49 protein-coding genes and 2 tRNA genes (2 of these 51 running past the window's edge) are annotated in these 57671 nt (G+C 71.6%); 27 read left to right on the top strand and 24 right to left on the bottom strand.

Going from position 1 to position 57671, the window contains the following annotated elements:
- From ABZ624_RS10025 to ABZ624_RS09965, 13 genes are all read left to right on the top strand, one after another.
- Window positions 1-66, top strand: the end of a protein-coding gene (locus ABZ624_RS10025; RefSeq protein WP_360084671.1) for an RES family NAD+ phosphorylase. It extends 612 nt beyond the left edge of the window; only the last 66 of its 678 coding nucleotides appear in the window; the start codon falls outside the window, past its left edge; it ends in the stop codon at window positions 64-66.
- Window positions 67-128: 62 nt separating this feature from the next.
- Window positions 129-1229 (top strand): hypothetical protein, encoded by a 1101-nt coding sequence (locus ABZ624_RS10020; protein WP_360084668.1) that lies wholly within the window; start codon window positions 129-131, stop codon window positions 1227-1229.
- 149 nt (window positions 1230-1378) lie between these two features.
- The gene (locus ABZ624_RS10015) at window positions 1379-1594 is read left to right on the top strand and encodes a hypothetical protein (protein WP_360084665.1); all 216 of its coding nucleotides are present in this window, start codon (window positions 1379-1381) and stop codon (window positions 1592-1594) included.
- Entirely contained in the window at window positions 1591-2361 is a 771-nt protein-coding gene (locus ABZ624_RS10010) for a hypothetical protein (protein ID WP_360084662.1), read from the top strand. The genes ABZ624_RS10015 and ABZ624_RS10010 overlap by 4 nt, the downstream gene beginning before the upstream one ends.
- The gene (locus ABZ624_RS10005; RefSeq protein ID WP_360084659.1) at window positions 2358-3125 is read left to right on the top strand and encodes a protein phosphatase 2C domain-containing protein; all 768 of its coding nucleotides are present in this window, start codon (window positions 2358-2360) and stop codon (window positions 3123-3125) included. The genes ABZ624_RS10010 and ABZ624_RS10005 overlap by 4 nt, the downstream gene beginning before the upstream one ends.
- A 2-nt stretch (window positions 3126-3127) precedes the next feature.
- Window positions 3128-4180, top strand: a complete 1053-nt coding sequence (locus ABZ624_RS10000; protein WP_360084656.1) for a hypothetical protein — start codon at window positions 3128-3130, stop codon at window positions 4178-4180.
- Window positions 4177-4851, top strand: a complete 675-nt coding sequence (locus ABZ624_RS09995) for a 4Fe-4S single cluster domain-containing protein (protein ID WP_360084653.1) — start codon at window positions 4177-4179, stop codon at window positions 4849-4851. The genes ABZ624_RS10000 and ABZ624_RS09995 overlap by 4 nt, the downstream gene beginning before the upstream one ends.
- Complete coding sequence (locus ABZ624_RS09990; protein WP_360084650.1) at window positions 4848-6257, top strand: hypothetical protein; 1410 nt, start codon at window positions 4848-4850, stop codon at window positions 6255-6257. Before ABZ624_RS09995 ends, ABZ624_RS09990 begins: the two co-directional genes overlap by 4 nt.
- The gene (locus tag ABZ624_RS09985; protein ID WP_360084647.1) at window positions 6254-8257 is read left to right on the top strand and encodes an AAA family ATPase; all 2004 of its coding nucleotides are present in this window, start codon (window positions 6254-6256) and stop codon (window positions 8255-8257) included. Before ABZ624_RS09990 ends, ABZ624_RS09985 begins: the two co-directional genes overlap by 4 nt.
- Before the next feature lie 4 nt (window positions 8258-8261).
- On the top strand, window positions 8262-9881 hold the full coding sequence (locus tag ABZ624_RS09980; RefSeq protein WP_360084644.1) for an Hsp70 family protein: 1620 nt from the start codon (window positions 8262-8264) through the stop codon (window positions 9879-9881).
- A complete protein-coding gene (locus ABZ624_RS09975) occupies window positions 9882-11069 on the top strand; it encodes a hypothetical protein (protein ID WP_360084642.1) in 1188 nt (395 codons plus the stop codon).
- Complete coding sequence (locus ABZ624_RS09970; RefSeq protein ID WP_360084639.1) at window positions 11066-13561, top strand: GTPase-associated protein 1-related protein; 2496 nt, start codon at window positions 11066-11068, stop codon at window positions 13559-13561. Before ABZ624_RS09975 ends, ABZ624_RS09970 begins: the two co-directional genes overlap by 4 nt.
- A gap of 7 nt (window positions 13562-13568) precedes the next feature.
- Window positions 13569-15113 (top strand): hypothetical protein, encoded by a 1545-nt coding sequence (locus tag ABZ624_RS09965; protein ID WP_360084636.1) that lies wholly within the window; start codon window positions 13569-13571, stop codon window positions 15111-15113.
- 215 nt (window positions 15114-15328) lie between these two features.
- On the opposite strand, the gene ABZ624_RS09960 is transcribed toward ABZ624_RS09965, so the two are convergent.
- Genes ABZ624_RS09960 through ABZ624_RS09950 form a run of 3 tightly spaced genes read right to left on the bottom strand, consistent with a single transcriptional unit; the run spans window position 15329 to window position 18277 of the window.
- Entirely contained in the window at window positions 15329-15868 is a 540-nt protein-coding gene (locus ABZ624_RS09960) for a RidA family protein (protein WP_360084633.1), read from the bottom strand.
- A gap of 19 nt (window positions 15869-15887) precedes the next feature.
- Complete coding sequence (locus ABZ624_RS09955) at window positions 15888-16967, bottom strand: alpha-hydroxy acid oxidase (protein ID WP_360084631.1); 1080 nt, start codon at window positions 16965-16967, stop codon at window positions 15888-15890.
- Window positions 16967-18277: an MFS transporter gene (locus tag ABZ624_RS09950; protein ID WP_360084628.1), complete on the bottom strand. Its 1311-nt coding sequence runs from the start codon at window positions 18275-18277 to the stop codon at window positions 16967-16969. Before ABZ624_RS09950 ends, ABZ624_RS09955 begins: the two co-directional genes overlap by 1 nt.
- Before the next feature lie 170 nt (window positions 18278-18447).
- Between ABZ624_RS09950 and ABZ624_RS09945 the strand changes: the two genes are divergently transcribed.
- Window positions 18448-18759 (top strand): metalloregulator ArsR/SmtB family transcription factor, encoded by a 312-nt coding sequence (locus ABZ624_RS09945; RefSeq protein ID WP_360084625.1) that lies wholly within the window; start codon window positions 18448-18450, stop codon window positions 18757-18759.
- A gap of 18 nt (window positions 18760-18777) precedes the next feature.
- Here the strand turns inward: ABZ624_RS09945 and ABZ624_RS09940 are convergent, their stop codons facing one another.
- Entirely contained in the window at window positions 18778-19506 is a 729-nt protein-coding gene (locus ABZ624_RS09940) for a winged helix-turn-helix domain-containing protein (RefSeq protein WP_360084622.1), read from the bottom strand.
- Between the two features lie 125 nt (window positions 19507-19631).
- Between ABZ624_RS09940 and ABZ624_RS09935 the strand changes: the two genes are divergently transcribed.
- The 3 genes from ABZ624_RS09935 to ABZ624_RS09925 all read left to right on the top strand — a co-directional run bounded on the left by ABZ624_RS09935 (window position 19632) and on the right by ABZ624_RS09925 (window position 22932).
- Complete coding sequence (locus ABZ624_RS09935; protein ID WP_360084619.1) at window positions 19632-20510, top strand: ThiF family adenylyltransferase; 879 nt, start codon at window positions 19632-19634, stop codon at window positions 20508-20510.
- The gene (locus tag ABZ624_RS09930; protein WP_360084616.1) at window positions 20507-21514 is read left to right on the top strand and encodes a methionyl-tRNA formyltransferase; all 1008 of its coding nucleotides are present in this window, start codon (window positions 20507-20509) and stop codon (window positions 21512-21514) included. Before ABZ624_RS09935 ends, ABZ624_RS09930 begins: the two co-directional genes overlap by 4 nt.
- A gap of 89 nt (window positions 21515-21603) precedes the next feature.
- Entirely contained in the window at window positions 21604-22932 is a 1329-nt protein-coding gene (locus ABZ624_RS09925; protein WP_360084613.1) for an MFS transporter, read from the top strand.
- A gap of 194 nt (window positions 22933-23126) precedes the next feature.
- Here ABZ624_RS09925 and ABZ624_RS09920 read toward each other — a convergent pair whose 3' ends face one another.
- The 4 genes from ABZ624_RS09920 to ABZ624_RS09905 all read right to left on the bottom strand — a co-directional run bounded on the left by ABZ624_RS09920 (window position 23127) and on the right by ABZ624_RS09905 (window position 25881).
- Window positions 23127-23555: a lasso peptide biosynthesis B2 protein gene (locus ABZ624_RS09920; protein ID WP_360084610.1), complete on the bottom strand. Its 429-nt coding sequence runs from the start codon at window positions 23553-23555 to the stop codon at window positions 23127-23129.
- A 36-nt stretch (window positions 23556-23591) separates the two neighbouring features.
- Complete coding sequence (locus ABZ624_RS09915; protein WP_360084607.1) at window positions 23592-23852, bottom strand: lasso peptide biosynthesis PqqD family chaperone; 261 nt, start codon at window positions 23850-23852, stop codon at window positions 23592-23594.
- 1 nt (window position 23853) lies between these two features.
- Window positions 23854-25413 (bottom strand): asparagine synthase-related protein, encoded by a 1560-nt coding sequence (locus tag ABZ624_RS09910; protein WP_360084604.1) that lies wholly within the window; start codon window positions 25411-25413, stop codon window positions 23854-23856.
- 303 nt (window positions 25414-25716) lie between these two features.
- Window positions 25717-25881 (bottom strand): lasso RiPP family leader peptide-containing protein, encoded by a 165-nt coding sequence (locus tag ABZ624_RS09905; RefSeq protein WP_360084601.1) that lies wholly within the window; start codon window positions 25879-25881, stop codon window positions 25717-25719.
- A gap of 338 nt (window positions 25882-26219) precedes the next feature.
- Here ABZ624_RS09905 and ABZ624_RS09900 point away from each other — a divergent pair, with 338 nt between their 5' ends.
- The gene (locus ABZ624_RS09900; protein WP_360084598.1) at window positions 26220-26537 is read left to right on the top strand and encodes a DUF5132 domain-containing protein; all 318 of its coding nucleotides are present in this window, start codon (window positions 26220-26222) and stop codon (window positions 26535-26537) included.
- Window positions 26538-26658: 121 nt separating this feature from the next.
- The gene (locus ABZ624_RS09895) at window positions 26659-26877 is read left to right on the top strand and encodes a hypothetical protein (RefSeq protein ID WP_360084595.1); all 219 of its coding nucleotides are present in this window, start codon (window positions 26659-26661) and stop codon (window positions 26875-26877) included.
- Here ABZ624_RS09895 and ABZ624_RS09890 read toward each other — a convergent pair.
- Window positions 26859-27845: a hypothetical protein gene (locus ABZ624_RS09890; RefSeq protein ID WP_360084592.1), complete on the bottom strand. Its 987-nt coding sequence runs from the start codon at window positions 27843-27845 to the stop codon at window positions 26859-26861. The genes ABZ624_RS09895 and ABZ624_RS09890 overlap by 19 nt on opposite strands.
- Window positions 27846-28292: 447 nt before the next feature.
- On the opposite strand from ABZ624_RS09890, the gene ABZ624_RS09885 reads away from it, so the two are divergent.
- Window positions 28293-30458, top strand: coding sequence for a prolyl oligopeptidase family serine peptidase (locus ABZ624_RS09885; protein WP_360084589.1), 2166 nt, complete (start codon window positions 28293-28295; stop codon window positions 30456-30458).
- A gap of 154 nt (window positions 30459-30612) precedes the next feature.
- Entirely contained in the window at window positions 30613-32943 is a 2331-nt protein-coding gene (locus tag ABZ624_RS09880) for an ATP-binding cassette domain-containing protein (RefSeq protein WP_360084586.1), read from the top strand.
- Between the two features lie 75 nt (window positions 32944-33018).
- Here the strand turns inward: ABZ624_RS09880 and ABZ624_RS09875 are convergent, their stop codons facing one another.
- Window positions 33019-33207: a hypothetical protein gene (locus ABZ624_RS09875; RefSeq protein ID WP_360084583.1), complete on the bottom strand. Its 189-nt coding sequence runs from the start codon at window positions 33205-33207 to the stop codon at window positions 33019-33021.
- Window positions 33208-33411: 204 nt separating this feature from the next.
- Window positions 33412-33484, bottom strand: a tRNA-Ala gene (locus ABZ624_RS09870).
- 182 nt (window positions 33485-33666) lie between these two features.
- Between ABZ624_RS09870 and ABZ624_RS09865 the strand changes: the two genes are divergently transcribed.
- Both ABZ624_RS09865 and ABZ624_RS09860 read left to right on the top strand, forming a co-directional pair.
- On the top strand, window positions 33667-34215 hold the full coding sequence (locus ABZ624_RS09865; RefSeq protein WP_360084580.1) for a DNA-binding protein: 549 nt from the start codon (window positions 33667-33669) through the stop codon (window positions 34213-34215).
- Between the two features lie 375 nt (window positions 34216-34590).
- On the top strand, window positions 34591-36012 hold the full coding sequence (locus ABZ624_RS09860) for a serine/threonine-protein kinase (protein ID WP_360084577.1): 1422 nt from the start codon (window positions 34591-34593) through the stop codon (window positions 36010-36012).
- Here ABZ624_RS09860 and ABZ624_RS09855 read toward each other — a convergent pair.
- On the bottom strand, window positions 35976-37274 hold the full coding sequence (locus ABZ624_RS09855; protein WP_360084574.1) for a hypothetical protein: 1299 nt from the start codon (window positions 37272-37274) through the stop codon (window positions 35976-35978). The two genes, ABZ624_RS09860 and ABZ624_RS09855, sit on opposite strands and share 37 nt — an antisense overlap.
- 367 nt (window positions 37275-37641) lie before the next feature.
- Window positions 37642-37770 carry a DLW-39 family protein gene (locus ABZ624_RS09850; protein WP_003999697.1) on the bottom strand — a complete coding sequence of 43 codons (129 nt, stop codon included), beginning with the start codon at window positions 37768-37770 and terminating at the stop codon, window positions 37642-37644.
- 348 nt (window positions 37771-38118) lie between these two features.
- Here ABZ624_RS09850 and ABZ624_RS09845 point away from each other — a divergent pair, with 348 nt between their 5' ends.
- Together ABZ624_RS09845 and ABZ624_RS09840 are read left to right on the top strand one after the other, a co-directional pair.
- Complete coding sequence (locus ABZ624_RS09845) at window positions 38119-38475, top strand: DUF6344 domain-containing protein (protein ID WP_360084571.1); 357 nt, start codon at window positions 38119-38121, stop codon at window positions 38473-38475.
- Between the two features lie 140 nt (window positions 38476-38615).
- The gene (locus ABZ624_RS09840; RefSeq protein ID WP_360084568.1) at window positions 38616-39434 is read left to right on the top strand and encodes a glycosyltransferase family 2 protein; all 819 of its coding nucleotides are present in this window, start codon (window positions 38616-38618) and stop codon (window positions 39432-39434) included.
- A 21-nt stretch (window positions 39435-39455) separates the two neighbouring features.
- On the opposite strand, the gene ABZ624_RS09835 is transcribed toward ABZ624_RS09840, so the two are convergent.
- A complete protein-coding gene (locus ABZ624_RS09835) occupies window positions 39456-39644 on the bottom strand; it encodes a ferredoxin (protein ID WP_360084566.1) in 189 nt (62 codons plus the stop codon).
- Window positions 39645-39796: 152 nt separating this feature from the next.
- Window positions 39797-40315 (bottom strand): hypothetical protein, encoded by a 519-nt coding sequence (locus tag ABZ624_RS09830; protein ID WP_360084563.1) that lies wholly within the window; start codon window positions 40313-40315, stop codon window positions 39797-39799.
- 207 nt (window positions 40316-40522) lie between these two features.
- Between ABZ624_RS09830 and ABZ624_RS09825 the strand changes: the two genes are divergently transcribed.
- Together ABZ624_RS09825 and ABZ624_RS09820 are read left to right on the top strand one after the other, a co-directional pair.
- Window positions 40523-41068: a hypothetical protein gene (locus tag ABZ624_RS09825; protein ID WP_360084560.1), complete on the top strand. Its 546-nt coding sequence runs from the start codon at window positions 40523-40525 to the stop codon at window positions 41066-41068.
- Between the two features lie 368 nt (window positions 41069-41436).
- Window positions 41437-45504 (top strand): WD40 repeat domain-containing protein, encoded by a 4068-nt coding sequence (locus tag ABZ624_RS09820; RefSeq protein ID WP_360084557.1) that lies wholly within the window; start codon window positions 41437-41439, stop codon window positions 45502-45504.
- 254 nt (window positions 45505-45758) lie between these two features.
- On the opposite strand, the gene ABZ624_RS09815 is transcribed toward ABZ624_RS09820, so the two are convergent.
- From ABZ624_RS09815 to dnaA, 9 genes are all read right to left on the bottom strand, one after another.
- Window positions 45759-45835 (bottom strand) — tRNA-Ile (locus ABZ624_RS09815).
- A gap of 77 nt (window positions 45836-45912) precedes the next feature.
- Window positions 45913-46647, bottom strand: coding sequence for a DUF3566 domain-containing protein (locus ABZ624_RS09810; protein WP_360084554.1), 735 nt, complete (start codon window positions 46645-46647; stop codon window positions 45913-45915).
- An 18-nt stretch (window positions 46648-46665) separates the two neighbouring features.
- On the bottom strand, window positions 46666-49263 hold the full coding sequence (gene gyrA, locus ABZ624_RS09805) for a DNA gyrase subunit A (protein WP_360084551.1): 2598 nt from the start codon (window positions 49261-49263) through the stop codon (window positions 46666-46668).
- 42 nt (window positions 49264-49305) lie between these two features.
- A complete protein-coding gene (gyrB, locus tag ABZ624_RS09800) occupies window positions 49306-51375 on the bottom strand; it encodes a DNA topoisomerase (ATP-hydrolyzing) subunit B (protein ID WP_360084548.1) in 2070 nt (689 codons plus the stop codon).
- Between the two features lie 373 nt (window positions 51376-51748).
- Entirely contained in the window at window positions 51749-52309 is a 561-nt protein-coding gene (locus tag ABZ624_RS09795; RefSeq protein ID WP_360084545.1) for a DciA family protein, read from the bottom strand.
- The gene (gene recF, locus ABZ624_RS09790; protein ID WP_360084542.1) at window positions 52306-53427 is read right to left on the bottom strand and encodes a DNA replication/repair protein RecF; all 1122 of its coding nucleotides are present in this window, start codon (window positions 53425-53427) and stop codon (window positions 52306-52308) included. Before recF ends, ABZ624_RS09795 begins: the two co-directional genes overlap by 4 nt.
- A gap of 92 nt (window positions 53428-53519) precedes the next feature.
- Window positions 53520-54395: a phosphogluconate dehydrogenase (NAD(+)-dependent, decarboxylating) gene (gnd, locus tag ABZ624_RS09785; protein WP_360084539.1), complete on the bottom strand. Its 876-nt coding sequence runs from the start codon at window positions 54393-54395 to the stop codon at window positions 53520-53522.
- Between the two features lie 230 nt (window positions 54396-54625).
- Window positions 54626-55756, bottom strand: a complete 1131-nt coding sequence (gene dnaN / locus ABZ624_RS09780) for a DNA polymerase III subunit beta (RefSeq protein WP_351601089.1) — start codon at window positions 55754-55756, stop codon at window positions 54626-54628.
- Between the two features lie 938 nt (window positions 55757-56694).
- Window positions 56695-57671, bottom strand: partial view of a chromosomal replication initiator protein DnaA gene (gene dnaA, locus ABZ624_RS09775; RefSeq protein WP_360084536.1) — the 3' end only. It continues 979 nt past the right edge of the window; 977 of the gene's 1956 nt are visible here — the last part of the coding sequence; its start codon lies beyond the right edge, outside the window; its stop codon occupies window positions 56695-56697.

The raw sequence follows: 57671 nt of genomic DNA, 5'->3' as shown, positions 1-57671 counted from the left end.
ATCGGGGAGGTCAACCAGCTGCTGGCACCCCTCCGCTCGGCGATCAGGGAGCCGCTGCACCGCTGAGCCCGGCGTCCCGCCCGCCGCCCGCTTGTTCACGTGTCACACGGGGTGCCATCGTTGACGGCATGGCACCACCGTCCCTTGACCATGCGTCAATTCTCGTGGATTTACAGGCGGTTCGGCGGGCCGGACTGCTGAGGCTGCGCGGTCGCGAGCTGCCCGCCCTGGAGTCGGCCGCGGCCTCGCTGGCACCCGCGCGCACCCGTGAGGGCGCCGTGGAGGCGCTGCTCCGCCGTGCGGTGGAGCGGCTCGACGCGGGCACGCTGCGGACCGCCGCCGAGTACACGCTGGGCCTGGCCCAGGGCACCCGGGACTGGCCGGCGTCCTCCCGGCGGGCCCGCGCGGCCGAGGTGTACCGGGTGAGCGAGGAGCGCTTCCGCAAGCACCACGAGGTGATGGTGCTCGGGCAGGTGGCCGAGCACATCGTGGAACTGGTGGAGGGCGGCGGTGAGCCGGGCGAGGGCGACCGGGCGGGCGAGACCCACCGGAGCGTGGACGTCCTGGCGGGCGAGCGGACCGTACGTCTCACCCTGCACATCCACCCCGTCGACCTGCTGCGGGACGTGGACGTGGTGGTCTCCCCGGCCAACACCTACTTCGCGCTGCCCGAGCCGTACAAGTCCTCGGTCTCCGCCTCGCTGCGCCGGGCCGCCTCCGTGCGCGGGATGACCGGCGACCTGCTGGACGACCCGGTCCACGACGAGCTGCGCACCTGGGCCGCCCGGCACGGCACGTCGGGGCGTCCGGTGGTGCCGGGCACGGTGGCGGCGACCGGTTCGGGAGCCATGGCCGCGTACGGCGTACGGCGGATCTACCACGCGGCGGTGGCCGTACCCCGGCCCGGCACCAACGACTACGACGTACTGCCCGCCGACATCACCCGCGCCACCTCGCGCGCGCTCGCGCTGCTGGCCGAGGAGCACGACCGGCACACCCCGCCGCTGCGCTCGGTGTGCTTCCCGCTGCTGGGCTCCGGGCGCGGCGGGCTTCCGTACCCGGTGAGCGCGGCCGCGGTGTGGAACGCAGTCGAGGCGGAGCTGGCGCGCGGGGCGCGCTGGGACCTGCACTTCGTGGTACGGGACGCGGAGGCGGCGCGCGTGGTGGAGCGGATCCCGTCCAGAAGCCGCCCGGCGCGCGACCGGTCGGCGCCCGGCCGATCCGTTTGACTGGAGGGGCGGGTCGCCCGGGCGGGGTGCGATGGGGGAGCCTCCCCCTGGGCGGCTCGCGCCACCCGCCGGGGCTCCCCGGTGTCGACGCGATGTCAATTCACGGAAACGAAAGGCCGGTTGGTGCCGATGTCCCCTACCGTGGCCGCATGACCAGGGGGATGGTTGAGTGGGCGCACGGCTGCGCGGGTCGCACGGTGACCTGGCCCGCCCCGGACACATACGTACTCGTCGACGGTGTCCTGCTGCGCATGGTTCCCGAGCCGCCCGGACTGCCTCCGGGCACGGCCGTCACCGTGCGCCACGATCCGAAACGGCAGCGGCTGGTGGCCCACGCCGACGGCACCGGGGCGGTGGCCGGATGAGCGAGCACCGCATCGGGTTCGGGACCGGCTTCGAGGAACGGCAGCCCGTCGTCCTCCTCCTCGACACCTCCGCGTCCATGGGCCGCCCCGCGGAACACCCGCGGATCGACGAGCTGAACGACGCGCTGACCCGCTGGTTCGGCGAGGTGCGCACCCAGGAGCGGCTGCGCACCCGGGTGGAGGTCTGCCTGCTCACGTTCGACTCGGCGGTGCGTGTCCACGACCCCGGCCCGGGCCGCCTCGTACCGGTCGAGGAAGCCGGCACCGACCGGCTCTTCGTCCCGGTGGACGGCATGCACCCGCCCACGCTGCGCGCCGGGGGCCTGACCCGGCTGACGGACGCCGTCGAGACGGCCCTCGGCCTGGCCCGCAGCCGCTACCGCAGCCTGCAGCGGCAGCGGGTGCCGGTCCGGCGCCCCTTCCTGTGGGTGCTGACGGACGGCGCACCGAGCGACGCCCAGGGCCGCCCCCTGGACGCGGCGGCCCTGGCGGGGACGGCGAAGCGGGTACGCGAGGGCGAGGAGAACGGGGAGTGGGTCTTCCAGGTGATCGGGGTACACGGCGCCGACCTGCCGATGCTGCGGGTACTGGCGCCGAAGGCCACGTCACCGCTGGAGAACCTGGACTTCGGCCGGATCCTCGACCTGCTCTTCCAGAGCACGGACGACAGCAGCCCGGACCAGGACGCGGATCTCATCCACCAGCAGGTCGACGACCGCGCCGCCCGGCTCGCGCGCATGGACAGGCTGGAGAGGGGCCTTCGGTGATCGTCGCGGGCGCCTCGGTCCAGGGCACCGCCCATCTCGCCACCGGGCAGGGCTGCCAGGACGCGTTCAAGGCGGTGGACCTGGGCGACACGGCGGTCCTGGCCGTGTCCGACGGCGCGGGCAGCCGCGACCGCAGCGCACTGGGCGCCCACATAGCGGTGGACGCGGCCTGCCGCCTGCTGACACAGGACATACCGGACGCCGGGGCAGCACCGGAGGCGTGGACGGCATGGATCGCCGGGCGGGGGAAGCGGGTGGTCGAGGAGTACCTGAGGGCGGTGACAGGGGTGCTGGGCGCATCGGGTGCCGAGGATCCCGGCGCCTTGGCGGCCACTCTGACAGCAGCCGTCGTACACCCACCCTGGGTGGCCTTCCTCTCGCTGGGCGACTGCTTCGGCACACTCCTCACCCGCGACGACCGCTGCCACCTGGTCCTCCCGCCGCCCACCGGCCCGCCCCCCTTCCTCTCCTCCCCCGGCGCGGCGCTGCGCCTACGCTCCTTCGTCGTCTGGGAACCGGAACTCGACGCAGTGGTCCTGGCCACCGACGGCTGCGCCGCCCTCACCCTCGACCATCCCTCCGTCCACCACCTCCCCCCAGAGGCAGGCCCCTTACCGGCTGGGGGCTTCTTCCTCGGCCTGGCCGCCACGCTCCGCGAGAACCACGGCGACGCCGAGCCCCTCCGACGCCGGCTCGCCGGGCCGGAGGCCGGCCGGACCGGTGACGACCTGACCGTCCTGTGCGCGCTGGTCGAAGGGGGGTGACCATGGGACTGACCGTGGTGTCCGGCACCGGACACACCTGGCGGCTCACCGAGCAGATCGGCAGCGGCTCGGAGGGATTCGTGTACGGCGTCGACGACGCCCGCCCCCTCGTCGCGAAGCTCGTCCCGGACCCGCCCGACCCCGAGGCCTACCGGCGCCGCGTGGCCCGCCTGGTGCGACAGCGCCGCGAACCCCGCACCGTCGGCCTGCTCTCCGGCACTCCGGTCCGGCTGGCCTGGCCGCTGGTCCCGGTACACGCGGCCCACCGCACCGGGGCGGACCGCGTCGACGGGTACGTGATGACCGACATGCGGCACGCCTACCAGCCGTTCAACCACCTCCTCACCCCTTCCGCCCGGCGGACCTTCCTGCCCCGGGCGACCTGGGCGACCGCCCTGCGCGCCGGCCTCGCCCTCGCCCGGCTGCTGGCCGACCTGCACGCCGAGGGCTATGTGGTGGGCGACCTCAAGCCCGACAACCTCTGGGTCGACGACACCGGCCGGGTCGGCATGGCGGACGTCGACTCCTGGCAGTTCACGGACGGCCGCGAGGTGTTCCCGGGCCGGATGCGCACTCCCGGCTACACGGCCCCCGAGCGGATCGGCGCCCCCGCCGGCACGCCACCGGACACCGCCTCCGACGACTTCGCCCTGGCCGTGCTGGCCCACCAGCTCCTCATGGCCGGCCTGCACCCCTTCGCCGGCCACCCGGCGGACGGCGGCGACTATCTGTCGTACGACGACAACGTGCTGCACGGCCGCTGCCGGATCGTCGACCGTACGTCGGTGCTGCTGCCCCGCACCGCGCCGCCCGCCGACCTGCTGCCGAGGCGGCTCGCGGAACTGTTCCGGACGGCGTTCGGGAACGCGTGCCGCCGGCCGACGGCGGCCGAGTGGGCCCAGGCGCTCGCGGCCGAGCTGACGCCGGGCCGGCTGAGGGTGTGTGCGGTGAACGCCCGCCACCTCCACACCGTGGAACGGCCGTGGTGCCCGTGGTGCGACCAGGCCGAGCGGGACGCCGACAGCTACCCCGGCCCGCCGCGGGAGGACGCATGACCACCCGACGCATGACCACACCACCCACGACCACCCACCTGTCCGTCGCCCGGACACTGGACCACTGCACGGTCCTCGGTCCCGGCACCCGCGCGGTCCTCTGGGTCCAGGGCTGCCCGCTGCGCTGCCGGGGCTGCGTGGCCGCCGAGACCCTGCCCTTCGAGGGCGGCACCAGCCGGACGGTCGCCGACCTCGCCGACTGGCTGTGCCGGCTGGACGGCATCGAGGGCGTCACGTTCTCCGGCGGCGAGCCGTTCAGCCAGGCCGGGGCGCTGGCCGAGCTGCTGGACGCGGTGCGGGAGCGGCGCCCGGACTTCGGCGCGATGGCGTACTCCGGCTTCCGCCACGAGGCTCTGCGGCGCGGCGGCCCGGACCGGCTCGCCCTGCTGCAGCGGCTGGACCTGCTGGTGGACGGGCCGTACCGCGCGGCGCGGCACGGCAGCCTGCGCTGGCGCGGCTCGGACAACCAGCGGCTGATCCCGCTCACCGACCGCTACCTGCGGGCCCTGGCCGAGCCGGACACGACCGCCGGGATCGAACTGTCGGTGGACGCCGACGGATCCCTTTCCTGGGCCGGGGTGCCGCCCGCCCCCGGATTCCGGGAGGGACTTGAGGAACGGCTCGCGGCGCGGGGGTTCGTGCTGCACACCGAGGCACGGAGGGAACGATGAGCGGATCACCGAAGTACAGCAGCGTCCGCGTCGGCGCGCAGTACGCCCAGCGGGAGGCGGCGGAGCGCCGGCGCCGGGCCGAGGAGCGCCGGGCCCGGGAGCGCCGGCGGGCCGCGGAGCGGGCCCGGCTGGCCCAGGAGGCGGCTGCCCGGCGGGAGCGCGCCCGCGCAGAAATCGCCCGGAGAGAAGCCGAGTTGGCGGCCCGGCGGACGGCCGAGCGCAGCGCCCGGCTGGACCGTGCGCAGGCGGAGCAGACCCGGGCCGACGAGCGCGGCCTCGAGGAGGTGCGGGAGCTGATCGCCGAGGCCCAGCGGTCCGGGGCCCGGTCCGGCATCGGGTCCCTGGAACGGCAGCTGGCCGGACTGCGGGAGCGGGCCGCCCGTGGGGAGCGGCTCGGGGACGCGGTGGAGGAACTGCGCGGCCGGGTCGTGAGCCTGCGCCCGGCGGCGTCCGGGGGCCGTACGGATGACCGCGCCGCCGTCCTGGCCGGCCTGGAGCACCGGCTCTCCGCCGCCGGGCCGGACGGCGCCACCCTCGACGCGGACGGCCACCGGCGCTGCGCCGACCTGCTCGGCCGGCTGCGCACGGCCACCGGACCGGGCCAGGAGGTCCGTTTCGAGGCCCTGCTCGGCACGGTCGAACACGCCCTCGCCCGGCATGCGGCGACGGTCGCGGAGGTGCGGGAAGCAGCCGGGCGGCAGGCCCTCGCGGAACAGGAGCGCGAGGCGGCCGAGGCGGCCGAGCGCGAGCGTGCCGAGGAGGCGCGGGCGGCCCTGGAACTGGCCCTCGCGGAGGCCGCCGAGCGGCTCGGCGTCGTACGCCCGGCGGCCCAGGGCGTGGTGGACACCGCCGCCGGTCTCGGCGACCCGGACCTCGCCGACGAGATCGGGGACGCCCTGCGCGCCGTCACCGACGCGCTGACCGCACGCTCGGCGACCGAGGCCCTGGAAGCGGTCACCGGTCTGGAGGGCCGGCTCCCCGACGCCGAGCGCCGGCTCGACGAACTGGAGCTGGCCTACCGGCGGCGCCGGGACCTGGTGGAGGCCCTCCGGGACGCCATGACCGGCGAGGGGTTCGCCTTCGAGGGCGGTGAGGACCGGGGCGGCAGCTTCCGGCTGCACTTCACGCGGCCGACCGGGGCGGCGTACGAGACCACGGTCGCCACCGAGGACGACGGCACGCCCGTCCTCGTCTACCACGTGGAGGGCGAGCCGGACGTGACGCTGCACGCCCCGCAGGACGAGGCGGTGTGCGACACCACCGAGGCGCTGCTGGAGCGGGTGCACGAGGCACTGGGCGGCGACGACGGCTTCGTGGCGGGTGAGATCACCTGGGACGGCAAACCGCCGGGCCGGCGCGCCGAGCCGCTGCCCCGCGACACCTCCTGGCGGTGGACGACCCCGTGAGCACGGCCGGCTTCACCAAGGGCGAGGACGGTACGGGGCCCGTCACCGCCGACGGCATGATGCCCCTGTGGGCGGTGTCCCTCGGCTGGGAGCTGCGGCGCGGCCGGCAGGTGGTCCTCAACGGCCAGATCCGGGACCGCTGGTGGTTCGAGGACCGGCCCGCCTCCTTCCGGGAACTGGTCGCCGGGGTGCTGGAAGCGCGCGGCGCGGACGTGGTGGGCTGGTGGGACCCGGTGGCCGGGCTCACCTTCCCGCTGCCGGGCCACGCGGAGCGCTTCACCCGGCTGGAGGCGAACCGGCCGCGCACGGCCACCAGGAACGAGAGCCGGGGCACACCCACGGACAACCGGCAACAGGACGGCCGTGGCACACCCACGGACAACCGGCAGCAGGACGGCCCACGCTCCCGGCGTGCCACCGAACGCGACCGCGACCGGTCGAGCCTGCTCTCCCCCCGCGCGGCCGGCCCCCCGCGCGCCTTCGACGACGTGGTCGCCACCGTGCACCGGCTCGCCGCCTCCCCCGACGCGGCCACGGCCTTCGTCTTCCAGGACGTCGACCACCACCTCCCGCCCGGCCAGCCCGAATCGAGCGCCGGCTATCTGCGCCTCCGCGCGGCGATGACGGACGCCGTGACCCCCCGCTCGGCCCTGTCGGGCAGGCCGCCGCACGCCCGCAACGCCGTCCTGTGCGCGGTGGGCGACGTCGGCCGGCTGCCCGGCTGGTTCCACCTGGAGGACCCCCGGATCGCCACCCTGCACATCGGCCCACCGGACCCGAGCGAGCGCCGCCTGTGGCTGACCTGGCTGCGCGGCGACTTCAACGGCGCCCCGGACGCCGCACGCCACGACATCGAGGCCCTGGTCGGTGCGACCGACGGCATGTCCGGCTGGGACATCGACGCGCTCGCCCGGACCTCCTGGCTGCGCGACGCGCCCCTGCAGAAACCGGACAAGCTCCTGGAACTGCACCGGCTCAACGTGAGCGTCGACCCGTGGACCCAGCTGGACCGGGAGACCGTCGCCCGCGCCGCCGACGTCCTGGGCGCCCGGGTGGTCGGCCAGTCCAAGGCCGTCGACGCGGTGGCCGCCGCGCTGCAGGCGGCCTTCGTCGGCGTCGACTTCGGCGGCTCCGGCACCGCACGCCCCCGCGGCGCGTTCTTCTTCGTCGGTCCGACAGGTGTCGGCAAGACCGAACTCGCCAAGGCGGTGGCCGAGTTGATGTTCGGCGACCAGAGCGCGTACGCCCGTTTCGACATGAGCGAGTACCAGCAGGAGCACGCGGCCGAGCGGCTCGCGGGCGCACCCCCCGGCTACATCGGCCACGAACAGGGCGGCGAGCTGACCCGCCGGGTCCAGGAGCGGCCGTTCAGCGTCCTCCTCTTCGACGAGATCGAGAAGGCGCACCCGCGGGTGCTGGACAAGTTCCTCCAGATCCTGGAGGACGGCCGGCTCACCGACGGCCGCGGCCAGACCGCGTACTTCTCCCAGTGCCTGATCATCTTCACCTCCAACACGGGCGCGGAGGCGGTCCAGGGTCTGCTGTCCGAAGGCGACTCGGAAGGCGGCGAAGAAGTGCCGTACTCCGCGCTGGAGGCGCACTTCACCCGGGCCGTGGAGGAGAAGTTCCGGGCGATCGGCCGCCCGGAGATCTACGGCCGCCTCAAGCCGGGCGTGGTCGTCTTCGACATGCTGCGCCGCGAGCACATCGTGAAGATCGCCGACCGGCTGCTGGGCCAGCTCACCGAGTCCGTCCGCGAACGCCACCAGGCCGAACTGGTCCCCGACACGGACAGCCTGCACCCCTGGATCACCGGGCGGATGAGCGACCCGGAGCACCAGGCGTACGGCGGCCGGCAGATCCGCAACGAACTGGAGCGGCTGCGGGCGGCCGTGGTGGCGCACTTCCTGGCCCACCGCCCGGCCCCGGGCAGCCGGATCCGGCTGGGCACCGCCACCGACGGCACCCCGTGGGTCAGGACCGAGGAAGGGAACCGCTGAACTCATGCTCGGCATCGCGATGGGCCACCGCCACGCCCGCCTGGGCCGCTCCGCCCCCGACGGCCGTCCGTCCGTCACCACCACGGACCTTCCCGAGGACACGGACGGAGTCACCGACCCCGCCACGGCCCTGGCCCTCGTGCTGGACGGCATCACCGGCGAGGAGGCCGTCCTCGGCCTCCCCGCATCCGCCGGCCGCGAGGCCGAGGCCCGCCTCCGCCGCGCCGCCGAGGACGCCGGCCTCCGCGTCCACAGAATCGTCCCGGAACCGGTCGCGGTGGCCCTGCACTACGGCGCGATCGACGAGGGCGTACACCGCACGGTCCTGGTGGCCGACCAGGCCGGGGCAACGGTGGACCTGACGGTCCTGGCCATCACCCCGGACCTGACGGTACGCGTCGTCACCACGCGCACCGAGGAGTCGGCCGACGACCACGCCCGTACGGCGACGGCCCGGGAACTGTCCGAGGCGGCCCCGGACGCCGTACTCCTCTCCGGCGACCTGTACACCACGCCCGTCCACCGCGAGGGCATCGAGAACCTCCCCGAGGCCCAGGGCGTGACGGTCCGCTGCACCGACCCCGAACTGGCCGTCGTACACGGCCTCCTGCTCCTGGAGGACTTCGGCCTCCTCCGCGTCGCCACGGGCCCGGCGCCGACGGGGGCCCACTTTCCCCCTCCGTCGGAGGATCCGGAGCCGCAGCCCTGGCCCACTTCCCTGGATGATCCCGAACCGAGAAGCGCCCTGAAGGGGGGCGGGGCTGAGACTTATGCGGCTCCGCCGCGGGGGCGCGGGGAACCCCCGCCCACCCGCAGCGAACCACCCACCGCGACCACCCCGCCCACCCCCGCACCCGCACCCGCACCCGAACCGGCGCCAGAACTCGCACCAGAACTCGCACCAGAACTCGCACCAGAACAAGTAGCCGAACCAGCCCCCACCCCACCCTCCTCCGCCCCCCACGCCCCCCACACCCTCCGCTCCGTCCCCGTGACCCAACTCCAGGCCATCCGCCGAGACGACCACCTCCTCGTCCTCTGGGCCTGGCCCGACTCCGCCCTCACCGCTCGCGTCCGCTGGCGCCGTGAGGACGCGACGGCGACCGGCGACGGCCCCCGCGACGGCGATCTCCGCTGTCAGCGCCGGGTCTACGAACACGACGGCGGCCTGGACCTCCCCGTCGGCCGGGGCGCGATCACCCTCACCGTCGAGGCCCTGGTCCCCGACCCCGCCGTCGACACGGAGGGTGCGGCGTCCCTCCGTATCCCGGCCGAACCCCCCATCGTCGAGTACGAACCCTCCGTACGCCGCCGCCTCACCGGCGCCCGCGTCGCGACCGTCACCTTCACCGCCCGGACCGGCTGTGACCTGCCCGCCCTCCGGATCGTCCACGGTCTCGGCCGCTACCGCCCCACCAGCACGGCCGAGGGCACCGTCCTGCACGAGGTCCCCGCCCAGCGCCTGCCCGCCGGGGCCCCGCTCACCGTGGAGTTCCCGCTCCCCGGCACCAAGGGCCCCTCTTGGCTCGTCTGCTTCCCAGCGGACGGCCCCGACTCCGACCAGGACCGCGACATCGACATCGACATCCGCCCCACGGCGCTGCACCGGCTGCGAGTGACCTGAATGGCCAGACGACTGACCTGCCCCTACTGCTACGAGACCTTCGCCCCACGGGAGATCCGGTTCCGCTGCAACAGCCGGCTCAGCCGCACCCGCAAGCAGTGCCAGCGCCGCCGCGACCCGGTCCTCGACGAGCGCTTCGGCCGGCGCCCCAGCCACGACGTGGGCCCGGACTTCACCGCCGACGGCCGCAGGTCCACGGCGGTGTGCCCGGACTGCGACGGTGAGACGACGTACCGCATCTGCCCGGTCTGCCACGTCGAGCTGCCGGTGCAGTTCGGGATGGTCGAGAACCGGCTGATCGCGATGGTGGGCGCACGGTCCTCCGGCAAGACGATCTACATGACCGTGCTGCTGCACGAGATGCGCAACCAGGTCGGCGAGGCCTACGGCGCCTCGCTGATGGGCCTGGACGACACCACCATGCGCCGCTACAGCTCGGAGTACGAGGACCGGCTCTACCGCGACCGGCAGATGTTCCCGCCCACGCAGACCGCGACGACCAACGCCAACCGGGTGGAACCGCTGGTCTTCCGGTTCGGGCTGCGCCGCAAGGGGCTGTTCGGGGAGCGACCGCAGCACACCGTGCTGTCGTTCTTCGACACGGCGGGCGAGGACTTCAACAGCCGCGAGAGCGTGGAGCTCAACACCCGGTACCTGACCAACGCGGACGGCATCATCCTGCTGCTCGACCCCCTGCAGATGCCGGGCGCCCGGGACAACGCGGCGCCCGGTACGGCACTGCCCGACGCGGACGGCATCGACCCGCCGATCAACGTGCTCAGCCGGGTGAGCAGCATGCTGCTGGCCGCGCAGGGCGGCAAGGCGGCGAAGGTGCACACCCCGATCGCGGTGGTCTTCTCCAAGATGGACGCCTTCTGGCATCTGATGCAGAACGGCAGCCCGCTGCGGTCGCACGCACCCGCGCGGGGCCGTTTCGACGTCGGCGACAGCCTCAGCGTCCACGAGGAGGTGCGCCAGCTGCTCAAGGAGTGGGACGGCGTGCCCATCGACCAGTCCCTGGAGAACACCTTCGCCCGCTACCGCTACTTCGGTGTCTCCGCGCTGGGCCGCAGCGCCACACCGGAGGCCCGGGTCGCCGCCACCGGCATCCAGCCCTACCGGGTCGCGGACCCGCTGCTGTGGCTGCTGAGCGAGTTCGGTTCGGTGCCGAAGGCGGGCCGCGGATGAGGGGCGAAGGCGAGCCGGGGATGCGGGGCGAAGGCGGGCAGGGGACGGGGAGCTTCCAGCAGCTCTACTACACCTCCTGCGAGCACGGGCTCAGCGGTTCCTCCGGCTTCCAGTTCAACGCGGTGAGCGAGCAGGTCTCGGCGGAGACCCGGCACCGGGTGGAGGGCCTGGCCGGGTACGAACCACCGCGCTCCCTGGCCGAGTCGGACACCCCCGGGCTGCTGGCCCGCTGCCCGGTGAACCTCTGCCACGCCCCGGGGCGGCAGGGCGGCGCCACCACGCTGTGCGTGCGCTACGTCGGCCGGGACTCGGCGCGCCGCTTCGGCAACTACTTCGCCCACGCCCTGCACACCGAGGGCGAGTTCACGCCGGACAGCGGCGGGCTGCTCGCGATCGAGCTGTGGGACTCCCCGCTGTGGACCGCACGGGTCGCCGACACCACCGAGCTCCCGGAGCTGCCCGCGCCCCTGCCACGCGGCCCGCTGTCCCCCCGCTCGGCGCGCGCCTTCCTGCGCGCGCACCCGCACGCCGAGCAGCTGCCGGCCCTGCTGGCGGCGGTCTTCGCGGCACTCGCGGAGGACGGCTCGGTGGTGGTGATCGACGAGACGACCGACCGGATCGCCCACTGGTTCGCCACCGTCTCCTACCTCCTGCCCCCCGCGCTGGCCCGCACCCTGTCCTTCGCCACCTACCTCTTCCGTCCCACCCGCAGCCGGCTGCACCTGATCGGCACGGTGCCCGGGGCGCACCCCGACTTCGGCCCCGACGACGAGGAGTCGTACACCGTCTTCGACTTCTCCGCCGGCCGCTTCCCCGAGGCGGTGCCCACGCACCATCTGGTACGGCTGCTGACCCGGATCGGGGTCGGCTCCATCCGTTCGGTCTGGTCCTGGACGGCCGAGTACACGCACGGACAGGAGCGGGCCCTGGGCGACTGGCACGCCCCGGTGGCGGCCGCCGCGGCGGCGGGCGGCATCGGCCTGACCGACGCCGACGTCCGCGCGGTGATCGACTGGCTGCCCGGCGCCGGTCATCTCGGGCCGCGCCGGGCGGCGGTGGCGGCGGACCTCCACCACAAGCACCGGGACCTGGACGACGAGCAGCTCGCGGTGCTGAGCGCGGCCGCCGAGGCGGGCGGCGACACGGTGCTGCACCAGGAGCTGGAGGGCAAGCTCCACCAGTCCCGGATCCGCGCCTATGTCACCTGCGGGGAGAACGCGCCCGGCCCGGTGCCGATCACGCATCCCGCCGAGCGGGAGCGGGCCACCGCCCTGTGGCAGCGGCTGCTCGGCGAGACCGCCACCGTCCGCCAGGGGGTGCGGCTGCTGCTGTGGGCGGTGGGTGCGCGGCTCGCCCCGCCACCGGAGCTGCTCGCGGCCCAGAGCCTGGGGCTGGCCCGCGCCCTGCTCGGCTCCTTCGGCGCGGGCCCCGGCCTGCGCGAGGAGGTCGCCCGGCTCCTGCGCACCCTTCCGGAGTTCAGGGCCGCCCTGACGACAGCGGTGCAGGAGGTGCTGGACGAGCGGGGCGGCGGCCAGGAGCAGCTGTTCGCGCAGTTCCCGGCCCGGTTGCTGGACGAGCGGGACCTCGACGGGCGGCCCCGGCTCCTTGAGCACTACTGGCGGGCCCAGGCCGAGCGGGAGCCCGCCCGCACGGTCGACCTGCTGTTCCGGATCCTCCAGGTGCGCGGCCAGGCCTCGCCGGACGCGGAGCTGCTGCGGGGGCTGTGGCGGCAGCCGTCGCCGGCCTGGACGTACGAGGAGGCCACCGAGATCGCCCGGCGGCTGCCGCCGGACCAGCCGGTGGACGAGGCGGTCGGCGAGTGGTTCGACCGCGCGGTGAAACAGGAAGTCCGCGACGAGCAGGGGCTGCGGGCCTGCCTGGTGCTGTGTGACACCCTCACCGCGCCCGGCCGCTTCGCCTGGCTGCGGGCGGTCACCCAGGAGTGCGTACGGACCACCCTCGGGCTGGACGCGGCCCTGCGCGAGGCCACCGAGGCCACCGCGCTCGCCCGCGCGTTCAGGATCCCGCAGATCGACGCCTGGGCGGCACCCCGCGCCCTGAAGCACTACCGGCTGCTCCCCGCCCTGCTCCGGCTGCCCGCCGACCCGGGCCGGCTGCGCACGGAGATCGGCGCGTTCGGCTTCTCCCTCACCGACCGCTATCTGCGCGCCGTACAGCGGGCCGCGGTGACCTCGGGCCGTGTCGACGAGGTGCTGTTCAGCCATGTCACCGGGGTGATCGCGGTCAACGGCGAACGCGTCGCCCTGTCGCAGGCACACCTGGAGATCGTCGAAACGCTGCGCCTGCACACCGCCCAGCACTGGCGGTCGGAGGACCTGGACCGTCTGGCCCGCGCGCTCCGCCCCTACGACACGCGGCTCGCCGACGCCTATCAGGAGTGCGTCGAGAACCGTGTGGGCCGCGTGCGGAAGTGGAGCCGCAAGCTCACCCAGCGGCGGTCCCCGGACGGCCCCCCGCCGGAAGAGGGGTGAGCCGGCGATGGACGACATCCTGCTCTTCGTCATCATCCCCGCGGTCTTCCTGGTCCTGCTCCTGCTCTACCTGCTCGTCGCCCCGGCGATCGCGGCCCTGCGCGGTGCCGCCCTGGTCAGCGAACTGCTCTGGCGCTACTGCCGGTTGCTCAACGGCGTACTGCGCCTGCGCACCCCCGAGTTCGTGACCGTCCCGCCGTACCGCCCCGCCGACGAACTGGCCCACCGCAACTACTTCTTCGGCCCCGCCACCCGCGATCTGCGCCAACTCCTCACACAGGGACGTCGGTTGTACGTCCGCACGGTCACCGACGCCTACCGCCGGGTGACCGCCCGCCAGTTCACCGCCCCCTCCACGCACCGGGCCGCCTCGGTCCCCTACGGCCTGACCCTCTACGTGGGCCTCGGCATCGGCGCCGCCGCAGCGGTACCGGTGCTGGGTGCGCTCCTCGGCGCGCAGGCGCTCGGCGTGTCCCTGCTGACGGGCGGCGCCCGGCTGACCGCGCTCACCCTGCGGGCCACCGACCGCGTGGTGATGGTCCTGCGCGGGCTGCCCCGGGGCATGCTGTGCCCGAGCTGCTTCGAACGCGTCCCCTATCCGGCGTACGACTGCCCCCGCGCGACCTGCCGACGCCGGCACGCCGACATCCGCCCGGGCACCTTCGGTCTCTTCCGGCGCCGGTGCGCCTGCGGCGAGCGGATACCGACCCTGCTGATGCTGATGAGCAGGGACGCCCGGCTGAGCGGCCACTGCGTGCACGAACACTGCGGCAAGCCGATGAACCCGGACGCCGGGCACATGCCCGAGCTGATCCTGCCGCTGGTCGGCGGCCGGGCCGCGGGCAAGACCCAGCTGATGGCGGCGATGGTGCGGTCACTGGAGAAGGCGGCGGAGAACGGCGGGCCGGCGATCCGGCTCGCGGACGCCGAGTCGAGTGCCAACCAGCGGGTGCTGAACGAGGTCCTGGAGATCCAGGGCCACACCCGCCCCACCCAGAAGGCGCTGCCCCGAGCCCATTCGTTCGTGCTCGGCACCGGCCGCGCCGAGCGGCTGGTGCACGTCTTCGACACGGCCGGCGAGCGGTTCGTCAACCGAGAGGAGACCGACGCACTGCGCTATGTCCGCGAGGCCCGCACCTTCGTCTTCGTCCTCGACCCGATGGCCGCCGACGCGTTCTGGACCCGCCTCGACCCGTCGGCCCCGGAGGTGGACCGCACCCTGGCCTCGACGGTCGACCCGGAGGACGTGTTCGCGCGCTCGACACAGACCGTACGCACCATGGGCACCCGCCTCGACAAGGCCCGCCTCGCCGTCGCCGTCAGCAAGAGGGACCTGCTGTCCGGCCGGCCCGCCCTGCTCCCCGACCGCCCGGACGACAGCGACACGATCCGGGAGTGGCTGTGCGAGCGGCTGGGACTGCGGAACCTGGTGAAGACGATGGAGCTGGAGTTCGCCGAGGTCCGCTTCTTCTGCACGGCAGCGGTCGCGGACGAGGAGGGCCGGGTGGATCCCAGCATCGGGGTTTTCGTGGAGTGGTGCCTGCGCGAGTGAGGTGTCGATCGGGTGGCGCCGCACGGTCGCCGCCGGGCGCCGACGGCCTCTCGGCGGTCCCCGCCTCCCGGTGGGCCGACACGTCCTCGTCCGTTTCGGCTCCATGGCGTGGTCCCGGGGGCGCACACCGCTCCGGCCGCACCCCCACCGTCCCCTCCCCTCCCCCCTCCCCTCCGAGAGGTAACCGTGACCACGTCTGCCGGTGCTGCCGCCGGCTACGGGTTGCGCCGTTCCGTGCTGTGCGTCTCCAGCTCCGCTTCGATCTCGACCGGGAGATTCCAGGGAAGTCCGGCAACGCCTACGGCGACTCGTGCGTGGGCGCCGATCTCGTCACCGAAGATGTCGACGAGGAGTCGGGAGGCGGGGTTGAACACGGCGGGGAAGTCGGTGAAGTCCGGGGCCGAGTTGACCATGCAGTGCAACGAGCACCACGCCTTCACCTCAGCGAGGTCTCCGACTGCTTTCTCGACGCTCGCAAGGAGGGACAGCAGTGTTCGTACGGCTGCGGTCTGAGCGGTCGGCAGGTCCACCTTGTCGCCGACGGTTCCGTAGGGCCCGGTGACCACACCGTCATGGCTGGTGGGGATGTGCCCGGAGACGTAGATCCGGTTGCCGACCCGGCGGACGAGGCTGGCCGGGATGCGTGCCCCTGCGGGGCTCGGCACCTGCCAGGGGGTGGGGAGTTCGAACCCGTGGATCGCCAGCCTTTCCCTGATGTGATCGCTGCTGACGGACCGGGGGGCGGTGTGTGTCATGGCTTCTCCTCTTCGCGGGTCAGGGGGTCCGGGCTGGGACGAGCAGGGTCTGGTCGGCGTCTTCGATGTCAGTCAGCCCGGTCAACTGCATGTCGAGCGTGAGCTCGTCGAGGAGGAGGCGCAGGACGCTTGTCACGCCGTCCTCCCCCTTGATGGCGAGGCCCCAGAGATAGGGGCGCCCGATGAGCACGGCGCGGGCGCCGAGGGAGAGGGCTTTGAGGATGTCTCCCCCCGAGCGGATTCCGCCGTCCACGTACACCTCGGCGTCCTGGCCGACCTCCTGTGCGACCTCCGGAAGGCTGTGCAGTGTGGGGCGGTCCCCGTCGAGTTGACGGCCTCCGTGGTTGGAGACGATGACGGCTTGTGCGCCGAGTTCGACCGCCCTCCGGGCGTCCGCGGCGCGGGCTACGCCTTTGAGGGCGAGCGGCAGCGAGGTGATGCCGGTCAGCCAGTCGACGTCGCGCCACGTCAGGCTCGGGTCGAAGTTGAGCGCGAACATGTCGGCCAGGGAAGGTGAGGCGGAGACGGGGTGGGCGCTGTTCCGGGCGAGAGCGGCTTCGAGGATCACGGGCCGCACATGTGCCGGTGGGCTGAAGCCACGTCGCTGATCCCGTAGCCGACGCCCGGGCGCGGGTGTGTCGACCGTCAGTACCAGCCCGCGGACGCCCGCCTGCTCGGCCCGGCGCACCAGTTCCGTGGTGATGCTCCGGTCCCGGTGCAGGTAGAGCTGGAACCAGACGTCCCCGCCCAGAGCGGTGACCTCGGCGACATCGGTCGAGGACAGGGTGGACACGATGAAGGGCACGTCCGCTTTCAGCGCGGCGGCCGCAGTGGCCGTCTCCCCGTGGGCGTGGGCCAGTTGCTGCAGGGCTGTGGGCGCGAGCAGTATCGGAGCGGCGGTGGCCCGGCCCAGGATGCGGGTCTGGGTGCGTGGGCTGGAGACGTCGGTGAGGACGGTGCGGTTGAACCACCAGCCCCGGTAGGCCGCTTCGTTGTCCCGTGCGGTCCGCTCCTGGCCGGCGGCGCCGTCGTAGTAGTCGAAGACGTCGCGGGGCAGGACGTCCCGGGCACGCGTGCGGAAGTCGTCGATGGTGAGCATCAGCGGGCCGGCCGGGGAACGGCGCGCAGCGTCAGCGCGGCGGCGGCCAGCCACAGCACGACGGACAGCACGCCGACGTGGTGCAGGCCCGTGGTGAACCGATCCGGGGCCTCAGGGTCCTGCACCATCGCGCCGAAGACGGCGATGCCCAGGGCACCGGCGGCCTGGCGGGCGGTGTTGTTGACGCCGGAGGAGAGGCCCGGACGCTCCGGTGGGCCCGCCTGAAGGGCGGCGGCGACCACTGAGGGAGTCAGCAGCCCCATGCCGAGGCCGAGTCCGAGGAGGGTCGGCACCAGGGTGAGGTAGGAGGAGCCGGGGTTGATCAGCGGCAGGAAGGCCGTACCCACACAGCCGAGCAGCAGTCCGGCGAGCATCGGCGGGCGCGGCCCGTATCGCGCCGCCAGGCGTCCGGTGAACGGCGCGCACACGGCGAGCGGGACGAAGAGCGGCAGCAGCATCACGCCGGCCGTCCACGCGTCGTGGTGCTGGACCTTCTGCAGGTACAGGGTCACCACGAAGACAGCGCCGATGCCGACGAAGTTCATGGCCGCGGCGATGACGTTGGCACCGACGAAGTCCAGCTTGCGCAGCAGGGCCGGCGGGAACATCGGGTGCGGGGCGCGCTGCTCCCACAGGGCGAGCAGGGCCGCGGCGACGACGGCGACTGCTCCCGCCGCGATGGTCTGCGCGGATGCCCCGGAGCGGCCCGCGGAGATCGCGCAGTAGACGAGTGCGGTCAACGACAGGGCCGCGGCAAGCAGTCCGGGCAGGTCGAGGCGGCTGGTGCGGGCGGGTTCGTCCTTGCGGACGGCCCGCAGGGTCAGGGCGAGAGCCACCGCGACGACAGGCAGGTTGATCAGGAAGACGGAGCGCCACCCCGCGGCGGTGACCAGGACGCCTCCCAGGAGCGGACCGGCGGGCAGCGCCAGGGCGGAGATTCCGGCCCAGACGCCGAGGGCCCGGGCCTTCTCCCCGCGTTCGGGGAACGTGCGGTTGACCACGGCGAGGGTGCTGGGCAGCAGCAGCGCGGCCGCCAGTCCCTGGAGTGCCCGTGCGGCGACCAGGGTGGCGGTGTTCGGGGCGAGGCCGCACATCAGCGAGGTCACGCCGAAGAGGGAAAGTCCCGCGACGGCCAGCGTACGGTGCCCCCACCGGTCGCCGACCACTCCCGCGCCGAGCAGACACGCGGCGAGGACGACCGTGTAGGAGTCGACCACCCACTGGAGTCCCGCCAGGTCGGCGTGGAGCGCGTGGCCGATGTGCGGGAGCGCGACGTTGACCACCGTCACGTCGAGCTGTACGAGGAACATGCCGACACACATCACAGCGAGGGTCAGGGTGCGGCGTGCGGGCGGTGTGGTACTTACTGGGATACGGGACTGTGCGGGGGAAGCGCTCGACGATGTGGACATGTACGCCATCGTCACCGGCAGACCGTTCGGTGCAGGTCGAATCATCGACGACAAAGGGACACACCACCATGACCGCTTCCCGCCGCCCCAAGGCAACACCCCAGCTGGACCTGGCCCAGGCGGCCACGCTGTTCGCCGTGCCGGCCCGCACCGAGATGCTGCTCGCCCTGCAAGACCGCGAGGCGTGCTCAGCCGGCGAACTCGCCCTCTGCGCGGGCGTGTCGGCCTCCACGGCAAGCAGTCACCTCGCCTACCTCCTGGACCAGGGGTTGCTGGCCGTGGAGCAGCAGGGCCGCAGGCGCGTGTTCCGCCTTGCCGACCCGCAGGTCAGCGCCGCGCTCGAGGCACTGCGCCTGCTGGCAGGCCTGCCGCGCCGATAGCGGACGCGCCGCTGCCGGTCAGCCCGATGCCACGGCGGCCATCAGGGCCTCGCCGATGCCGAACGCGTCCGTGACGCCCTCGACTCCGGTCTCGGTGAGTGCGATGGCGCGTTCCTTGTCCCGGCGACGCCGGATCCACCCGAGTTCGAACATGCGCTGGGTGAGTGCTGCCCCCAGGGCTCCGGCCAGGTGATGGCGGCGTACCGTCCAGTCCACGCATCCCCGCGCCAGAGGCCTGCGCCCCACCCGCACCGCTTCGCACGTGATACCCAGTGGCGGGTTCGCGTCCCAGGCACCGGGGTCGACATGCAGGGCGCCGTCCTCTTCGCGGAGTGCCCCGCGCTGCCGCAGGGCGTCCGCGATGGCCACTCCAAGACGACCGGCCAGATGGTCGTAGCACAGCCGGGCACGGGCCAGTTCGTCCTGACGCCGGGCCGAGCGCAGTGAGTTCGGCGCACGCTGTGGCGCCAGGACGGCGAGCGTCTCCAGGGCCCGCCCCACCAACGGGCCGGAGATGCGGTAGTAGGTGTGCCTGCCACAGCGCTCCGTGGCCAGCAGGCCGTTGTCCACCAGACGCCCGAGATGCTCGCTCGCGGTCGACTTGCTGACCCCGGCGAGCCGGGCCAGTTCGCTGGCGGGCAGCCGCAAGTCGTCCATCAGGGCGGTGACCATGGCGGCTCGGGACGCATCGCCCAACAATGCCGCGACGAAAGCTATGTCAGGTCCGTCGACCACGGTTCGGCTCATGCCGAACACCGTACTCGGTAGCTTCTTTGCCGCACGGCGCCACGCCCCGCACAGAGAGGGCGCTCGTGAACACAAAACCAGCGAGCGGCAAAGAGTGCCCTACGAAACTACATGGCAGGTGTGAGATGGGTGTAAAGGTAATCCAGTACCGCGGCGACTACGACGACAAGCTGTACTGGGAGCGCGTCGACCGGAACCTCGGATGGCTCGGCGATTCGACGGAGGAGCAGCGCCGGCGCCAGGAGAAGCTGCGGGACTCGGTCATCGGCATCGTCGGAACCGGCGGGATCGGCGGTGCGGTCGCGACTCGCCTGGTGCGCATGGGGGCACGCAACCTCAAGCTGGCCGACCCGGACGAATTCGACATCACCAACATTCAGCGACAGTTGGGGGCGTCTCTGGAGAACGTCGGTCGAAACAAAGCAGAGGTCGTCGCAGAGATGGCCTTCGAGCTGACGAAGGACGTCAATATCGATGTCTATCCGGAGGGGATAACTCCGGATACTGCCGAACATTTCATGGCAGACTGCGACTATGTCATGGACCAGATGGAGTTCTATCAGGTCGAGAACCGCTACGCCTTGCACCGGGCGTTCCGCGCCAGTGACCGCTGTCAGTTCATGTTCAAGATTCCGACGGTGGGCCACAAGGTATTCGTCTTCACCTACACGAAGGACTCCATGCCGATCGAGGAGGTCTACGACCTTCCCGAGGACGGCCCCATCGACGACGCGGCCGCACGCCGGCTGATGGAGCGCATCATCCCCGAGATGCCCGAGTACCCGGGGACCAAGATGCTGGACGAATGGTTCGTGGACATGCAGCGCATGCCGATCTTCGGCGCCTGCCCCCCGCTGGCCGAAGGCATCCTCGTGGAACGGCTCGCCCAGGAGATCATGGACCTCCCCGGCCGGACGGCCCTGCCCGTGCAGCCCGGTTACGCCGTCTTCGACTCGCTCACATGGGAGTCGAAGCTCGTGGAGCGGGCGTGGTGGGCGAAATGACAGGCCCCGAACCGCCTGCTCCGATACGGGTTGTCCTCCTCTCCGAGACCAACTCGAAGTTCGGAGCACCCTTTCTCGCCGAGTTGCTCACACATCCCGACGTGGAGGTGGCCGGAGTCCTGACCCGCCTGCCCGGCCAGCTGTGCAGCTACTACCTGGGCGAGCCGGACCAGGTGGACCTGGCCGAACAGGCGTCCAGCGCAGGGGTCACGGTCCTGCGCCCGCACAGCGTCAACGATCCGGAGACCGTCGCCGCTCTCGCGGAGCTGGACCCCGACTACCTGCTGATCGCGAACTACCAGCAGATACTGCGCAAGCCGGTCCTCGACGTACCCCGCCGCGCGGTGGTCAACTTCCACCCCGGCCCGCTCCCTCGCTACGCCGGCCTCGCCCCGTTCTTCTGGATGGCTCGTCATGGCGAACGTGACTCCGGGGTCACCGCGCTGATCACGACTCCGGGCATCGACGACGGTCCGGTGCTCGCCCAACGGCCGGTGCCGCTGGACGGGACCGAGGACGCCGGGCAGATCCGCGACCGGCTGTTCAGCGAATCCCGCCGGCTGCTGCGAGAGGTGATCCCCCGCCTGGTCGCCGGAGATCTGAAGGCGGTACCGCAGGACCCGGAACAGCGCACCTACTTCTCCAGCCCCGGGCCGGACGACACGTCCATCAACTGGTCGTGGAACGCCGAGGAAGTCTTACGGGTGGTGCGTGCCTGTCACCCCCAGCCAGGTGCCCTGATCGCCACGGACGGCACCGGCCTGCGGGTTCATCAGGCACGGGCGCTGCCCAGGGACGCGGCTCCCGGCACCGCCCACTCTCCGGGAACGGTCCGGTCCCACCCCCGGCACGGCTTGATGATCGCCTGCGCGGACGCGTGGATCCAGGTGCTTTCACTCAGCTGGCACCCCCAGGGCGGCGCCGCACCCTCCTCGACGGGTGGCGCGGACGACCCCGATCTGGCCGCCGGCCTCGTCGAGCTCCTGGCAGCCCACACCGAGTAACAGCCCAGCAACAGGGCCGGGAGGACGGAGGCGGCAGTCACGGCCCCCGTCCTCCCGGCCCTCTGCGCGCCGCCCCGAGAGGAATACTCATGACCACGACGGTCGTGCCAGGAGCCCTGGCCACCGCCGGCAGTCACCGCAGTCTGCGCAACGCGACGGTCGGCAACGTACTGGAGTGGTACGACTGGAACGTCTACGCCATCTTCACCCCGTTCTTCGCTCCGCGGATCTTCAACTCCCACGACGCGGCGGGTGCGCTCGTGCAGAGTCTGATGGTGTTCGCCGTGGGGTTCCTCACCCGCCCCCTGGGCGGGCTCGTGCTGGGGCGGTGGGGGGACCGGTTCGGCCGCCGCGCGGCGCTGACCCTGTCGATGCTTCTCATGGCGGCCGGGAGCCTCCTCATCGCCCTGTGTCCGACCTACTCCGCGGCAGGCTGGCTCGCACCCGTCACGATCCTGGTGGCACGGCTGGCCCAGGGACTGTCCGCGGGAGGCGAATTCGCCGCGTCGTCGGCGTACGTGGTGGAGATCGCACCGCCGGGCCGCAAGGGTCTCTACTCCAGCGTGATCTACGTGAGCAACGCGCTGGGAAACCTCCTCGCGGCGCTCCTCGGTGTGGTCCTGACGCGGGCCCTCGCACCGGAGCAGATGAACACCTGGGGCTGGCGTGTCCCCTTCCTCCTGGGAGCCGGGCTCGCCGGCTACGCGTTCGTCCTGCGCCGGCGGATGATCGAGACCCACCTCACCGGACCCTCCCCCGCCGAAGCGGACCAGGAACGCCATACCTCCGTCCGCAAGGCCCTGTTGAGCAGGCCAGGGGCGCTGTGGAAAGTCGTGGGCTACACCCTCGCGGGCACCATCGTCTACTACACGTGGGTGGTGTTCCTGCCGTCGTACGCGGCGGCCGACGGCCACATCACCCGGTCCTCCGCGCTCATCACCACCACGGTCGCGCAGGTACTGTTCATCGGCGTACTGCCCCTGACGGGCATGCTCGCCGACCGTATCGGGACCAAGCCGCTCCTGCTGACGTTCGCCACGGCCTTCGCCGTGCTCACCGTTCCCCTGCTGGCTCTGGCGCCGAAGTCGTTCACCTGGCTTCTGGCCGTCGAGTGCGTCGGGCTGATCCTTTTCAGCGGTTACGGCGCCATCGCCCCGCTGATCATGGCGGAGCAGTTCCCGCCCGGATCGCGCGCCACCGGCATCGGCATTCCCTACGGGCTCACGGTCTCCGTCTTCGGAGGTACGGCCCCCTATCTTGCAGCAGCCGCCGCAAACGCCGGGCACGCGGCTCTGTACTCGGCCTATGTGGCCCTCGCGAGCGTGGCCAGTCTCGGGTTCTTCACCCGGATCCGCCGGCGGCGCACCACCGCACCGGCAGCCGGTTCCCCGAAGGACGCGGTGGGCGAGAGCAGGTGACCGCCCTCACCCGGGCATCCGTCCCCTGGGCCCGGTGTGGACGACAACGAGCTGCCCGATGTGCTGGGCGATCCTCGGATACTCCGCGTCCGCTTCAAGGACGCACCGCGTGCCTGCGAAGGGCCGGGGTCATTCTGGTCGCCGCCACCCGCGTTTGCTCTGGCGCATCATTTGGGGCATCGCAACCCTGCTTCTCAGACACGCTGCCCGCACCGGGGCGGCACGGTCATGATGCGGCGGTACTGGGCGACGGCGGTGCCCTCGCCCACAGGGACTGCCTCGGCCTCGACCCAGGCGTGCGCGGCGAAGGGCTGGGTGCGCACGCCGGTGCACCACGTGGGCCAGCTCCCCCGCATGCGGCACAGCAGTGTGGTGGCCAGGGAGCGCTGTAGGCAACCTTCCCCCGCGCAGGCCAGGCTCAGAGACGTGATCTCGGTGCGAGCGCGCTGGGCTTCACCCTGGGTGGCGGGGCGCGCACCGCGTCGCACCAGGAGCAGGAAGGTGCGGATGCGCCTCGGGGGAAGACGGCTGAGCAGCCAAGCGACGGTGATAGCCAGCCGAACGAGAGGCCGGCGCCACCACTCGGGACGGTCCGGTGCGGCGAGGGCGGTGTGGACGCTCATGCGGGAACCGTGTTCTGTGCGGAAAGGGATCGTGGGTCAAGCGAGGGAGCCAAGACCGCGCCGGGCCAGGTCGGCCAGAAACGCGTTGACATCGGCTGCAGCTTGCGCTGGCGTGGCGGCAGTGCCTGCTGTGAGCCGGTGGGCCGTCTCCTCCTGGCTCGCCCCGTTCAGGAGGGCGGTCAGGGAGGCCGAGCCCGTGGCGTTCAGCTCGAAATAGTGGCCCGTACGCTCGTTCAGGATGACCATGCCGGTGTCGGTGGTGACGGCGGTGACATGTCGGTGCAGCCGAAAGGCCATGTCATGTGCTCCTGGGGGGCCGTGCGGTGCTTCTGGACGGGGTGGCGGCAGGGACGGTGAGGCGTCCGTGGTGCAGCCAGTGCTCCACCACGAGGGCGTCTTCGAGGTCGGCGGAGATACGCGGTACCGGGGCGTGCAGCGCCGCACTCAGGGCCGCCGCGTCCAGCAGACCGGCCTGGGCCAGTCGGGAGCGCTCCACGATGCGGTTCAGAGCAGCCCGCTGTTCACGCAAACCCGCATAGAAGTCGGTGTCGGTGCTGCCTTTCGTCGCGCGCGCCAGCAGATGGCCGGGCATCAGGCCGTGCATGGCCCGGACCAGGAGTGGTTTGTAGGCGAAGGGTGTCCCGCGCTCGTGGGTACGCACCGCGAGACAGGCTTCCACTACGCGGTCGTCGAGGAACGGCAGCCCCATCCACGGCTGGTCGTACTCCTGGCGCAGCAGCCGGTAGAGCTGGGAAACGGCCCGCAGCCGGTGCAGGGTCTGGTGCTGACCCCGGTCGGCGGCGAGGGGCCGCGCGGTCGTCGCGGCTTCCTCCAGGAGGCGGGCGACCAGCAGGACTGCCCGGCGCGTGGCCCATGGTGCCATGCGCACCGGCGGTCCCCAGCCCAACGGAATGTGGTGGGAAGGCTCCTTCTGCGGGCCACCGCGCAGGCGGCGAGCCTGGTCGCGCAGCCACTGCGGATAGGAGCGGCGATCGACGAGCCCTCGTAGCGCGAGGCTCACCGGCCACCGGCGGACCGAGCGGTGGCCGCGCAGGTGGCGGGCGGCGAGAAACGGGTGGGCCGGCAACAGGTCGCCGAGATAACCGGGCGGGGTCTGGAGGACCTCGTCGCCGCCGTGGCCCGCGAGTTGAAGGACGGCTCCGTGCCCGCGGTAACGAGCGGCGGTCGCGTCGAACACAGCCCTGCCACGCAGCACCCCGGACGGAGCGTCGGCCGGGCTGCTCGGCTCGCCCAGGTTCTCGTACTGGCCGGGCAGTTCGTCGCCGGCCAGCAACAGCGCCACCGTGTCCGGCAGATGGCTTCGCGCCAGGTCGGCCCAGTGTGCGTCGTCGTTGGCCGGATCCCGGAACGACAGGGTCATCGTGTGCAAGGATGCGCCGGCGGTGCTCGCGAGAAACGCGAGCGCGGTGGAGTCCAAGCCCCCCGACAGGTCACAGCCCACCGCCGCTTCCGGCGTCCGGGCGATCCGCAGGGCCACGGCCTCGGTGAGAGCGGCTCGCAGCGCCGCCGCGCCCGTTTCCAGTGGCCGGTCAGGAAGAGGCGGTGACCACCAGGGCCGGTGCACGGATCCGCCGTCGGCGCCGACCGTCAGCGCGTCGCCCGGAGGGACGGCCGAGACGCCCTGCCAGGCGGTGAGACCGTCCAGCGGATGCGGGGGCCCGCCGGCGATGAGGCGTACGGCCAACCATCGCTCATCCAGGTCGGCGCCCGACAGGTCCGCCAGGATGTCCGCGCGGTCCGCCGCGACCGTGATGCCGTGCGTAAGCGCCGTGTAGACGCGGCGTAGACCGGAAGCCGTGCCCTGAAGCCGGAACCGGCCCGGTCCCGAGACAGCCACATGAGCGCTTCCCGCCGGCGCTGAAGGCCCCGGAACGCCTTGGTCAGTGCTCAGGGTCGGCAGGAGACGGGCGACGGATGCCACGTCTGCGCCTGCGTGACCGATGACGGCCACCCTCCGGTCGCCCGTCGACAGGACCTGGCAGTGGCCCGTCGGCACCCGGCCGACCAACCAGGGTCTGCCGGACGCGTGCCGGGCCAGCACCGCCCCTTCATCCCGGAGCTGTTGCAGCACCCCGAGGGCGACAGGACAGTCTGGTACGGCGACGAACCACTGCACAGGAGACCTCACTTCAGACGGGCATCAGAGGAAACGGCCGACACCGGCTTCCCTGTACTGACCGGCTCCGCCTCGAGTGTCGTGTGCGAACGTCCCGGCCTCCGCGACCATCGGCGGCTCGTAGGCGACGGGCTCCTCGGCAGCCACCCGCTCCTCGTTCGTGGGCGCCTTCTGGATTTCCACCCTCATCCCTCCTCAGGGATTAAGACGGGGCACGTCCCCGCCGCTGGGATGAATACCTGCAGCCATCATGTTTGAACCCTCTACGCAGACGCCAATTTCAGCCAACATCCGTCAATTCTTGCATTTCGAACCCGCATCCACATAGGCATCCATCAGGGCCTGCTGGCCAATTAAAAAGCATGCCCGCTCCGGCGAGGTAACCACCACCGGCGATCACTTTCCACTCCCAAGAGTGAAGCCTCCCCGCATCACAGTCCTGCGGTGCGTCCGTCAGCTAGCCTGGCCATATCTCCCTTCATCTGTATGGGAGTTCGGCACACAGGAGCGCATCGCGCCCTTCAAGGATGAATCACGACGACACCAGAGAGAGAGCGATCATGCCTCCTGTTCTCCCCCCGTTCCTGCTCGGTCTCGTCTTTGCCCCTTTGGCCAAACGTCTGGTGAAGCCGCTGGTCCGCGGCACGGTCAAGACGTCAATGAGCCTTGTTATGGAGCTGAAGAAGGCAGCGCACGAGGCCGGTGAGGAACTGCACGACATGACTGCGGAGGTCGCTGCCGAGTTGATCGGTACCGAACTCCGGGAAGAAGAAACAGTCGTCGGCAAGCCGGTAAAGCCTCGGAGCCCCGCAGGCTCGGGGGCTGCGGCCGGAAAGGGGCGCTAAGTCCGCCGACAAGATTCACCATTCTGGGGACGACGGCAGGGTCGACTTTTCCTCGACCACGCCGTCGCCCCCATTCAGCCTGTCCCGGGCAAGGAAATGCGTGACTGAATAGGATGACGTCTTGACTGACATCATGACCACGACTGACATCACAGGAGAGAGCGACTCCGCTAAAAATGTCCTGTACCGGGCGGAGCTGGTGCTCGACGGCAATTCATACACGCTCGTCGTGTGGGACTTGGTACGAGGCACGCTACGAAAGACCGGTGTGCCCAGGAGGACGGTGGAAAAGCTCCCCGCCTACCTTTCGATGCTCAATCTTCAGCACATGGATGAGTGAGCCGCACTGCCTTCGGCGGCCGGCTCGGGGACGGGATCCGGGACAGCGGGCAGCCGGAGCCGCTCGCCGCGCTCCAGCCGCCACCGGATCCAGGTGAGGAGCACGGCCCTGGGCAGCAGAGCGTAGACGCGGGTCGGACGGCGCTTGACGGCGAGGACGCGCAGCGGGCGCGGGCGGAGCAGGAAGACCTGGGCGAACCGGACCAGGGACCGGCGGTCGGCGGCAGCGAGGTCGCGCAGCAGGTCGGTGGAGAGCCGCCGCCAGACTTTGTGGAGTCGGGCACTTGCGGCTTCTACGCCGACGGCCCAGACACACATGCGGTAGAAGTTGCAGGAGTCGTCGGCCACGTCCTTGGCATAGCCGACGACGTCACTGACCAGCTCTCCCATCGCGTGCATGTGTCCCGCGAGACGGTCGAACGACTCGTCCCCGGGCAGCCCGGCGAGGCGCCGGCCGAACCGCGTCATGATCCGCACGTCGGACGACCGCCCGTGACAGGCGCGCACGAGGTCGTCCACGCTGTGCGGAGCGCGGCGGCGCATGGACTCGGTCTCCCAGCGGGCGTACTCCTCCAACGCGCGCAGATCGGCCAGTGCTTCGGCGGTGTCGCACCCGTATCCGCGCAGTACCTCCTCGATGCCGTCGCGCCAGGCGGTGCCCGCCGGAGGGCCGTCGGCCTGCTCCCGCTCGACGGCGAGATCGCCGACGTAGACCAGCGCTTCCAGATTGAGCAGCGGTGGCCAGTAGTAGTCCAGCGCGTCGCGCGGGCAGCCGAGGAGACGCAGGGTGTGGACGCAGTGCAACGTGACGGCACCGGCCTTGAGCTGGTGCCGGAGGGTGACGGCGGTGCGCTCCCAGGCCATGGGGGGATCGGCGGACAGGGGCCGCTTCCAGGCGCGCTCGGCGGCGCCGCGGGCGCCACGCGACACCAGCGGCCGGCATACCTTCGCCTTCTTCGTGGCGGTCATACAGGCCTCCCTCAGCGACGGGGTGAACGAGCGGCCGGCGCGGACGCTCCGCCGCCAGGCCGACGGACACCGTAAGCACCACGACAGCGTCAACTGACATAAACCGTAGGCCTATTCACCACAACGAGTGGCGTGCGAGCCCTGCGAGTTTTTGCTGCCGAGCGGATGGAAATGCCCCGTGCGGTGCCGGTCCGCCAGGGACCGGCACCGCCTTCGAAAAAGGAGTACCGACATGTTCCTTCCCGACTTCGGCAGCCCCCGCGACTCCGGTTCCGAGGACGCTCCCGCCCTGCGCTGGCACGCAGAGGTCTACGAGGGCGACGAGGCCTGAGCGGCACCTGACCCTCCGGGACACCCCGTGTGAGCCGGGGAACGGCGGGGCCGGCGCCTACCTGGCCCCGCCGTTCTTCACATCCGTACCCACTCCCGCGCGCCTGAGGAAGCACCGTGTTGCCAGAGACCACCAGCGTCCACCCGCCCGCCGCCCGCGAGAACCTCGTCGAGATCGTGCACGGGCTTCCGGTCGCCGACCCTTACCGGTGGCTGGAGGATCTGGACAGCGACGCCTCGCGGGCGTGGGCCGAGGCCCAGGACACCCTGTTCGCCGCGTACCGGGCGGCCTGGCCGGACCGGGACGCATGGGACGAGCGGCTCAAGGCCCTGGCGGTGACCCGGCGGGTGTCCGCGCCGGTCTGGCGCGGCGGACGGCACTTCACCGAGCGGCATCTGCCCGGCCGCGACCAAGCCGTGCTGTACGCCACCGGGGCGGACGGCACCGAGCGGACCGTGGTGGACGCGGGCACACTTGAGCCGCGGGGCCGGGTACGGCTGGCCGGGTGGCGGCCCTCCTGGGAAGGCGACCTGGTGGCCTGTCAGTTCGCCGTGGACGGGGCCGACGTCACCCGGCTCGTGGTGTACACGACCGACGACGGGGAAGCCGTCGACGAGCCGGTGGAGGGGCTGCGGCACTCGCCGGTGGCATGGCTGCCCGGCGGGAAGGCCTTCTACTACGTGGGCCCCGCTGCCGAGGGACCGGACGGCATGCTGCGGGTCAAACTGCACCACCTGGGACGGGCCGCGGTGGAGGACGAGGAGGTCTTCGGTGAACAAGTCGACGGATTCGCTTACTTCGGGCTGACCATCGCACCCGACGGCGACCGGCTGGTCGTCTCCGTGGCTCGCGGAATCACCCATCACAACGACCTGTGGCTGGCCGAGACGCCGGTGAACGACCCCGCGCGACCGGTGTGGCAGCGGTTGGCGGACGGCGCGGAGACCAGGGCGCTCGCCTCGATCCGGCTGCACCGGGACGGCGGCGGGCGCCTCCACACCGACCGGGGCGCGCCCCGCGGGAGGATCCTTGTCACCGACCGCACAGCGGTGCGCGGTGACGGCTGGCGGGAGCTGGTAGCGCAGGCCCCGGACGCTGCCCTCGACGACAGTGTCCTGCTGGACGGGCCCGCTCTCGCGGAACCACTGCTGCTGGTGTGCTGGAGCCGGTCCGCCACCAGCCGGATCACCGTGCACCGGGCCACGGACGGCGAACGCATCAGGGAAGTCCCGCTACCCGGCAGCGGAACGGTCCGGGCGCTGCGCGGGCGGCCCGAAGGCGGCCACGAGGCGTGGTTCACGTACACCGACTTCGGCAAGCCACCGGCCGTCTTCGTCTTCGACGCGGCCACCGGGCGGGTCGCACCGTGGCCCGGGCGCGATGCGCTCCCCGGGCCCCAGACAACCGAAGAGCCGGCCGGGGCATCCGAGTCCCCGGCGGAGCTGCTCACCCGTCAGGTCCGGTACGAGGCCGACGACGGCACCCCGATCCTGCTCTTCCTCCTTGGCCGCGCCGACCAGCCGCTCAGCCCGCGCACCGGGCAGCCCCGGCCTGCCCTGCTCACCGCCTACGGCGGTTTCGGCGTCCCGATGCGCCCCGCTTACGCTCCTTCCGCGCGGGCCTGGGCGGAAGCCGGCGGCGTGTACGCGGTGGCCTGTGTACGGGGCGGCGGCGAGCACGGCAACGCCTGGCACGCCGCCGGTTGCGGCGCCGCCAAGTCCCGTGCTGTGGACGACCTCAACGACGCCGCCCGGTATCTGATCGACCATGGCATCACCGCGCCGGACCGGCTGGCCGCGACCGGCCAGTCCAACGGCGGACTGCTGGTGACCGCCGCTCTGACCCGCCGCCCCGACCTGTACGCCGCCGTCGCCGCCATCGGGCCACTGTGCGACATGGCCCGCTACGAGCGCTTCGGCATCGGTCACACCTGGACGGCGGAGTACGGGACCGCCGCCGACCCAGGGCAGCTCGAAGCACTCCTCGCCTACTCGCCGTATCACCAGGTACGTCCCGGCAGCCGCTACCCGGCCGTTCTGCTCTGCGGCGCCGACACCGACCAGCGCACCGGAGCTCAACACGTGCGCAAGATGTGTGCGGCGCTGCAGTACACCACCGCCTCCCCCGCCCCGGTCCTCATGCGCCGTACCACGACCGGCGGGCACGCACACGCCTCAGCACGGACGGCGCACGACCTCACCGCGGACGTCACCGCCTTCCTCGCTTACCACACCGGACTGCCCGCGCCCACGTCCGCGGCCGCCGACGGATCGCCGCGTTGATCCATGAGTGAATCGCCCAGTCTCTCCGCCCCGCCCGAGGCGGAGAGAAGCAGAGAGATCCGGTGATGCCCGCGTGTCCCGCCACGTCACCCCGCCCGCAGAACCGCACTGCCATCAGCGCCCGGTCCACGGTCCGCTGAGGCTCCGGTCAGCCGTGCCCGGACGGCAGCGGTGGGAAGCCCCCGTCCTCGTCGGGCGCCCCCGGCTCGCCGGGCTGCTCACCGCCGTACTCGGCAAAAGCCCTGGTGTCACCGGCGTCCGGGCCAGCGCGGTGACCGGCAGCGTGCTCGTGCACCATGATCCAGCGCTCGGCGCGGCGGACATCGGCGGACAGCTCCGGGCGGTCCTGGACGACCTTCTACGACAGGCGGGGACACCGAGCCAGGCCCCTCCACCGCCGACCGAGCCGGCCCGGACCCGCGAACAGGCCGGTGAGCCGGCCGGGGCCCGCAAGGCCACCCGGTCCGCCGTCCGGCCCCGCATGCTGGTGGCCGGCGGTGCCGCGGCCTCCCTCGCCCTGGGCGGCTCCGGGCTGCTCCTGGGCCCCTGGGTGGCTCTGGGCGCGGTCGGCGCAGCCACCACCTTGCTGATCCGCCGGGCCTGGCATGAGACGAGCGGGCCACGAAAGACGCCCACCCCGCGGCTGGAGCCCGCCGAGGCGGCCCGTCCGGTCGGGACCCCAGACGCACCTCCGTTGCTGCGCCTGGCCAGAAGGCACCGGCGCCGGATCGGCCGCGCCGCCGGACTGTCGGCTGCCGCTGAACTCGCCGAACTGGGCGTCTTCACCAGCCTCGGTGCGCTGCCGCTGCTCCTCGCCCGCGGCAGCAGCCCGGCGCTCACCGCGCTGGGCGTGACCGGCGCCCTCCCACAACTGGGCGCGCTCACCGCCGTCGCCGCACTGGCGAAGCTCGTCCAGGCCGCCCTGTCCTACCGGGCCGACCTCACCTGGCGCACCCTCGGTCAGGACGTGGAACACGAGTTGCGCAGCGAGGTGTATCCCCATGTAGAACGGCTGCCTCTGCGGGACCTGGAGGGCGAGCGGACCACCCGGATCGCCGGTGTGCTGAGCGCGGACATCCCCCACGTGGGCGCCTTCCTCGCCCACGGCCCCGGCGAACTGGTCCAGCTCGCCACCTGTTTCCTGGTGATGGCGCCCGCCTTCCTCCTCCTCGCCCCCCGGCTCGCCTGGGCTGCCTTCCTGCCCGTCCCGGTCATCACCTGGCTCTCCCTGCGGCACCACTCCCGCTCCGGGCGCGCCCATGCGGCCGTGGGAGACCGCAGGGTCCGGCTGAACAGCCAGGTCATCAACACCCTGGAAGGCAGTGCCACCGTCAAGAGCTACTGCACTGAGGCCGAGGAGGCCGCCCGTGTGGAGCGGCTGAGCGACGCGTGCCGCAACGCCACCCGGCTCACCGACCGGGAGACGGCTCGGCATATCCAGACCGTCGGCACGTGTGCCAGCCTCTCCCTGCTCGCCACCGGGCTGCTCGCCGCCCGCGACGTGTTCCGGGGAACACTGTCCCTGAGTTCCTTCAACACACTGCTTGCCCTGCCCAGCCCGGTGCTGTATCGGCTCACCCGGATCGGCACGACCCTGGAGCAGTACCAGCACACGCTGGCCGCGCTCGACCGCGTCGAACACCTGCGGAACCTGCGGGCCGAGCCGGACGAGGGCGGATGCCCCCTGGACCTCGGACAGGTCGAGGGAGAGCTCGTACTCGACGGGGTCACCTTCGCGTACCCGGGGCGCCCCCCTGTACTGCAGGACACCCGGTTGCGGTTCATGTCCGGCCGTACGACCGCCATCGTGGGTGCGACCGGGGCCGGCAAGACCACCATTGCCAAACTGCTCATGCGGTTCCAGGACCCGGTGGCAGGCCGGATCCTGCTCGACGGCCGGGACATCCGGGAGCTACGCCTGCAGGAGCTGCGGCGCTGCATCGGTTTCGTCGCCCAGGACGCCTTCCTGTTCGACGGCACGATCGCCGAGAACATCGCCTACGGCACCCCGCACGCGGACCACGCAGCCATCGTCCGTGCGGCAGGCACCGCGCAGGCGTCCGGGTTCATCGAGGCACTGCCGCAGGGGTACGACACGGTGGTGGGCGAGCGGGGAGCCGCGCTGTCCGGTGGACAGCGTCAGCGCATCGCGCTGGCCCGCACCATCCTCAAGGACCCTCCAGTCGTCATCCTCGACGAAGCGACGTCGGCCGTCGACAACGACACCGAAGCCGCCATCCAGCACGCCCTCCGGGACTTCACCGCCGGTCGCACCACCGTAGTCATCGCCCACCGTCTCTCCACCATCCGGCACGCCGACTGGATCCACGTCATGAACGAGAACGGGACCCTTGCGGAGGAGGGCTCCCACCAGGACCTTCTCGCGGGGGACGGGCAGTACGCATCGCTGTGGCGACTGCAGACCGGAACACCCGAGCGGGACCCCAGGGATGCCGGGAGAGTACTGGTCACGGCCCCGCAGTGACGCCCTGCTCAACACCGCGAACTCCTGCATCACAGAGCGGTTCGACGTGCCACGGGATTCGGCGGCCGCGGTGTTTCAGGTCCCGGACGAGCACCCGTACTCGTCGAGTTCACTCTCGTCCGGGTCGACGCTGTCGATCTTGACGTAGAGGTCGTCCTGGTCGCCGATGTCGCGGACGGCGACGGCGCCGACAGAAGGAACGAAGCAGACCCCGGGGCGGTGCGGGTCGGCTGTGCCGCCGCCGTCGGTCAGGGCGTCGGCCACGATCCGGTGAGAGCCAGGAGTGCCGCCGGGTGCGGCGTCGGGTTTCCGGGAAGCCGCTGCTCTCGATGTCGTCCGAGGCACCGGCTCACAGGGGAGAGGCACCTCCCCGAAGCCCCGCAAACACGGGCCTCGCAAGACGTTTGTCAGCACAGACAAAAAGACCCCTCCAACCGCGTTCCCGCAGGTCAGAGGGGTCCGATCACGTGGAGCCTAGGGGAGTCGAACCCCTGACATCCGCCATGCAAAGACGGCGCTCTACCAACTGAGCTAAGGCCCCGGAAAGCAGCGTCCTGCCGGAGGAACCGTGTTCCGGCGGGCGCCGCAGACCAGAGTACCGGGTCACCCCGGGTATCCCGCAAAAAGATTGGGGGTCCCCGCGGATGACCACTCTCCGTAAGATGCTCGACGTGGTTCGCTACAGCGAACCGCGGTTTTTAGGGGAAGCGATGGGGAGACGCAATGGACGCCGCACAGCAGGAAGCCACCGCGAGAGCGCGGGAGCTGCAGCGGAACTGGTACGGGGAGCCGTTGGGGGCGCTCTTCCGTAAGCTGATCGACGATCTCGGGCTCAACCAGGCCCGTCTCGCCGCGGTGCTGGGACTCTCCGCTCCGATGCTCTCACAGCTGATGAGCGGCCAGCGCGCGAAGATCGGCAATCCCGCCGTGGTCCAGCGGGTGCAGCTGCTGCAGGAGCTGGCGGCCCAGGTCGCGGACGGCAGTGTCAGCGCCGCCGAGGCGACCGAGCGCATGGACGAGATCAAGAAGTCGCAGGGGGGCTCCGTGCTCAGCAACACCACGCAGACCACGAGCGGTTCGGGCGCCCCGACGGTCAAGCGGGTGGTCCGCGAGATCCAGTCGCTGCTGCGCTCGGTGGCCGCCGCGGGCGACATCATCGACGCCGCGGACAGCCTCGCCCCGGCCCACCCCGAACTGGCGGAGTTCCTGCGGGTCTACGGCGCCGGCCGCACCTCCGACGCCGTCGCGCACTACCAGTCCCACCAGAACTGAGGCACACGGCCCGGTGCACCGGAGGGGGTCCGGTCGCCGGGCCGAGGCCGGGTGCGGGCCCAGGCGCAGGCCCGCGAGGGGGCAGGCCCTGGGCGCGCAGGGGAGCACCGGTCGGGGGTGCTGGTCCCGGGGACCGCGGGGCGATGGTCCGTGAGAGCACGGTAATCGCGTCCGTGGGGTCGGGGACCGGCTGACCGGGGGGGAAGCGGTCAGGGACCGGCTGACAGGGGGGAAGCGGTCAGGGACCGGCGTGACCCGGGGGAGGAGGGGGGAAGCGGTCAGGGACCGGCGTGACCGGGGGGAAGCAAGGGGTAGGAGGAAGCCAGGGGGCAGGCGGACGAGCCGCGGGTCCAGGGGGAGGAGCGATGGGCTGCCATGGGTGAGGTGTTCGCCGGACGCTATGAGCTGGCCGATCCGATCGGACGCGGGGGCGTGGGCGCCGTATGGCGAGCCTGGGACCACCGCCGACGGCGCTATGTGGCCGCCAAGGTGCTCCAGCAGCGCGACGCCCACTCCCTGCTCCGCTTCGTACGGGAGCAGGCCCTGCGGATCGATCACCCCCATGTCCTCGCCCCGGCCAGCTGGGCCGCCGACGACGACAAGGTCCTCTTCACCATGGACCTGGTCGCCGGCGGCTCGCTGGTCCACCTCGTGGGCGACTACGGGCCGCTGCCGCCGGCGTTCGTGTGCACGCTGCTCGACCAGCTCCTGTCCGGACTCGCCGCCGTCCACGCCGAAGGCGTCATCCACCGGGACGTCAAGCCGGCCAACGTCCTCCTCGAAGCCACCGGAACCGGCAGGCCACGGCTGCGGCTGTCCGATTTCGGGATCGCCATGCGGCTCGGCGAACCCCGCCTGACGGAGACCAACCTCGTGGTGGGCACGCCCGGTTACCTGGCGCCCGAGCAGATGCTCGGCGCGGAACCCGACTTCCCCGCCGACCTGTTCGCCGTGGGCCTGGTCGCGCTGTATCTGCTCGAAGGCGCCAAGCCCGACGCCAAGGCACTCGTGCAGTACTTCGCGGAGCAGGGGACGCCCGGCCCGCCCAAGGGCATCCCGGAACCGCTCTGGCAGGTCGTCGCCACGCTGCTCCAGCCCGACCCGGCCGCGCGGTTCCGCACCGCCACGGGGGCGCGCAAGGCCCTCGCCTCCGCCGCGGAACTCCTTCCGGAGCCGGAGTCCGACGACGAGCTGATCGAGATATTCGACCAACTCCCGCCGCTGCCACCGGGGTTCGCCCCCTACGGACCGCTCAAGAGGGCGTCCGGAGTGGCCTTGGGACTGGTCGCGGACTCGGATCCGGACGCGGACGCGGACGCGGATACGGATGCGGATGCGGATGCGGATGCGGATCCGGACGCCGGCACCACAGGCACCGAACGCACCACCGGCTCCCTCTCGGACACCGGCAGTTTCCGTCTGCCGCCGCCGCGCCAGGAGCAGGTATCCCTGTCCCCCGGTACCCCCTCCCCACACGCTCCGTACGTCCAGCAGCCCTCACTCCCCTCCCAACCACCGCCCCACCAGCCGTACTTCTTCCCCCACGCCCCCTCCCCGAGCCCGATGCAGGCACATCGTGTCGATGCCTCTACTGCCTCTAGTGCCTCTGCTGCCTCCATCGCCTCTACTGCCTCGTACACCACTCAGAACGTGCAGGTGCCCACTCCGGCCCGGCACAGAGCGCGCCGTGCGCGCCGGAGGGGGCGGCCCGGGCCGCCGGCCAGGGCCGCGATCCCGATTCTGCTGCTGGCGCTGGCCTGCTACGCCGTGGGCTTCTGGGCGCTGACCCGCGTCTGAGCCCGCCGGGCCGCCACCGTCCAGCCGGCCAGCACCGCCAGCAGCACGGTTCCCAGGCCGATCCCGCCGATCGCGACCAGCTTCATCCCGCGGTCACCGCCCCCGCCGTCCGGGTTTCCGGTGAGCGCCGCCTCCCGGTCCTGCTGCGTGACCGTGAACACGTCACCCGGCACGGGCTGCCCGGCGTACTGCGGCCCCGCGTGCGCCTGCCCGGCCACCCGGACCCGCAGTGTCACACCGAACGGTCCCTGCCCGAACAGGCCGGTCAGCTGCTCGCTGAGGTGCAGGACCAGGTAGTAGTCGCCGGCGAAACGGACGGAGGTCACGGCGGCGGGCGCGGCATGGCGGTTGGCGTACTCCACCGGCGGCAGCGGGGCGAGCACGGCGGGTTTCCGGGTGCCGGTGTAGCCGACAGCGGTGTCCTCGACGTAGCCGCGGACGGGGTTGTAGACGGACAGGTTGAGAGCGCCGCCGACATAGCCGTGGCCCTGGGCCCCGTCCAGTTCGACGGAGGCGTGCAGTTGGCGGCCCCAGTCGACCGGCACCTTGTAGAACCGCGTCTCGCCGGGCACCAGCGCCGTCCGCCAGACCCCTTGGTCCAGCGGGCGGGCCGAGGCGAACCCGGTGCCGCCGGAACGGTCGCGGGGCTCACCGGTGGGCGGCTCGGGCGTGGCGGAGTCCCAGTCCCGCGGCGCGGAGGTGGCCCCGGCCCGGACCGGGCGCGGCTCCGTGACGGGCGCGATCTCCAGGTCCCAGGGCTGCGCCGGGGCCGCCGTACCGGAGCCCTCGGCGTCCAGGCGCTGGACGAGCACGTAGTACGTCCCGCCGCCCCGGCACACCGTCCTGCCCGCCTCCCGCTGCCCCAGCGCGGTGACCGGGCGGGCGCTGAGCCCGGCGCCGAAGCGGGCGGAGGCGAAGGAACAGGGCGTGCCGTGCGCGTCCCGGACGGACACCTTGATGCCGTCGGTGGCGGACACGGTGGTGCCCGGCGGGGGTACGGCGGTGACGGGGACGTACGCCGTGTCGGCGGCCGTGAGGTCGAGCCGGTAGGAGAGCTCGCCGTTCCGCGGCAGGGAGCTGCGGTAGACACGGCCGGGGGCCAGCCGTTCGGCCGTGCCGGTGCTCGCCGCGCCCCCGACGGTACGGGCGCCTGGCGTGAAGGCGTACGGCTGCGGCCGCGTGGAGTCGGCGGCGGTCGCGGACGCGGTGCCGGCCGGCAGAACGAGCAGCGCGCACAGCCCCGGCACCAGGGCCGTCCGCACCGTGCGGGGGACCGCCCGGCGACCGTACCGCCGCCACCACGCCGTACGTAGTCCTCGCCCCCGCACCTGCCGCCCTCCCGTGTCGCCGCCATGCGGCCGGCACGCTCCCCGTACCGGACCGCGTCCCATCCTGCCCCGAGCGCCCTTGCTGCATCCGGGCAACGCGTACGGCCGTCCGAAACGCCCGGCAACGCCCGGCAACGCCCCGCGGGGCATCCGTACGGCGGCCGAACGCGGTCCGCACGCCTACCGCAGCCTGCGCGCCCCCGCAACACAAGGAAGCCGCAGCGCACGCGGAGCCGCGCAAAAACACAAAACCCCGACCGCGAAGGGCGGTCGGGGTCTGTTCAGACTCTGGTATCGGCACTCACGAACCCGTGGGCACGGAGTCAGTCGCCTCCGTCCACAGATCCTGCTCGGCGCGATCCGCCTGGATCTGGCGGTACACGAGGAGCCCGCCGATGGCGGCCAGTGCGACCAGGAGCAGCTTCTTCACCGCGCGACCTCGTCTTTCCTTGACGTAGGGGACCTCTGGCGCCCGACTATACACACCGACCGATATCGATCGGTGACCTGCGTCGGGCCCCAACTTCCGCCCCCAGCACAGCAATAGGCGAGGTCCGACACCGTTCCGATCGGAGGGTGATCACACCCCCACGGACGGTTACTTTGCTCCTTTTCGCTCGCCCTCGCGAGGTTTCAGGGGTTTTCCGATGCCCTTGCGTCCATCCGAGTGGTGTTCATCGGAACATCAACGCGCCACGGGCGTCGGTCCACCACTTCGCGACCCACATACACATCATGAGGAAAGTACGCAAATCGCCCAACCCGAAAGTGAGGGGCCATGACCGAGAACAAGGTCATGAAGCTGTGGACCGCCATCGTCACCGCCTTCTTCGCGCTCTGCACGGCGCTCGGACTCGTCGCCGCCTCGTCCGCCACGACCGCGGCGGCCGCACCCCGGAGCGAGAACCCCCGTACCGGCACCGCGCACCGCACCATCCCGGCGGCACCGACGATCCCGGCGACACATCACTGGGCCTGGTCCCACGGCAGGGCCCTGCCCCCCACGATGAAGCAGCGCATCCGGGCCGAGGCCCACGGAAAGTCCCCGAGGTGCCGGCACCGGCCCGTCGATGAAGGCCAGGCGGAGACCGTGACCATCCCCGAACAGGCCTCGGCGGCCAGACTCGACTGCTGACACCTCCCGCCCCTCGCAGTACCGCAACGTCTCGACACCAGGCGACTTGCGTACGCATCAGTCGAAACGGAAAGACCCCCGGCCGGGTTGGCCGGGGGTCTCGCGCTGTTACCGCCCATGAGCTGTTGTTACCTGGGACCATGACCGACACACCGACCACGCCTGCGCACCCGGTGGTGCGTGCCGCCGTGACCCGGCGCATCACCGTCGTCACCGCTGTCCACGCTCCCTCCGCGCGGTTCCTGCCGGACGCCTACGCCTCCCTGTGCGAGCAACGGCTTCCCGGTGACTGGGAGTGGGAGTGGGTGATCCAGGAGGACGGCACGACGGACCAGGTCCGCCCCTGTGTCCCGGACGACACGCGGGTGAGCTTCGGCCAGGGACGGCCGGGCGGCCCCGGAGTCGCCCGTACGATCGCGCTCGCGCGCGCACGCGGCGCGTATGTGAAGGTGCTGGACGCCGACGACCAGCTCACGCCGGGCGTGCTGGCCCGCGATCTGGCCGTGCTGGAGGCGGACCCCACCGTCGGCTGGACGACGTCCCGGGCCCTCGACCTGCTGCCCGACGGCACGACGGCGGGCTTTCCCGGCGACCCGGAGGACGGTCCGCTCGAACGCGGGGCCGTGCTCGGCCACTGGAAGCGGAACGGCTTCCGTGCGCCGGTCCATCCGGCGAGCCTGTGCGTCCGGCGTGAGCTGCTCCTCGCGCTCGGCGGCTGGATGGCCCTGCCGGCCTCCGAGGACACGGGCCTGCTGCTGGCGCTGGACGCGGTGAGCCGCGGCTGGTTCTGCGCGGAGGCCGGTCTGCTGTACCGCAAGTGGGAGGGCCAGGTCACGGGGCAGGCGTCGCACGTCGAGCCTGTCGAGCGCGAGGCCCGCATGGCGGTCGCCGAGGCCCGGGCCCACGCGCTGGCCGGCCTCACCTGGACCTACCCGGCCGGCCTTCCGTCCGCCTCATGAGCCGGGCGGACGCCCACGGCCTCACTCACCGAGCAGAATCGCCTGCGAGGGGCACTTCTCGGCCGCTTCCCTGACCTGCGGGTCGTCGGCGGACTCCGCCCGGCCCGGCCGTACGACCCCGTATCCGTCCTCGAACGCGAACACGGCCGGCGCCCGGTGCGCGCACTCGGCGGAGCCGTAGCACAGGGCGCGGTCGACGGAGACCTTCATACGTCCTCCAGTCGTCAACGACCCCGGCCGACGGGTCCGGCCGCGGGTCGACTCGGTGACCTCCAGGACGTCCCTGCCCGCCGAAACCCACCCCGAACCGACCACCGCCCGCCCACCTGACCCACGGCCCCACAACCCGGCCGCCGCCCGCCTCACCGACTCTCACCGCGGCCGTGCTCCCCACCCGCGAGCGAGAGCCAGTGGGCCACCCGGCGGACCGTGGGTTCGTCGAGCAGATCGGTCATGGCCCGTACCGCCTCGTCGTCCTCGGCGCTCAGGTCGTACAGGCCCGCCTTGCTCAGACCGGCCATGAGCACCTGGTGCCGGCGGTCGGTCATGCGTTCCGCGAGCTCGGGCGGTTCGCCGGAGCCGGGCACAGGCCGGCCGGCCGTGCCGGCGGGGGCGGGTCCCTTGGTGGCGGGGGCGGGCCCCTTGGCGGCGGCCGGGGTGTCGTAGCGGCGCCAGGCACCGTCCTCGGGCCCCCACAGCGCGACCGTCACCTCCTCGCCGCGCGCCAGCACGGTCTGGGTCATGTCCCCGACGGCGTACAGCACGGGATCCCGGTCGGGCGACTCGGCGCCCACCGTCCAGGAGTCCCGCGCGGGCTGGTGGAACATCGCGACCCAGCGCGGAGCACCGGGCGGTCGCGGGCACGGGGGACGCTTCTGCATGTCACTCACCCCTTCGGGAACAGCCGGACCCAGCCCTTTGGGAAGCACAGGCGGAAGGGACCTTATCTGACGGCCCGTCAGATGACCAGGGATCGTCCTCGGCGTCGGCGGCTGCCTCCCTGCTTCTGGCCTCTTCGCGGCCGGCGTGGCACCCTGCCCGCACCCCGGAGCGGGGTGCGGTGTCGTCCCGGACGAGGGAGGCCGAGGATGAGCGGACGGGAAGAGACAGCAGCCGGAGAAGAGACAGCGGCCGGAGCGGTCACCGGCGCCGAGGCGTTACGACAGCTCCACGCGGTCCGCGCGCACAGCGCCTACGACCGTGCGGTCGCCGCGTGCCGGTACGCCGGCGTCGGCGAGGACGCGGCCGAGGCCGTACCGAGGGACCCCGTCGGCCGGGCCGCCGGCGCGCTGCGCCTGTCGGCCCAGTCCCTCGCCGCGCTGACCGCGAGCGCCCCGGACCCGGCGGCGGACGCCCGCTGCGCGCGCAACACCGCCGCGACGGCGGCGCTGGCCGCCCAGGTGGCCGCGGCACGGGGCAGTGCCCGCAGCACCGACAGCACCACGGCCTGCGCCGCGGCCCTGCGTGCGGCGCTCGCGGCGTCCCAGGCCGCCGCGGTCGCGGCCGGTGGCGGTGCACAGGGGCGGAACGCGGCCCTGAACGCCGCCGCCGACCGGGCCGAGCGGCACGCCGTGGCCACGGCCCGCGCGGCCGGCTGGCTCGGCGTGCTCGGCGTATCCACGACGGACGGCTGACGCACAGCCGCAGGAACCCGGAGAAACCACACAGGCCCCGCCCGTCCGGCACCGGTCCCTCCCCTCGTGGGGACCGGTGCCGGACGGTGCGAGGTGTCGACCCGTGCCGCGTCGGCTCGGCGCGGGCCGAAGAAGGAATGAAGTTGGCCGAGATGGTTCGGTGCCAGGGACTGTCTTTCCGAGCGCAGCTCCGTGGCCTGTCCGGACGGTGTGCACGAGGCCCGCCGACGGATCCGGATCCTGCCATCTGTTGCCCGCGCCGAGGAGACCGCAGCACCCTCGCCCCGTGCTTATCCGCAGGTCAGACATATAAGGTGGGTTTTCCGGTCCGGACGTCCAGACTCGGGGGCAAGTAAAGGGGTGGGACCTTGAGTTCCGACTCAGGGACACGCACAGCTTTCGCCGAGCGGCTCGCGCTGCTGTACAAGGAGGCTGGAAATCCTCCCCTCAAGAGCGTCGCCGAGGCGGTCGTACGACTGCAGCGGATCGACGAGCGCGGGCGGCCCGTGCGGGTGTCCGCGCAGCGGATCAGCGACTGGCGCCGGGCCAGGAACGTGCCCGCCCAGTTCACCGCCCTCGCGGCGGTGCTGCACATCCTGATCCCGGAGGCACGGCGGCTGCGGCCCGCGCCGGTGTCCACGGGCCTGTACGACCTCGTGCACTGGCAGCGGCTGTGGGAGCGCGCGCTGGCCGACCCGGTCGGCGACCGGCCCGTACCGCCCGCCGAGGAGAACCGGCCGCCGCCCGCCCAGGTCCCGCCCGCCGCCGGAGGCGTGTGCCCCTACCGCGGGCTGGCGCCGTACCGGCAGGAGGACGCCCGCTGGTTCTTCGGCCGGGAACGGAGCACGAGCGCGCTCGTCGCCCAGCTGCGCGCCGCGGAGCGGACCGGCGGCCTGGTGATGCTGGTGGGCGCCTCGGGAGCCGGGAAGTCGTCCCTGCTCAACGCCGGCCTGGTCCCCGCCCTCCGCGGGGGCGCCCTGCGCGACGGCGGCCAGGGCACGGGCGCAGCGCTTCCGCCCTCCGGGAACGGCACCGCCGACTGCGTGCTGCACCTCGTGCCCGGCGCCGACCCCCTGGGCGAGCTGGTGCGCCGTATCCCCGACCTCACCGCCGTCGCCGCCGACGCCCGCCGGGCCGAGCAGGAGGCCACGGAGGATCCGGCGGCTCCCGGCTCCGACTCCCCGCGCGTGGCGCAGGCGGCGCGGGAGGCCGCGGCGGCGTGGGCGCGCCGCGAGGGGAGCGGCGAGAGCCGGCCGGTCGTGATCGTGGACCAGTTCGAGGAGGCGTTCACCCTCTGCCCCGACGAGGCGGACCGGCGTACGTTCCTCCAGCTCCTGCACGCCGCCTGCACCCCGCCCGGCGGCACGGACGGGCCCGCCCCGGTGCTCGTCGTCCTCGGCATCCGCGCCGACTTCTACGAGCAGTGCCTCGGCTACCCGGAACTCGCCGACGCGCTCCAGCACCGGCACATGGTGCTCGGCCCGCTGACCAGCGCCGAACTGCGCGACGCGGTGACCGGACCGGCCAAGGCGGTGGGGCTGGAGCTGGAACCGGGGCTCGCCGAGCTGATCGTCCGCGAGGTGAGCGCAGACGGCCCACGCGGGGCGCACGACGCGGGCGTACTGCCGCTGCTCTCGCACGCCCTGCTCGCCACCTGGCAGCGCCGCAAGGCCGGACGGCTGACCCTGGCCGGCTACCGGGCGGCGGGCGGGATCCAGGGTGCCGTCGCGGCGACCGCCGAGCGTGCCTGGTCGGGGCTCGACCCCGCGGCCCGTACGGCCGCCCGGCTGCTCCTGCTGCGGCTGGTCCGGCTGGGCGAGGACACCCAGGCCACCCGCCGGCGGGGCACCCGGCGGCAGCTGGCGCAGGAGTCGGCGGACCCCGGCAAGACCGAGGAGTCCCTGGAAGCCCTCGTACGGGCCCGGCTGGTGACGCTGGACGCCGACACCGTGGAGATCACCCACGAGGCGCTGCTGCACGCCTGGCCCCGGCTGCGGCACTGGATCGACGACGACCGGGGCGACCAGCTGCTGCGCCAGCGGCTGGAGGAGGACGGCCGGGCCTGGGAGGACTCGGGCCGGGACAGCTCGCTGCTCTACCGGGGCTCCCGGCTGGAGCAGGCGCGCAGCTGGGCGAGGTCGGCCGGGGACACGTATCTGACCCGCAGCGCGGTGGAGTTCCTGGCCGCGGCGGTCCGGCTGCGCAAGCGCTCGGTGTGGCTCAGCCGCGCCGCGGTGGCGGCGCTGGTGGCGTTGGCCCTGGTCGCGGGCGGTACGGCGGTGATCGCCTGGAAGCAGCGGGACGACGCGGTGTTCGAGCAGGTGGTCGCCGAGGCCGACCGGGTCGAGCGCACGGATCCGTCCCTGGCCGCCCAGCTCGACCTGGTCGCCCACCGGCTGCGCCCGGACGACGAGGGGACGTACAGCAGGCTGATCTCGATCGTGAACGCGCCGCTGGCCACCCCGCTGTCCGGCCACACCGGTGCCGTCTACCTCACCTCGTTCAGCCCCGACGGCAAGACCCTGGCCACGGCCAGCTACGACCGGACCGTCCGGCTGTGGAACGTGGCCGACCGGAGCCACCCCGAGCCCCTCGGCAAACCGCTGACCGGTCACACCAGCTGGGTGAGCAGCGCCGTCTTCAGCCCCGACGGGCACACGCTCGCGAGCGCCGGCGACGACGGCACGATCCGGCTGTGGGACGTGACCGATCCCGCCCGCCCGAAGGCGCTGGGCAAGCCGCTCGCCGGCCACCGGGGCACGATCTACCTGGTCGCCTTCAGCCCCGACGGACGCACGCTGGCCTCGGCCGGCGAAGATCACACGGTACGGCTGTGGAACGTGTCCGACCCGCGCCGGCCGAGTGCGCTCGACGCCCTGCACGGGCACAGCGCCGCGGTGCGCAGCGTCGCGTTCAGCCCCGACGGACGCACCCTCGCAGCAGGGGGTGACGACGACACGATCCTGCTGTGGAACACGGCCGACCCGCGCCGGCCGAAGCAGTACCGCACCGTGCTGAAGGGCCACACGGACCTCGTGCACTCGGTGGCGTTCAGCCCGGACGGGCACACCCTCGCCTCCGGCAGCGCGGACAACACGATCCGGCTGTGGAACGTCACCGACCCCGCCTCGGCGACCGCGCTCGGCTCACCCCTGACCGGCCACACCGCACCGATCTGGTCGGTGGCCTTCAGCCCGGACGGCAGCAGACTGGCCGCCGCGAGCGCGGACAGCACGGCGAGCCTGTGGAACGTCAGCGACCCCTCGTCCCCGTCGCAGGTCGGGGAGCCGCTCGCGGGCAGCAGCGGGGAGATGTACGCCCTGGGGTTCAGCCCCGACGGGCGGACCCTGGCCACCGGCAGCGGCGACAGCAAGGTGCGTCTGTGGTCGCTGCCGACCTCGGACATCATCGGCCGCACCGGCGCCTTCCGGCCGGACGGACGGGTGCTGGGCACGGCGGCGCGGGACGGCAGGCTCCGGCTGTGGAACGTGACGCGGCCCGACCGGCCGGTGCCGCTGAGCAAGCCGTTCATGCGGGGAGACGCCGGCCACCGTGCGCTGCGGTTCTCCCCCGACGGCCGCGTCCTCGCCGTCCTCACCTACGACCATGCGGTGTACCTGTGGAACGTCGGCGATCCGTCCCACCCGGTCGCCGCCGGATCGCCCATCGCCCTGCGGACACGCTTCGCCGGTCCGGCCACGGTCGCCTTCAGCCCGGACGGCCGCACCCTGGCCACCGCCTACGACGACACCACCGTCCGCCTGTGGGACATCACCGACCCCGCGCACCCCACCGCGCTGGGCAGGCCGCTGACCGGCCACCGCGGCTACGTCAACGCGATCACCTTCAGCCCCGACGGCCGGACCCTCGCCTCCGGCAGCGCGGACAGCACGGTCCGCCTCTGGAACGTCGCCGACCCGGCCCGGCCGACCGCGCTCGGCCGGCTCACGGACCACTCGGGACCGGTCAACGCGATCGCCTTCAGCCCGGACGGTCACGTGCTGGCCAGCGGCAGCGACGACGACACGGTCCGGCTGTGGAACATCACCGACCCCGCCTCGGCGACCGCGCTGGGCGCACCGCTCACCGGCCACACCGAGGCGGTCAAGCTGCTGACGTTCAGCCCGGGCGGGCATGTGCTGGCCAGCGGTGGCAACGACAACACCGTCCGGCTGTGGGACGTCACCGACCCCGCCTCGGCGACCCCCATCGGCCAGTCGATGAGCCCCAACGCCAGGTCGGGCACCTTCCTGTCGTTCAGCCGCAGGAACAACGTCCTCGGGCTCTCCAGCGGCACCGACACGGTCCGCCTGTGGAGCCTGGACGCCGACGCGGCGATCGAGCACATCTGCGCGGTCACCCGGGGCGAACTGACCCCGCAGAAGTGGCACGAGTACCTGCCCCGCCTCTCCTACGACCCACCCTGCGGCCACTGAGCGACCAACCTGACCAATTCCTGCCCGACTTCCCCCACCAGGCGCCCAGGCTTGTTACCCTTGGCCACAGCCCGATCGCTGGTGCATCCCCCGTCGCCAGCGGTCGGGCCTTTTCTGTCCCGTGCTCCGTTCCCGTGCACTGGTCCCGTGCTCTGTTCCCGTGCTCTGTTCCCGTGCTGTGCACGGCAGCCGGTATCGACTGGGCCCTGGAACGCCGAAGACCCCTAGCCGATACCGGCTGGGGGTCTTGGAACTGGTGGGGCTAACAGGATTTGAACCTGTGGCCTCATCCTTATCAGGGATGCGCTCTAACCAACTGAGCTATAGCCCCGCCGCGCTGTGCGGTGTGTGTCCCGCGCGCTGACTCCTGAAGATTAGCGCACGACCACGTCAGTCCCAAAATCGCGGTCACTCGTCCTCCGCCAGGGTCAGCTCGATGCCGCCCACGAAGCCTGCGGAGAGGTTGTAGATGAACGCGCCGAGCGTCGCGAGCGCCGTGGCCAGGACCACGTCGATGACCGCGATGATCGTCGTGAACGTCAGGACGTGGGGGAGCGAAAGGAACGCCTGCAGGTCGAAGCCGTTGGCCTCGTTCGAGCCGGTCGCCTCCGAGATCGTGCCGCCCACCGTCGAGAACACGCCCATCGCGTCCATGACCATCCACAGCACCGCCGAGGCGACGATCGTGCAGATGCCGAGCGCGATGGAGAGCAGGAAGCTGACCTTCATCACCGACCACGGGTCGGCCTTGGCCACGCGCAGCCGGGCCTTGCGGGTGCGCGGCGCCGTGCGCGCCCCGGTACGGGGACGGCGTACGGCGCCGGCCGGGGCCTGCGCCGGATAGGCCTGCGGCGGGTGGTACGGCCCGGCGGGCTGCTCCGGGCGCCGCTCACCGGGGAGCGGGGACGCCGACTGGGCCTCGCCGGCCGCAGCCGGGCCTCGGGTGTCCGTCACAGTGCCCCCCTGGGATCCAGACGTGCCAGAGGAGTCCGTACCGGACGCCTGCACCGGCTTGAGGTTGGTCGTGTGCGGGTCGGCCACGCTCCCCGCACCCGTCCCGTTCGCGGCGGAGCCACGGCCGCCGCCGTCCGTTTCCGTACCCGTGGAGGTACCGGCCGATCCGGCGCCCGTGGCTCCGCTCACGATGACTCACTCCTCGTGCTACTCGGCCGAGGGTGCCTCGCCCTCGTCCGTGCCTGTGGTCGCGGCACCTTCGGCGGTCTCGTCCACGGCCACGTCGCCGTCGACTTCCTCCGCCTCGCGCCCCGCCTCGGCGTTACGTGCGATACCGACCACGGCATCGCGCTTGCCCAGGTTGATCAGTTGGACGCCCATGGTGTCACGGCCCGTCTCCCTGACCCCGCTGACTCGCGTGCGAATCACACCGCCGGAGAGGGTGATCGCGAGGATCTCGTCACTCTCCTCGACGATCAGCGCGCCGACGAGCGAACCGCGGTCCTCCACGATCTTGGCGGCCTTGATGCCGAGGCCGCCGCGGCCCTGGACGCGGTACTCGTCGACGGCGGTCCGCTTCGCGTACCCACCGTCGGTGGCAGTGAACACGAACGTACCGGGTCGAACAACATTCATCGACAGAAGTTCATCGCCTTCGCGGAAACTCATGCCCTTGACACCGGAGGTGGCGCGGCCCATCGGGCGCAGAGAATCGTCCGAGGCGGTGAACCTGATCGACTGTGCCTTCTTGCTGATCAGAAGCAGATCGTCGTCGGCCGAGACCAGCTCGGCGCCGATCAGCTCGTCGTCCGTTCCGTCTTCGCGCTCGCGCAGATTGATCGCGATCACGCCGCCGGAGCGGGGCGAATCGTAATCCTTCAGAGGCGTCTTCTTGACCAGACCGGACTTGGTGGCCAGCACCAGGTACGGCGTCGCCTCGTAGTCGCGGATCGCCAGGATCTCGGCGATCGCCTCGTCCGGCTGGAAGGCGAGCAGGTTCGCCACGTGCTGCCCGCGCGCGTCCCGGCCGGCCTCGGGCAGCTCGTACGCCTTCGCCCGGTACACCCGGCCCTTGTTGGTGAAGAACAGCAGCCAGTGGTGGGTCGTGGAGACGAAGAAGTGGTCGACGATGTCGTCTTCCTTCAGCTTCGCGCCGCGCACGCCCTTGCCGCCGCGCTTCTGCGCCCGGTAGTCGTCCGTCTTGGTCCGCTTGACGTAGCCGCCGCGGGTGACCGTGACGACGATGTCCTCCTCGGCGATCAGGTCCTCGATGGACATGTCGCCCTCGTACGGGATCAGCTTGGTCTGGCGGTCGTCGCCGTACTTCTCGACGATCGCGGCCAGCTCCTCGCTGACGATCCCGCGCTGGCGGACCGGCGAGGCGAGGATCTGGTTGTACTCGTTGATCTTCGCCTGGAGCTCGTCGTGCTCCTGGACGATCTTCTGCCGCTCCAGGGCCGCCAGGCGCCGCAGCTGCATCTCCAGGATCGCGTTGGCCTGGATCTCGTCGATCTCCAGCAGGCCCATCAGGCCGCTGCGCGCGATCTCGACGGTGTCGCTGCGCCGGATCAACGCGATGACCTCGTCGATCGCGTCCAGGGCCTTCAGCAGACCGCGCAGGATGTGCGCCCGCTCCTCGGCCTTGCGCAGCCGGAAGCGCGTACGGCGGACGATGACCTCGATCTGGTGCGTCACCCAGTGCCGGATGAACGCGTCCAGGGACAGCGTGCGCGGCACGCCGTCGACCAGCGCCAGCATGTTGGCGCCGAAGTTCGTCTGCAGGTCGGTGTGCTTGTACAGGTTGTTCAGCACGACCTTGGCGACCGCGTCCCGCTTGAGGACGATGACGAGCCGCTGGCCCGTGCGGGAGCTGGTCTCGTCACGGACGTCCGCGATGCCGCCGACCTTGCCGTCCTTCACCAGGTCGGCGATCTTCTGCGCCAGGTTGTCCGGGTTCACCTGGTACGGCAGCTCGGTGACCACCAGGCACTGGCGGCCCTGGATCTCCTCGACCTCGACCACCGCGCGCATCGTGATGGAGCCGCGCCCGGTGCGGTACGCCTCCTCGATGCCCTTGCGGCCGACGACGAGCGCGCCGGTCGGGAAGTCGGGGCCCTTGATGCGCTCCATGAGCGCGTCCAGCAGCTCCTCGTGCGAGACTTCCGGGTTCTCCAGGTACCACTGGGCGCCGGCCGCGACCTCGCGCAGGTTGTGCGGCGGGATGTTGGTCGCCATGCCGACCGCGATCCCGGCCGAGCCGTTGATCAGCAGGTTCGGGAAGCGGGCCGGCAGGACGGTCGGCTCCTGGGAGCGGCCGTCGTAGTTGTCCGTGAAGTCGACGGTCTCCTCGTCGATGTCGCGGACCATCTCCATCGACAGCGGCGCCATCTTGCACTCGGTGTACCGCATGGCGGCCGCCGGGTCGTTGCCGGGAGAGCCGAAGTTGCCGTTGGAGTCCACCAGCGGCATCCGCATCGACCACGACTGGGCGAGGCGCACCAGGGCGTCGTAGATGGAGGAGTCACCGTGCGGGTGGTAGTTGCCCATGACGTCGCCGACGACGCGGGCGCACTTGTAGAAGCCGCGCTCGGGGCGGTAGCCGCCGTCGTACATCGCGTACAGCACGCGCCGGTGGACGGGCTTGAGGCCGTCCCGGACGTCGGGCAGCGCACGGGACACGATGACGGACATCGCGTAGTCCAGGTACGAGCGCTGCATCTCCGTCTCGAGCCCCACGGGCTCGACACGCATCGCGAGTTCGCCGCCCTCGGTCTCAGGAGTCTCTGGAGTGTTCTCGTCGGCCATTGCTGGTGAAGATCCTTCCTGGTGCGGTCAGCTGAGACCGACTCAGATGTCGAGGAAGCGGACGTCCTTGGCGTTGCGCTGGATGAACGCGCGGCGGGCTTCGACGTCCTCGCCCATGAGGACCGAGAACAGGTCGTCGGCCTGGGCGGCGTCGTCGAGGGTGACCTGGCCGAGGACCCGGTGCTCCTGGTCCATCGTGGTCACGCGCAGCTCCTCGGCGTTCATCTCGCCGAGACCCTTGAAGCGCTGGATCGAGTCCTCGCGGACGCGCTTGCCACGCTGCCGGCCCATCTCGATCAGCGCGTCGCGCTCACGGTCCGAGTACGCGTACTCGATGTCGTCCCGGCCCCACTTGAGCTTGTACAGCGGGGGGCGGGAGAGGTACACGTGCCCGGCCTCGACCAGCGGCCGCATGAAGCGGAACAGGAAGGTCAGCAGCAGGGTGCTGATGTGCTGGCCGTCGACGTCGGCGTCCGCCATCAGAATGATCTTGTGGTAGCGGAGCTTCTCGATGTCGAAGTCCTCGTGCACACCCGTGCCGAAGGCCGAGATCAGCGCCTGGATCTCCTGGTTCTGCAGGATCTTGTCGATCCTGGCCTTCTCCACGTTGAGGATCTTGCCGCGGATCGGGAGGATCGCCTGGTACTGCGGGTTGCGGCCGGACTTGGCCGAGCCGCCGGCGGAGTCACCCTCGACGATGAAGATCTCGCACTTGGTGGGGTCGTTCGACTGGCAGTCGGAGAGCTTGCCCGGCAGGGACGCCGACTCCAGCAGCCCCTTGCGGCGCGTCAGGTCGCGGGCCTTGCGGGCTGCCACGCGCGCGGTGGCCGCCTGGATGCCCTTGCGGATGATGTCCGCGGCCTCGACCGGGTTGCGGTCCAGCCAGTCGTTGAGGTGCTCGTAGACCGCCTTCTGCACGAAGGTCTTGGCCTCCGTGTTGCCCAGCTTGGTCTTCGTCTGGCCCTCGAACTGCGGCTCGCTCAGCTTCACCGAGATGATCGCGGTCAGACCCTCACGGATGTCGTCACCGGTGAGGTTGTCGTCCTTCTCACGCAGCAGCTTCTTGTCGCGCGCGTACTTGTTGATCAGCGACGTCAGCGCGGCACGGAAGCCCTCTTCGTGCGTACCGCCCTCGTGCGTGTGGATGATGTTCGCGAAGGAGTACACGCCCTCGCTGTAGCCGCTGTTCCACTGCATCGCGACCTCGAGGGACAGGCTCTTGTCCTTGTCCTCGGCCTCCAGGTCGATCACCGTCGGGTGGACGGCCTCCCCCTTGCGGGAGTTGAGGTACTTCACGAAGTCGACGATGCCGCCCTCGTAGTGGTACGTGACGGTCTTGACCTCGGCCTTTTCGTCCGCGCCCGCCTCGTCCGCGCCGGCGACCGCCTTCGCCGACTCGCGCTCGTCGGTGAGTTTGATCGTCAAACCCTTGTTGAGGAACGCCATCTCCTGGAAACGCCGCGACAGCGTCTCGAAGGAGTACTCGGTGGTCTCGAAGATGTCGGGGTCGGCCCAGAAGGTGACCGAGGTGCCGGTCTCGTCCGTCGCCTCGTGCTGGACGAGCGGGGCCGTCGGAACGCCGAGCTTGTAGTCCTGCGTCCAGCGGTGACCGTCGGTCCTGATCTCGACGGCGACCTTCGTGGACAGGGCGTTCACGACGGAGACACCGACACCGTGCAGACCGCCGGAGACCGCGTAACCGCCGCCGCCGAACTTGCCGCCCGCGTGCAGCACGGTCAGCACGACCTCGACGGCCGGCTTGCCCTCGGAGGGCACGATGCCCACCGGGATGCCACGGCCGTTGTCGACGACCCGGACGCCGCCGTCGGCGAGGATCGTCACGTCGATCGTGTCCGCGTACCCGGCCAGCGCCTCGTCGACGGAGTTGTCGACGACCTCGTACACCAGGTGGTGCAGACCGCGCTCGCCCGTGGAACCGATGTACATGCCGGGCCGCTTGCGGACCGCGTCCAGCCCTTCGAGCACGGTGATGGCGCTGGCGTCGTAGGAGGCGGAGGCTACGGCCTCGCCGTTCACGCCGGCGTCGGTGGACGGGATGTTCTCGTTGGGGTTGCCGGAATCGGCCACGAAGCGCCCTTTCTGGCACAGCACGAGCCGGGCTCGTCGGCAGGTTGCCGGAGCGGCTGCGGCATGTTGCGTTGGTAAGCCTTGATCAGCGTTGCTCAGCTTTTCCCGGGCGGTCCCCACGATGGGGCGGGATTGTCTTCCAGTCTACCGGTAGCTCTGACATCGATGGGGGTTTGCCGGTACCTGAGTCCCCATGTGCCGCCCTGAACCCGCCTCGACCGGGTCCCGATATACGGATGGGGGCTCCGAGGGGCTCACAGCGGCACTCAGCGCTTCGAGCCGTCAACCCTTGGCTACTGGGGGGTCAGATGGCGGTCCGCCCGCGCCGCGGCGGCTCTCCACACCTGTGTACGGAGCCCCGCCGACCGCGCACTCCCGGCCTCCGACGTGATGTACGTCACCCATACGTATCGCCGGGCCCGGAGCTCCCCGGAGCCCGCAGCGGGCCGTAGCGGCGGGCCGGGCCGCCCGGATTGAGCACCTTGATCATCCGCACGGTGCCGTGCCCCAGGTCCTCGTTGAGCCGGGCGACCAGCGCGGGCGCGAGATGGCGCAGCTGCGTCGCCCAGGCCGTCGAGTCGCAGCTCACGACCAGCACGCGCTCGTCCTCGTCGTACCGCTGCGGCACGCAGTGCTTGGCCAGGTCCTCGCCGACGATCTCCGGCCAGCGGCCCATCACACCGCCCACCGCCGCGGGGGTCTCCCAGCCGCGCTCGGTCAGCAGCCGGTTGATCGCGGCCCCCAGCGCCATGGGATCGCGCCCGTCGGCGCGCGCGCCGGAGCGCAGGCCACCGCCTCGGCGCGCCTGCTTCTTCTGCCGCGCCGCGTCACCACGCGCGCGTGCCTGTTCCTTCGCCGCGCGCAACGCCACGCGCGCGAGGTCGACACCGGAGGGTTCCGGCGCCTTCTCTGGGGCGGGGCCAGGAGCCTTGTTGTGAGCGGGTTCGTCGGTGCTCATACGCGCTCCACCGTCCCGCCGGACACGGTGTACCGCGCCCCGGCCAGCACCTGCGGTACGTCGTCGTCCACGGCGGCCGTGACCAGCACCTGCTCGCCGGGCGCCACCAGCTCTGCCAGCCGCTCGCGGCGGCGTGCGTCCAGCTCGGCGAAGACGTCGTCCAGGACCAGCACCGGCTCGTTGCCCTCGGCCCGCAGCAGGTCGTAGGAGGCCAGCCGCAGAGCGAGCGCGTAGGACCAGGACTCGCCGTGCGAGGCGTACCCCTTGGCGGGCAGCTGACCGAGTTTGAGAATCAAATCGTCCCGATGTGGGCCTATGAGGGTGACCCCGCGCTCGATCTCCTGCTTGCGCGCCTCCGCCAGAGCCGCCATCAGCTGGGCGTAGAGACCCTCGCGCGCGTGGGCCTCACCGGGCGCGGACGGCTTGTACTCCAGCGCCAGCGGCCCGCCGCCGGGGGCCAGCTGCTCGTACGCCTTGTCGGCCAGCGGCTGCAGCGCGGCGATCAGGTCCAGCCGCTGGGCGAGCAGCTCGGCGCCCGCGTGCGCGAGGTGCTGGTCCCACACGTCGAGCGTGGACAGATCCAGCGACCGACCGCCGTGCCGACGCGCGAGGGCGGCGGTCTTGAGCAGCGTGTTGCGCTGCTTGAGCACCCGCTCGTAGTCGGAGCGCACACCGGCCATCCGCGGCGACCGGGCCGTGATCAGCTCGTCGAGGAACCGCCGCCGCTCTCCGGGGTCCCCCTTGACCAGCGCGAGATCCTCCGGCGCGAACAGCACGGTCCGTACGATTCCCAGCACGTCCCTCGGCCTGACCTGCGAGGACCGGTTGATGCGGGCGCGGTTGGCCCTGCCGGGGTTCAGCTCCAGCTCGACCAGCTGCTGCCGCTCGCCCTGGCGGACCTGGGCCCGGATGACGGCGCGCTCGGCGCCCATGCGGACGAGGGGGGCGTCGGAGGCGACCCGGTGGCTGCCGAGGGTGGCGAGGTATCCGACCGCTTCCACCAGATTGGTCTTGCCCTGCCCGTTCGGGCCGACGAAGGCGGTGACGCCCGGGTCGAGCGGAACCTCGGCCCGGGCGTACGAGCGGAAGTCGGCCAGCGAAAGATGCGTGACGTGCATGGTCGTTCCGCCGGCCTTCCCCAGAGTGCTGATGGACTGTGGATCGCGGGGCTCGCGGGGCGGCCCTGTGGATCCCCGAGGGTCCTTGCGGACTACTTCTTCTCTACGGCGTGACCGCCGAACTGGTTGCGCAGCGCGGCGATCATCTTCATCTGCGGCGAGTCCTCCTGACGGGAGGCGAACCGCGCGAACAGCGACGCGGTGATCGCCGGCAGCGGCACCGCGTTGTCGATGGCGGCCTCCACAGTCCAGCGTCCCTCACCGGAGTCCTGTGCATAACCGCGCAGGCCCTCCAGGTGCTCGTCCTCGTCAAGGGCGTTGACGGCCAGGTCCAGCAGCCAGGACCGGATGACGGTGCCCTCCTGCCACGAGCGGAACACCTCGCGGACGTCCGTGACGGAGTCGACCTTCTCCAGCAGCTCCCAGCCCTCGGCGTAAGCCTGCATCATCGCGTACTCGATGCCGTTGTGGACCATCTTCGCGAAGTGGCCCGCGCCGACCTTGCCGGCGTGTACCGCGCCGAAGTCGCCCTCCGGCTTCAGCGCGTCGAAGACCGGCTGCACCTTGGCGACGTTCTCGGCGTCGCCGCCGTACATCAGCGCGTACCCGTTCTCCAGGCCCCAGACGCCGCCGGAGACACCGCAGTCGACGAAGCCTATGCCCTTGGCCGCCAGCTCCTCGGCGTGCTTCTCGTCATCCGTCCAGCGGGAGTTGCCGCCGTCCACGACCACGTCGCCGGGCTCCAGCAGCTCGGCGAGCTGGTCGATGGTCGACTGGGTGGGCTCGCCGGCCGGGACCATCACCCACACCACGCGCGGACCGCTGAGCTTGCCCACAAGCTCTTCCAGGCTGTGGACATCCGCGAGGTCCGCGTTGCGGTCGTATCCGAGGACGGTGTGGCCCGCGCGGCGAATCCGCTCGCGCATGTTGCCGCCCATCTTGCCGAGGCCGACGAGACCGAGCTCCATCAGTTGTGTTCCTTAGGTCGCTGTGTGGCGGAAGAGGCACGAGGTGCCGAAGGCGAGCCTAAACCCGCCCTCGCCTGCACAGCTGTGGGCATACGCGCTCATGCGATAGCCCACTGACCTGCGACTTTTCCGGTTGACTGGGGGACCCGGCCGGCACCCCCGCCCTCGGCCGACACCAGTGCCGGGCACCCACCAAGGCGCCCGGCACTGTGCACAGCTGTGGAAAACGATCAGCCGCTGAGCCGCACCGGCATGATCAGGTACTTGTACGCGTCGTCAGCCTCGGCATCCACCGCCGGCTTCCCACTGAGCAGCGCCGGCTTCGTGGACGTCGTGAACGACAGCTGAGCCACCGGCGAGTCGATCGCGCTCAGACCGTCCAGCAGGAACGTCGGGTTGAAGGCGATGGAGATGTCATCGCCTTCCAGCTGCGCGTCGACCCTTTCCACAGCCTGTGCATCGTCGCTGGACCCGGCCTCCAGGATCAGCACACCCTGCTCGAAGCTCAGCCGCACCGGGGTGTTCCGCTCGGCCACCAGCGCCACACGCTTGACGGCCTCCACGAAGGGCGCGGTCTCGATCACGGCGACGGAGTTGAACTCGGTCGGGAACAGCGTGCGGTACTTCGGCAGGTCGCCCTCGAGCAGACGCGTGGTCGTACGCCGCCCCGCGCCCTCGAAGCCGATCAGGCCCTCGCCGGCGCCCGACCCGGACAGCGCCAGCGTCACGCTGTCACCGGCGCCGAGCGACTTGGCGGTGTCCAGCAGCGTCTTGGCGGGGACCAGGGCGACCGCGGAGGCGTCCGGGTTCTCCGGCTTCCACAGGAACTCACGGACGGCGAAGCGGTAGCGGTCGGTGGACGCCAGGGTGACCGTGTCGCCCTCGATCTCGATGCGCACACCGGTGAGGACGGGCAGCGTGTCGTCACGGCCGGCGGCGATGGCCACCTGGGAGACGGCGGCCGCGAAGACCTCGCCGGGGACGGTGCCGGTGGCGTTCGGCATCTGCGGCAGCGCCGGGTACTCCTCCACAGGCAGTGTGTGCAGGGTGAACCGGGAGGACCCACAGACCACGGTCGCCCGTACACCGTCTGTGGAAATCTCCACCGGCCGGTTGGGCAGGGCGCGGGAGATGTCGGCGAGCAGCCGGCCGGAGACGAGGACGGTGCCCTCCTCCTCGACCTCGGCTTCCACGGACACACGCGCGGAGACCTCGTAGTCGAAGCTCGACAGGCTCAGCTGGCCGTCCTCGGCCTTGAGGAGAAGGCCGGCGAGGACAGGCGCCGGCGGACGGGCCGGGAGGCTGCGTGCCGCCCACGCCACTGCCTCCGCGAGTACGTCGCGTTCCACCCGGATCTTCACCGTAAGCCGCCTCCTGCTGTTGCTACTGAGTCCTCCGACTCGGTGTCACCGCCCACTGCGGAGGGAAGGACACCGGGGACCAGTCTGACGCACCGCACTGACAGTAGGTGCCCGTCGGGGTCAAGTCGCTCCGAGAGGCAGCCGGGCGCGAAACAGCGAGTTGTGCACAGGCCCCGCTTCGAAACGGTTGCCGAGCTCTCTCTAGTTGGGAGTAGTAGTAGGGCCTGTGGATACCGTGGATAACCTCGTTTTCCCAGCTCAGAGCCGGAATTTTATCCACGGGGCCTGTGGGTGGAGGCGGTGGACAACCCGGGGCATCTGTGGAGAACAGAAAGTTCTGCACACCCCGCCCACAGCCTGAGGGCAGTTCTCCCCAGCTGCGTCCCCAGGTTTACCCACGTTTCCCACAGCCCAATCCGGCACCTTCGTGTGACGGCTTTCACTCGACGCGGTGAGCGGGTGCGTCGCGTTGCCGAACAGTGGACAGCCATGTGGAGAAGCCGGGGATCGCTGGGGACAACCCGCGCCAGCCTGTGGGTCGTCGGTGGACAACTCCGTGCACAGCCTGTGGATCCTTCCGTTGTCCACAGTCTGTGGAGATCGTTTGTCCACGATTCCACAGGCTGCTGAGCTGGGCGAACGGCGGATCAACCGGCTCCCTGTGGATGCAGTTCGGGACAACTCAACAGTCCCCAGCATGTGGACGGAAAAAAGTCACCGAATCTGTGGAGAGGGGCCGTAACCCGCCAGAAAATCGAACACCCGGTGGCGGCACCCAGGGGCGGCATCCCCGCCCAGCGCCCGCACCGGGCACCCGTAAGGACACCGAGCAAGGACATCGAGCACGGTGGAGAGCCCCACATGCCGGAGGGCGCCCCCGGGGTCCGTAACCCCGAAGGCGCCCTCAGCGCAGTCCCACAGCCGGCGTCAGCCGCACCTCACCCGTTCTTGATCCGGTTCGTCAGCTCGGTCACCTGGTTGTAGATCGACCGCCGCTCAGCCATCAGCGCCCGGATCTTCCGGTCGGCATGCATCACGGTCGTATGGTCCCGCCCACCGAACTGCGCCCCGATCTTCGGCAACGACAGATCCGTCAGCTCACGGCACAGGTACATGGCGATCTGCCGCGCGGTGACGAGCGCCCGGCCACGCGACGTACCGCACAGATCCTCCACCGTCAGTCCGAAGTAGTCCGCGGTCGCCGCCATGATCGCCGTGGCGGTGATCTCGGGCGCGGTGTCCTCGCCGCCGGGGATCAGGTCCTTCAGGACGATCTCGGTCAGGCCCAGGTCCACCGGCTGCCGGTTGAGCGAGGCGAACGCCGTCACCCGGATCAGCGCACCCTCCAGCTCACGGATGTTCCGGGAGATCCGTGAGGCGATGAACTCCAGCACCTCCGGCGGCGCGTTCAGCTGCTCCTGCACCGCCTTCTTGCGCAGAATCGCGATGCGTGTCTCCAGCTCGGGCGGCTGGACATCGGTGATCAGACCCCACTCGAAACGGTTCCGCAGCCGGTCCTCCAGCGTGACCAGCTGCTTCGGCGGCCGGTCGGAGGACAGCACGATCTGCTTGTTCGCGTTGTGGAGCGTGTTGAAGGTGTGGAAGAACTCCTCCTGCGTCGACTCCTTGTCCGCGAGGAACTGGATGTCGTCGACGAGCAGGATGTCCATCTCGCGGTAGCGCTTGCGGAAGCTGTCGCCCTTGCCGTCGCGGATGGAGTTGATGAACTCGTTGGTGAACTCCTCCGAGCTGACGTACCGCACGCGCGTGCCCGGGTAGAGGCTGCGTGCGTAGTGCCCGATCGCGTGCAGCAGATGCGTCTTGCCGAGTCCCGACTCCCCGTAGATGAAGAGGGGGTTGTAGGCCTTGGCCGGTGCCTCGGCGACGGCGACCGCGGCGGCGTGCGCGAACCGGT

It is taken from the genome of Streptomyces sp. NPDC007205 (assembly GCF_040634095.1).
Classification (GTDB): Bacteria; Actinomycetota; Actinomycetes; order Streptomycetales; family Streptomycetaceae; genus Streptomyces.
The sequence above is the reverse complement of the archived record's forward strand: the minus strand, read 5'-3'. Positions and strand labels throughout refer to the sequence as shown.

Excerpts from the sequence above, each read along its gene's own strand:
- ABZ624_RS10000 (WP_360084656.1), top strand. The coding sequence starts at position 3,128 with ATGGGACTGACCGTGGTGTCCGGCACCGGACACACCTGGCGGCTCACC.
- ABZ624_RS09965 (WP_360084636.1), top strand. The coding sequence starts at position 13,569 with ATGGACGACATCCTGCTCTTCGTCATCATCCCCGCGGTCTTCCTGGTC.
- ABZ624_RS09990 (WP_360084650.1), top strand. The coding sequence starts at position 4,848 with ATGAGCGGATCACCGAAGTACAGCAGCGTCCGCGTCGGCGCGCAGTAC.
- ABZ624_RS10010 (WP_360084662.1), top strand. The coding sequence starts at position 1,591 with ATGAGCGAGCACCGCATCGGGTTCGGGACCGGCTTCGAGGAACGGCAG.
- ABZ624_RS09925 (WP_360084613.1), top strand. The coding sequence starts at position 21,604 with ATGACCACGACGGTCGTGCCAGGAGCCCTGGCCACCGCCGGCAGTCAC.
- ABZ624_RS09825 (WP_360084560.1), top strand. The coding sequence starts at position 40,523 with ATGAGCGGACGGGAAGAGACAGCAGCCGGAGAAGAGACAGCGGCCGGA.
- ABZ624_RS10020 (WP_360084668.1), top strand. The coding sequence starts at position 129 with ATGGCACCACCGTCCCTTGACCATGCGTCAATTCTCGTGGATTTACAG.
- recF (WP_360084542.1), bottom strand. The coding sequence starts at position 53,427 with ATGCACGTCACGCATCTTTCGCTGGCCGACTTCCGCTCGTACGCCCGG.
- ABZ624_RS09995 (WP_360084653.1), top strand. The coding sequence starts at position 4,177 with ATGACCACCCGACGCATGACCACACCACCCACGACCACCCACCTGTCC.
- ABZ624_RS09950 (WP_360084628.1), bottom strand. The coding sequence starts at position 18,277 with ATGTTCCTCGTACAGCTCGACGTGACGGTGGTCAACGTCGCGCTCCCG.
- ABZ624_RS09890 (WP_360084592.1), bottom strand. The coding sequence starts at position 27,845 with ATGACCGCCACGAAGAAGGCGAAGGTATGCCGGCCGCTGGTGTCGCGT.
- ABZ624_RS10015 (WP_360084665.1), top strand. The coding sequence starts at position 1,379 with ATGACCAGGGGGATGGTTGAGTGGGCGCACGGCTGCGCGGGTCGCACG.
- ABZ624_RS09865 (WP_360084580.1), top strand. The coding sequence starts at position 33,667 with ATGGACGCCGCACAGCAGGAAGCCACCGCGAGAGCGCGGGAGCTGCAG.
- ABZ624_RS09955 (WP_360084631.1), bottom strand. The coding sequence starts at position 16,967 with ATGCTCACCATCGACGACTTCCGCACGCGTGCCCGGGACGTCCTGCCC.
- gyrA (WP_360084551.1), bottom strand. The coding sequence starts at position 49,263 with ATGGCCGACGAGAACACTCCAGAGACTCCTGAGACCGAGGGCGGCGAA.
- ABZ624_RS09920 (WP_360084610.1), bottom strand. The coding sequence starts at position 23,555 with ATGAGCGTCCACACCGCCCTCGCCGCACCGGACCGTCCCGAGTGGTGG.
- ABZ624_RS09930 (WP_360084616.1), top strand. The coding sequence starts at position 20,507 with ATGACAGGCCCCGAACCGCCTGCTCCGATACGGGTTGTCCTCCTCTCC.
- ABZ624_RS09970 (WP_360084639.1), top strand. The coding sequence starts at position 11,066 with ATGAGGGGCGAAGGCGAGCCGGGGATGCGGGGCGAAGGCGGGCAGGGG.
- ABZ624_RS09900 (WP_360084598.1), top strand. The coding sequence starts at position 26,220 with ATGAATCACGACGACACCAGAGAGAGAGCGATCATGCCTCCTGTTCTC.
- ABZ624_RS09905 (WP_360084601.1), bottom strand. The coding sequence starts at position 25,881 with ATGAGGGTGGAAATCCAGAAGGCGCCCACGAACGAGGAGCGGGTGGCT.
- ABZ624_RS09960 (WP_360084633.1), bottom strand. The coding sequence starts at position 15,868 with ATGACACACACCGCCCCCCGGTCCGTCAGCAGCGATCACATCAGGGAA.
- ABZ624_RS09830 (WP_360084563.1), bottom strand. The coding sequence starts at position 40,315 with ATGCAGAAGCGTCCCCCGTGCCCGCGACCGCCCGGTGCTCCGCGCTGG.
- ABZ624_RS09940 (WP_360084622.1), bottom strand. The coding sequence starts at position 19,506 with ATGAGCCGAACCGTGGTCGACGGACCTGACATAGCTTTCGTCGCGGCA.
- ABZ624_RS09795 (WP_360084545.1), bottom strand. The coding sequence starts at position 52,309 with ATGAGCACCGACGAACCCGCTCACAACAAGGCTCCTGGCCCCGCCCCA.
- ABZ624_RS09980 (WP_360084644.1), top strand. The coding sequence starts at position 8,262 with ATGCTCGGCATCGCGATGGGCCACCGCCACGCCCGCCTGGGCCGCTCC.
- ABZ624_RS09860 (WP_360084577.1), top strand. The coding sequence starts at position 34,591 with ATGGGTGAGGTGTTCGCCGGACGCTATGAGCTGGCCGATCCGATCGGA.
- ABZ624_RS09835 (WP_360084566.1), bottom strand. The coding sequence starts at position 39,644 with ATGAAGGTCTCCGTCGACCGCGCCCTGTGCTACGGCTCCGCCGAGTGC.
- ABZ624_RS09935 (WP_360084619.1), top strand. The coding sequence starts at position 19,632 with ATGGGTGTAAAGGTAATCCAGTACCGCGGCGACTACGACGACAAGCTG.
- gnd (WP_360084539.1), bottom strand. The coding sequence starts at position 54,395 with ATGGAGCTCGGTCTCGTCGGCCTCGGCAAGATGGGCGGCAACATGCGC.
- ABZ624_RS09915 (WP_360084607.1), bottom strand. The coding sequence starts at position 23,852 with ATGGCCTTTCGGCTGCACCGACATGTCACCGCCGTCACCACCGACACC.
- ABZ624_RS09975 (WP_360084642.1), top strand. The coding sequence starts at position 9,882 with ATGGCCAGACGACTGACCTGCCCCTACTGCTACGAGACCTTCGCCCCA.
- ABZ624_RS09840 (WP_360084568.1), top strand. The coding sequence starts at position 38,616 with ATGACCGACACACCGACCACGCCTGCGCACCCGGTGGTGCGTGCCGCC.
- ABZ624_RS09945 (WP_360084625.1), top strand. The coding sequence starts at position 18,448 with ATGACCGCTTCCCGCCGCCCCAAGGCAACACCCCAGCTGGACCTGGCC.
- ABZ624_RS09845 (WP_360084571.1), top strand. The coding sequence starts at position 38,119 with ATGACCGAGAACAAGGTCATGAAGCTGTGGACCGCCATCGTCACCGCC.